Annotated in this window: 57 protein-coding genes (2 of these 57 cut by a window edge); 22 read left to right on the forward strand and 35 right to left on the reverse strand. The window is 66.8% G+C overall.

What is annotated here, in order from left to right:
- From CAL12_RS16225 to CAL12_RS16240, 4 genes are all read left to right on the forward strand, one after another.
- A protein-coding gene (locus CAL12_RS16225; RefSeq protein ID WP_086065586.1) for an MmgE/PrpD family protein crosses the window boundary here: on the forward strand, positions 1–558 show its 3' portion. It extends 846 nt beyond the left edge of the window; the window shows 558 of its 1,404 coding nt (coding positions 847–1,404); its start codon lies beyond the left edge, outside the window; it ends in the stop codon at positions 556–558.
- Positions 559–617: 59 nt separating this feature from the next.
- Positions 618–1,592: a Bug family tripartite tricarboxylate transporter substrate binding protein gene (locus CAL12_RS16230; protein WP_086065587.1), complete on the forward strand. Its 975-nt coding sequence runs from the start codon at positions 618–620 to the stop codon at positions 1,590–1,592.
- 37 nt (positions 1,593–1,629) lie between these two features.
- On the forward strand, positions 1,630–2,313 hold the full coding sequence (locus CAL12_RS16235; RefSeq protein WP_157793014.1) for a DUF4286 family protein: 684 nt from the start codon (positions 1,630–1,632) through the stop codon (positions 2,311–2,313).
- A 76-nt stretch (positions 2,314–2,389) separates the two neighbouring features.
- Complete coding sequence (locus CAL12_RS16240; RefSeq protein WP_086065589.1) at positions 2,390–3,418, forward strand: Bug family tripartite tricarboxylate transporter substrate binding protein; 1,029 nt, start codon at positions 2,390–2,392, stop codon at positions 3,416–3,418.
- A gap of 92 nt (positions 3,419–3,510) precedes the next feature.
- Here the strand turns inward: CAL12_RS16240 and CAL12_RS16245 are convergent, their stop codons facing one another.
- From CAL12_RS16245 to CAL12_RS16255, 3 genes are read right to left on the reverse strand one after another with little or no spacing between them, the layout of a single operon-like run.
- A complete protein-coding gene (locus tag CAL12_RS16245) occupies positions 3,511–4,629 on the reverse strand; it encodes a lipocalin-like domain-containing protein (protein WP_198298254.1) in 1,119 nt (372 codons plus the stop codon).
- Positions 4,619–7,105 (reverse strand): ABC transporter permease, encoded by a 2,487-nt coding sequence (locus CAL12_RS16250; RefSeq protein WP_086065590.1) that lies wholly within the window; start codon positions 7,103–7,105, stop codon positions 4,619–4,621. The genes CAL12_RS16245 and CAL12_RS16250 overlap by 11 nt, the downstream gene beginning before the upstream one ends.
- Positions 7,102–7,797 carry an ABC transporter ATP-binding protein gene (locus CAL12_RS16255; protein ID WP_086065591.1) on the reverse strand — a complete coding sequence of 232 codons (696 nt, stop codon included), beginning with the start codon at positions 7,795–7,797 and terminating at the stop codon, positions 7,102–7,104. Before CAL12_RS16255 ends, CAL12_RS16250 begins: the two co-directional genes overlap by 4 nt.
- A gap of 117 nt (positions 7,798–7,914) precedes the next feature.
- Here CAL12_RS16255 and CAL12_RS16260 point away from each other — a divergent pair, with 117 nt between their 5' ends.
- A complete protein-coding gene (locus CAL12_RS16260) occupies positions 7,915–8,742 on the forward strand; it encodes a hypothetical protein (RefSeq protein WP_086065592.1) in 828 nt (275 codons plus the stop codon).
- Here the strand turns inward: CAL12_RS16260 and CAL12_RS16265 are convergent.
- Genes CAL12_RS16265 through CAL12_RS16305 form a run of 9 tightly spaced genes read right to left on the reverse strand, consistent with a single transcriptional unit; the run spans position 8,714 to position 17,606 of the window.
- Positions 8,714–9,772, reverse strand: a complete 1,059-nt coding sequence (locus CAL12_RS16265; protein ID WP_086065593.1) for an acyl-CoA dehydrogenase family protein — start codon at positions 9,770–9,772, stop codon at positions 8,714–8,716. The genes CAL12_RS16260 and CAL12_RS16265 overlap by 29 nt on opposite strands.
- Positions 9,769–10,935, reverse strand: coding sequence for an acyl-CoA dehydrogenase family protein (locus CAL12_RS16270; RefSeq protein ID WP_086065594.1), 1,167 nt, complete (start codon positions 10,933–10,935; stop codon positions 9,769–9,771). The genes CAL12_RS16265 and CAL12_RS16270 overlap by 4 nt, the downstream gene beginning before the upstream one ends.
- Positions 10,932–12,524: a class I adenylate-forming enzyme family protein gene (locus CAL12_RS16275; protein ID WP_086065595.1), complete on the reverse strand. Its 1,593-nt coding sequence runs from the start codon at positions 12,522–12,524 to the stop codon at positions 10,932–10,934. Before CAL12_RS16275 ends, CAL12_RS16270 begins: the two co-directional genes overlap by 4 nt.
- Before the next feature lie 9 nt (positions 12,525–12,533).
- A complete protein-coding gene (locus tag CAL12_RS16280) occupies positions 12,534–12,962 on the reverse strand; it encodes a Zn-ribbon domain-containing OB-fold protein (protein WP_086067930.1) in 429 nt (142 codons plus the stop codon).
- 5 nt (positions 12,963–12,967) lie between these two features.
- Positions 12,968–14,134 carry a thiolase family protein gene (locus CAL12_RS16285; protein WP_086065596.1) on the reverse strand — a complete coding sequence of 389 codons (1,167 nt, stop codon included), beginning with the start codon at positions 14,132–14,134 and terminating at the stop codon, positions 12,968–12,970.
- Between the two features lie 4 nt (positions 14,135–14,138).
- Complete coding sequence (locus tag CAL12_RS16290; RefSeq protein ID WP_086067931.1) at positions 14,139–14,939, reverse strand: enoyl-CoA hydratase/isomerase family protein; 801 nt, start codon at positions 14,937–14,939, stop codon at positions 14,139–14,141.
- A 14-nt stretch (positions 14,940–14,953) separates the two neighbouring features.
- Positions 14,954–15,748, reverse strand: a complete 795-nt coding sequence (locus CAL12_RS16295) for an ABC transporter ATP-binding protein (protein ID WP_086065597.1) — start codon at positions 15,746–15,748, stop codon at positions 14,954–14,956.
- Entirely contained in the window at positions 15,748–16,548 is an 801-nt protein-coding gene (locus CAL12_RS16300) for an ABC transporter permease (protein WP_198298255.1), read from the reverse strand. The genes CAL12_RS16295 and CAL12_RS16300 overlap by 1 nt, the downstream gene beginning before the upstream one ends.
- Before the next feature lie 56 nt (positions 16,549–16,604).
- Complete coding sequence (locus CAL12_RS16305; protein WP_086065598.1) at positions 16,605–17,606, reverse strand: ABC transporter substrate-binding protein; 1,002 nt, start codon at positions 17,604–17,606, stop codon at positions 16,605–16,607.
- A gap of 254 nt (positions 17,607–17,860) precedes the next feature.
- Here CAL12_RS16305 and CAL12_RS16310 point away from each other — a divergent pair, with 254 nt between their 5' ends.
- Positions 17,861–18,772, forward strand: a complete 912-nt coding sequence (locus CAL12_RS16310) for a LysR family transcriptional regulator (RefSeq protein WP_086065599.1) — start codon at positions 17,861–17,863, stop codon at positions 18,770–18,772.
- A 45-nt stretch (positions 18,773–18,817) separates the two neighbouring features.
- Here the strand turns inward: CAL12_RS16310 and CAL12_RS16315 are convergent, their stop codons facing one another.
- The gene (locus CAL12_RS16315; RefSeq protein ID WP_086065600.1) at positions 18,818–19,756 is read right to left on the reverse strand and encodes a 3-hydroxyacyl-CoA dehydrogenase; all 939 of its coding nucleotides are present in this window, start codon (positions 19,754–19,756) and stop codon (positions 18,818–18,820) included.
- A gap of 239 nt (positions 19,757–19,995) precedes the next feature.
- On the opposite strand from CAL12_RS16315, the gene CAL12_RS16320 reads away from it, so the two are divergent.
- Both CAL12_RS16320 and CAL12_RS16325 read left to right on the forward strand, forming a co-directional pair.
- Positions 19,996–21,099, forward strand: a complete 1,104-nt coding sequence (locus tag CAL12_RS16320) for a mandelate racemase/muconate lactonizing enzyme family protein (RefSeq protein WP_086065601.1) — start codon at positions 19,996–19,998, stop codon at positions 21,097–21,099.
- Positions 21,100–21,210: 111 nt separating this feature from the next.
- Complete coding sequence (locus tag CAL12_RS16325) at positions 21,211–22,323, forward strand: PHB depolymerase family esterase (RefSeq protein ID WP_086065602.1); 1,113 nt, start codon at positions 21,211–21,213, stop codon at positions 22,321–22,323.
- 141 nt (positions 22,324–22,464) lie between these two features.
- On the opposite strand, the gene CAL12_RS16330 is transcribed toward CAL12_RS16325, so the two are convergent.
- The 8 genes from CAL12_RS16330 to CAL12_RS16365 form a co-directional block, all read right to left on the reverse strand.
- Positions 22,465–24,195, reverse strand: coding sequence for an ABC transporter substrate-binding protein (locus CAL12_RS16330; protein WP_086065603.1), 1,731 nt, complete (start codon positions 24,193–24,195; stop codon positions 22,465–22,467).
- Between the two features lie 89 nt (positions 24,196–24,284).
- Complete coding sequence (locus tag CAL12_RS16335; protein WP_086065604.1) at positions 24,285–24,593, reverse strand: DUF2160 domain-containing protein; 309 nt, start codon at positions 24,591–24,593, stop codon at positions 24,285–24,287.
- A 9-nt stretch (positions 24,594–24,602) separates the two neighbouring features.
- Positions 24,603–25,415, reverse strand: a complete 813-nt coding sequence (locus CAL12_RS16340) for a carbohydrate ABC transporter permease (RefSeq protein WP_086065605.1) — start codon at positions 25,413–25,415, stop codon at positions 24,603–24,605.
- A complete protein-coding gene (locus CAL12_RS16345) occupies positions 25,408–26,298 on the reverse strand; it encodes a carbohydrate ABC transporter permease (protein WP_086065606.1) in 891 nt (296 codons plus the stop codon). The genes CAL12_RS16340 and CAL12_RS16345 overlap by 8 nt, the downstream gene beginning before the upstream one ends.
- A complete protein-coding gene (locus tag CAL12_RS16350) occupies positions 26,295–27,428 on the reverse strand; it encodes an ABC transporter ATP-binding protein (protein ID WP_086065607.1) in 1,134 nt (377 codons plus the stop codon). Before CAL12_RS16350 ends, CAL12_RS16345 begins: the two co-directional genes overlap by 4 nt.
- The gene (locus tag CAL12_RS16355) at positions 27,428–28,531 is read right to left on the reverse strand and encodes an ABC transporter ATP-binding protein (protein ID WP_086065608.1); all 1,104 of its coding nucleotides are present in this window, start codon (positions 28,529–28,531) and stop codon (positions 27,428–27,430) included. The genes CAL12_RS16350 and CAL12_RS16355 overlap by 1 nt, the downstream gene beginning before the upstream one ends.
- Positions 28,532–28,641: 110 nt before the next feature.
- A complete protein-coding gene (locus CAL12_RS16360) occupies positions 28,642–29,598 on the reverse strand; it encodes a Bug family tripartite tricarboxylate transporter substrate binding protein (protein WP_086065609.1) in 957 nt (318 codons plus the stop codon).
- Between the two features lie 103 nt (positions 29,599–29,701).
- Positions 29,702–31,141 (reverse strand): MFS transporter, encoded by a 1,440-nt coding sequence (locus CAL12_RS16365; RefSeq protein WP_086065610.1) that lies wholly within the window; start codon positions 31,139–31,141, stop codon positions 29,702–29,704.
- 193 nt (positions 31,142–31,334) lie between these two features.
- Here CAL12_RS16365 and CAL12_RS28105 point away from each other — a divergent pair, with 193 nt between their 5' ends.
- Together CAL12_RS28105 and CAL12_RS16370 are read left to right on the forward strand one after the other, a co-directional pair.
- Positions 31,335–31,598: a hypothetical protein gene (locus tag CAL12_RS28105; RefSeq protein WP_157793015.1), complete on the forward strand. Its 264-nt coding sequence runs from the start codon at positions 31,335–31,337 to the stop codon at positions 31,596–31,598.
- 50 nt (positions 31,599–31,648) lie between these two features.
- A complete protein-coding gene (locus CAL12_RS16370; protein WP_086067933.1) occupies positions 31,649–32,248 on the forward strand; it encodes a DNA-3-methyladenine glycosylase I in 600 nt (199 codons plus the stop codon).
- Positions 32,249–32,254: 6 nt separating this feature from the next.
- Here the strand turns inward: CAL12_RS16370 and CAL12_RS16375 are convergent, their stop codons facing one another.
- On the reverse strand, positions 32,255–33,079 hold the full coding sequence (locus CAL12_RS16375; protein WP_086065611.1) for an alpha/beta fold hydrolase: 825 nt from the start codon (positions 33,077–33,079) through the stop codon (positions 32,255–32,257).
- Between the two features lie 352 nt (positions 33,080–33,431).
- On the opposite strand from CAL12_RS16375, the gene msrB reads away from it, so the two are divergent.
- Positions 33,432–33,878, forward strand: a complete 447-nt coding sequence (gene msrB / locus CAL12_RS16380; protein WP_086065612.1) for a peptide-methionine (R)-S-oxide reductase MsrB — start codon at positions 33,432–33,434, stop codon at positions 33,876–33,878.
- Positions 33,878–34,396, forward strand: a complete 519-nt coding sequence (gene msrA, locus CAL12_RS16385; protein ID WP_086065613.1) for a peptide-methionine (S)-S-oxide reductase MsrA — start codon at positions 33,878–33,880, stop codon at positions 34,394–34,396. The genes msrB and msrA overlap by 1 nt, the downstream gene beginning before the upstream one ends.
- Positions 34,397–34,505: 109 nt before the next feature.
- Here msrA and CAL12_RS16390 read toward each other — a convergent pair whose 3' ends face one another.
- Entirely contained in the window at positions 34,506–35,693 is a 1,188-nt protein-coding gene (locus CAL12_RS16390; RefSeq protein ID WP_086065614.1) for an MFS transporter, read from the reverse strand.
- A 108-nt stretch (positions 35,694–35,801) separates the two neighbouring features.
- Between CAL12_RS16390 and CAL12_RS16395 the strand changes: the two genes are divergently transcribed.
- The 3 genes from CAL12_RS16395 to CAL12_RS16405 all read left to right on the forward strand — a co-directional run bounded on the left by CAL12_RS16395 (position 35,802) and on the right by CAL12_RS16405 (position 38,323).
- Positions 35,802–36,581 (forward strand): AraC family transcriptional regulator, encoded by a 780-nt coding sequence (locus CAL12_RS16395; protein ID WP_086065615.1) that lies wholly within the window; start codon positions 35,802–35,804, stop codon positions 36,579–36,581.
- Between the two features lie 112 nt (positions 36,582–36,693).
- On the forward strand, positions 36,694–36,903 hold the full coding sequence (locus tag CAL12_RS16400) for a hypothetical protein (RefSeq protein ID WP_086065616.1): 210 nt from the start codon (positions 36,694–36,696) through the stop codon (positions 36,901–36,903).
- A gap of 154 nt (positions 36,904–37,057) precedes the next feature.
- Positions 37,058–38,323, forward strand: coding sequence for an FAD-dependent monooxygenase (locus tag CAL12_RS16405; protein WP_086065617.1), 1,266 nt, complete (start codon positions 37,058–37,060; stop codon positions 38,321–38,323).
- On the opposite strand, the gene CAL12_RS16410 is transcribed toward CAL12_RS16405, so the two are convergent.
- Positions 38,301–39,602: a YbfB/YjiJ family MFS transporter gene (locus CAL12_RS16410; RefSeq protein ID WP_086065618.1), complete on the reverse strand. Its 1,302-nt coding sequence runs from the start codon at positions 39,600–39,602 to the stop codon at positions 38,301–38,303. The two genes, CAL12_RS16405 and CAL12_RS16410, sit on opposite strands and share 23 nt — an antisense overlap.
- A gap of 156 nt (positions 39,603–39,758) precedes the next feature.
- Here CAL12_RS16410 and CAL12_RS16415 point away from each other — a divergent pair, with 156 nt between their 5' ends.
- Positions 39,759–40,688, forward strand: a complete 930-nt coding sequence (locus CAL12_RS16415; RefSeq protein ID WP_086065619.1) for a LysR family transcriptional regulator — start codon at positions 39,759–39,761, stop codon at positions 40,686–40,688.
- Between the two features lie 39 nt (positions 40,689–40,727).
- On the opposite strand, the gene CAL12_RS16420 is transcribed toward CAL12_RS16415, so the two are convergent.
- Positions 40,728–41,642, reverse strand: a complete 915-nt coding sequence (locus CAL12_RS16420) for a LysR family transcriptional regulator (protein WP_086065620.1) — start codon at positions 41,640–41,642, stop codon at positions 40,728–40,730.
- A 157-nt stretch (positions 41,643–41,799) separates the two neighbouring features.
- Between CAL12_RS16420 and CAL12_RS16425 the strand changes: the two genes are divergently transcribed.
- Positions 41,800–42,672 carry an aldo/keto reductase family oxidoreductase gene (locus CAL12_RS16425; RefSeq protein WP_086065621.1) on the forward strand — a complete coding sequence of 291 codons (873 nt, stop codon included), beginning with the start codon at positions 41,800–41,802 and terminating at the stop codon, positions 42,670–42,672.
- Between the two features lie 34 nt (positions 42,673–42,706).
- On the opposite strand, the gene CAL12_RS16430 is transcribed toward CAL12_RS16425, so the two are convergent.
- Positions 42,707–43,582: a LysR family transcriptional regulator gene (locus tag CAL12_RS16430; protein ID WP_086065622.1), complete on the reverse strand. Its 876-nt coding sequence runs from the start codon at positions 43,580–43,582 to the stop codon at positions 42,707–42,709.
- 166 nt (positions 43,583–43,748) lie between these two features.
- On the opposite strand from CAL12_RS16430, the gene CAL12_RS16435 reads away from it, so the two are divergent.
- Positions 43,749–44,735 carry a zinc-dependent alcohol dehydrogenase family protein gene (locus CAL12_RS16435; RefSeq protein ID WP_086065623.1) on the forward strand — a complete coding sequence of 329 codons (987 nt, stop codon included), beginning with the start codon at positions 43,749–43,751 and terminating at the stop codon, positions 44,733–44,735.
- A 40-nt stretch (positions 44,736–44,775) separates the two neighbouring features.
- On the opposite strand, the gene CAL12_RS16440 is transcribed toward CAL12_RS16435, so the two are convergent.
- The 6 genes from CAL12_RS16440 to CAL12_RS16465 form a co-directional block, all read right to left on the reverse strand.
- Positions 44,776–45,651 (reverse strand): SDR family NAD(P)-dependent oxidoreductase, encoded by an 876-nt coding sequence (locus tag CAL12_RS16440; protein WP_086065624.1) that lies wholly within the window; start codon positions 45,649–45,651, stop codon positions 44,776–44,778.
- Positions 45,652–45,798: 147 nt separating this feature from the next.
- Positions 45,799–46,377, reverse strand: coding sequence for a TetR/AcrR family transcriptional regulator (locus tag CAL12_RS16445; protein ID WP_086065625.1), 579 nt, complete (start codon positions 46,375–46,377; stop codon positions 45,799–45,801).
- 76 nt (positions 46,378–46,453) lie between these two features.
- Positions 46,454–46,858 carry a RidA family protein gene (locus tag CAL12_RS16450; RefSeq protein ID WP_086065626.1) on the reverse strand — a complete coding sequence of 135 codons (405 nt, stop codon included), beginning with the start codon at positions 46,856–46,858 and terminating at the stop codon, positions 46,454–46,456.
- Positions 46,859–46,992: 134 nt separating this feature from the next.
- Positions 46,993–47,859 (reverse strand): SDR family oxidoreductase, encoded by an 867-nt coding sequence (locus CAL12_RS16455; protein ID WP_086065627.1) that lies wholly within the window; start codon positions 47,857–47,859, stop codon positions 46,993–46,995.
- A 79-nt stretch (positions 47,860–47,938) separates the two neighbouring features.
- Positions 47,939–48,448 (reverse strand): lipocalin-like domain-containing protein, encoded by a 510-nt coding sequence (locus CAL12_RS16460; protein ID WP_086065628.1) that lies wholly within the window; start codon positions 48,446–48,448, stop codon positions 47,939–47,941.
- A gap of 34 nt (positions 48,449–48,482) precedes the next feature.
- Complete coding sequence (locus CAL12_RS16465; RefSeq protein WP_086067934.1) at positions 48,483–49,298, reverse strand: oxidoreductase; 816 nt, start codon at positions 49,296–49,298, stop codon at positions 48,483–48,485.
- A 183-nt stretch (positions 49,299–49,481) separates the two neighbouring features.
- Here CAL12_RS16465 and CAL12_RS16470 point away from each other — a divergent pair, with 183 nt between their 5' ends.
- A complete protein-coding gene (locus CAL12_RS16470; protein ID WP_086065629.1) occupies positions 49,482–50,372 on the forward strand; it encodes a LysR family transcriptional regulator in 891 nt (296 codons plus the stop codon).
- On the opposite strand, the gene CAL12_RS16475 is transcribed toward CAL12_RS16470, so the two are convergent.
- Complete coding sequence (locus CAL12_RS16475) at positions 50,347–51,120, reverse strand: alpha/beta fold hydrolase (RefSeq protein ID WP_086065630.1); 774 nt, start codon at positions 51,118–51,120, stop codon at positions 50,347–50,349. The genes CAL12_RS16470 and CAL12_RS16475 overlap by 26 nt on opposite strands.
- Before the next feature lie 159 nt (positions 51,121–51,279).
- Positions 51,280–52,140: an NAD(P)-dependent oxidoreductase gene (locus tag CAL12_RS16480; RefSeq protein ID WP_086065631.1), complete on the reverse strand. Its 861-nt coding sequence runs from the start codon at positions 52,138–52,140 to the stop codon at positions 51,280–51,282.
- A gap of 126 nt (positions 52,141–52,266) precedes the next feature.
- On the opposite strand from CAL12_RS16480, the gene CAL12_RS16485 reads away from it, so the two are divergent.
- The gene (locus CAL12_RS16485; RefSeq protein WP_086065632.1) at positions 52,267–52,884 is read left to right on the forward strand and encodes a TetR/AcrR family transcriptional regulator; all 618 of its coding nucleotides are present in this window, start codon (positions 52,267–52,269) and stop codon (positions 52,882–52,884) included.
- Here CAL12_RS16485 and CAL12_RS16490 read toward each other — a convergent pair.
- A complete protein-coding gene (locus CAL12_RS16490; protein ID WP_086065633.1) occupies positions 52,847–53,617 on the reverse strand; it encodes a DUF72 domain-containing protein in 771 nt (256 codons plus the stop codon). The genes CAL12_RS16485 and CAL12_RS16490 overlap by 38 nt on opposite strands.
- A 152-nt stretch (positions 53,618–53,769) precedes the next feature.
- Between CAL12_RS16490 and CAL12_RS16495 the strand changes: the two genes are divergently transcribed.
- Together CAL12_RS16495 and CAL12_RS16500 are read left to right on the forward strand one after the other, a co-directional pair.
- Complete coding sequence (locus CAL12_RS16495) at positions 53,770–54,348, forward strand: TetR/AcrR family transcriptional regulator (RefSeq protein ID WP_086067935.1); 579 nt, start codon at positions 53,770–53,772, stop codon at positions 54,346–54,348.
- Positions 54,345–54,596: the beginning of an alpha/beta fold hydrolase gene (locus tag CAL12_RS16500; protein ID WP_232464544.1), read on the forward strand. The gene runs 702 nt beyond the window's last position; only the first 252 of its 954 coding nucleotides appear in the window; it begins with the start codon at positions 54,345–54,347; its stop codon lies beyond the right edge, outside the window. The genes CAL12_RS16495 and CAL12_RS16500 overlap by 4 nt, the downstream gene beginning before the upstream one ends.

A 54,596-nucleotide genomic window follows, 5' to 3' on the forward strand; every position in this document is an offset into this window, starting at 1 on the left:
ACGGCATCCGCGCCGGTATGGGCCGCGATCGATCTGCATCGGCAGGGCCTGCCGGCCTTCGATGCCATCGAGCGCATCGTCGTGCGCCTGCCCAGCTTCGCCCTGCGTACGCCGTCGGCGCACCCGGACCGCCGCTATCCCGCCGGCATCGAAAGCGCGCAGCACAGCTTCTATTTCTGCGCGGCGGTGGCGCTGCGCGATGGCGCCTGCGGCGACGCCCAGTTCCAGGATCACGTGCTGCGGGACCCGGTCCTTCGCGGCCTGCTCGGCAAGGTCGAGCTGCAAGAGGACCCCGACCTGGATACGCGTTGGCCGCAGGCCGCTGGCGGCGGCATCGAACTCCATCCGCGCGATGGCCAGGTGCTGCTGCGCCTGTGCCCGTACCCGCCCGGCCATCCGCGCCTGCCCTTGAGCGACGAAGCACTGACCGCCAAGTTCCTGGGCTATGCCGAACCCGTGCTGGGGCACATGCGGGCGCACACCCTGCGCGACGCCGTCCTTCGCCTGGACGAATACCAGGACCTGCGCGAATTCACGCCGCTGCTGGCGCCGGATTGAACGCAAGCAAAGCAACAACAACATCGAGACCGGCGTCATCGCCAACAAAGGAGACAGACATGAGGGGACCCGTGTTCAAACGCGCCGCGTGGCTGGCGGCGGCATTGCTGCTGCCCATCGCGGCATCGGCGCAGTCCTATCCGGACAAGCCCATCCACCTGATCGTGCCTTTCCCGCCCGGCGGCGTGGCGGACATCATCGCGCGACCCATCGCGGAAAAGCTGTCCACCACGCTGGGCCAGCCCGTCATCGTGGAAAACCGCGGCGGCGCCACCGGCACCATAGGCGCGGCCTTCGTCGCCCATTCGGCGCCCGACGGCTACACGCTGCTGCTGGGGACGACCAATGAAATCGCGATGAGCCCGACGCTGTATGGCACGCTGCCTTACGACCCGACCAAGGACTTCGCGCCGGTCTCCATCGTCGCGCAGTTCCCCAACGTGCTGGTCGTCAGCCCCAACGTCAAGACGGCCACGCTGGCCGACCTGACCGCGCAGGCCAAGGCCAAGCCCAAGAGCCTGACCTTCGCTTCTTCCGGCCTGGGCAGCACCAACCACCTGACCGCCGAACTCTATCAGGGCGAGGCCGGGGTGCAGGTCACCCACATTCCCTACAAGGGTGGCGGCCCCGCGCTGGTGGACCTGAGCGGCGGGCACGTCGATGCCATGTTCGCCACCCTGCCTTCGGCCATCACGCTGATCAAGGCCGGCAAACTGCATGCGCTGGCGGTCACCGGCGACAAGCGCTCCCCCGCGCTGCCCGACCTGCCGACGGTGAAGGAATCCGGCCTGCCGGGCGTCGTCGTCACCACATGGAACGGCGTGCTCGCGCCGGCCGGCACGCCGCCGGCCGTCATCGACAGACTGGCGCAGGCACTCAAGCAGGCGACCGACGATTCCGGCATCCAGCAGAAGTTCGCCGCCGTTGGCGCCGAGACCACCTACACGCCACCGCAGGCGTTCGCGGGCATCATTCGCGACGATTACGCGCGCTGGTCGGCGCTGATCAAGAAAGCAGGGATCAAGGTCGACTGAACGCAGCCGCCAAAAGAAACTACCGATAGGAATCGCAATGGCAGCAATGATAGGAAGCGGCGCGCTCGCGCTGTGGATAGACGTCGATCCCGCCTTGGACAAGGAAACCGACGCCTGGTACATCGTCGAACATATGCCCGAACGCATCGACATCGGTGGCTATCGCCGCGCGCGGCGCTTCCAGGCGTTGGAAGGCGCGCCGCGCTATCTGACCCTGTTCGAAGCCGACACGCCGGATGCGCTGGCCAGCCACGGTTACCTGAGCCTGGTCGGCAAGATCAGCGACCAGTCCAAGCGTATCCGCGCGGGATTTTCCAACGTCGCGCGCAACACCTTCCGCGTACGCGCCACGCATGGCCGCGGCCTGGGCGCGGTGACCCTGAGTCTGCGGTTGCGCCTGCGCGCCGGCGCGGACAGCACCGCCGCCCACGGCTGGCTGGAGCAAAGCCTGCGGCAAGCGATGACGCGGCACGCCATCGTCGGCGCGCACAGCCTGGAGGCCGCGCCGGAAGTCCGCGCCCGCATGGATGCCGTGCGCGTGACCGGCGTGGGCGACGCCAAGGTCGAGCACGTGGTCTTCATCGAAGCCACGCGACCGGAAGACCTGCATGCCCTGCGCGCCGATCTCTTCGCCACGCCGGCACTGCAAGCCGCCGGCTGGACGGAAGAAGCCTGCGGCATCTATGCATTGATGTACGAGGTTGCCGAGCCAGGCAGATAATCGGCGAAGAAAGGCCACATCACAATCCGGCGGCATATATGCGACCGGAGCAGGCCAGACAAGAAAGGAGACACTCATGACCAATGCCGCACCCCGCACGCCCGCTCGCGCGTCTTTCAACCGACCTCCATCAGGCAAGCGGCCACGCGCCCTGCGCTGGCTGGCGGCGCTGGCCATGCTGGCTGGCGCGCAGGCCGGCCACGCCGCCGGCTACCCCGACCACGCCATCACCTGGGTGGTGCCCTACCCGCCCGGCGGCACCACCGACGTCATCGCGCGCAACCTGGCGCAGGCCATGGGGCCCATCCTGGGGCAATCCATCGTGGTGGAAAACAAGGCCGGCGCGGGCGGCCAGACGGCCATGGCCTATGTGGCGCGCGCCACGCCCGACGGCTACACGCTGCTGGTCAGCGACGCCAGCGTCGCCACCGCGCCCAGTCTCTATCCCAGCATGCCTTTCGATCCGGTCAAGGATCTGCAGGCGGTCGCGCTGTTCGTCACCGTGCCGCATGTGCTGTTGGTCAATCCCGCGCTGAAAGCGAACTCGCTGAAGGAGCTGATCGCGCTCACGGAGAAAGAACCCGGCAAGATCAACTTCAGTTCCGGCGGCATAGGTTCACCGCTGCACCTGGCCGGCGAAGCGCTGCGCCTGGAAACCGGCCTGAAATGGACCCACATCCCCTACAAGGGCGCGGGTCCCGCCCTGATGGCCGCGGTCAGCGGCGAAGCGCAGGTCGCCACGCCTTCGCTGCCCGCCGCGCTGCCGCAAGTGCAGGCTGGCAAGCTGCGGGCCCTGGCCGTCACCAGCCCGCAGCGCATCGCCCTGTTGCCGGACGTGCCCACGGTCGCCGAACTGGGCTATCCCAAGGCCACCGTATTCGGCTGGGTCGGCCTGCACGCGCCGGCCGGCACGCCGCCGCAAGTCCTGCAAACGCTGGACGCCGCCGCGCGCAAGGCTTTGCAGGATCCTGCCTTGATGGAACGCCTGAAAGGCCAGGGCGCGGAAAACGCCTATCGCGACAGTGCCGGCTACGGCAAGCTGGTCACCGAAGAAGCCGCGCGCTGGAAGCGTGTCGTACAGGAGGCAGGCATCAAGCCTGAATAGCTCTTCGACGGGCCCGCGGATGCCCGCATGTTCGTGCACGGCCTGGCGGCTTCGCGCCGTACTGTAGCCAGCCGGTATGACAGCCGTCGGAATCAATAGCCGGTCATTTCCAGATAGCCGGTCCCGCCCGGCTGGCCGCCGCCGTTGGCCAATCGCACCGGCCCTTCCCAGTACGGAAAGGACGTCGCCATCCACGCGCGCGGCTGCACGGCAGCTGCCGTCACGTCCACCGGACCCGCGGGCAAGCCCGCCACCCTGACCCGCCAGCGGGTCGGCAGCTCGCGGCCGTCGTCCTGCCGCGTCCATGCCAGTGGATCCAGGCTGATCTGCTGGCCGCGCAGCGGCGTGGCGCTTCCGTCCGCGCTTATCCAGGTACCCGCGCGATACGGCGCGCCCTGCTGCTGGCGCACCTGGAACAGCATCAGCTTGGCGCCGTCGGCCAGGTGCAGGGAAAACCAATCCCAGCCCTGCTGATCGGCTGACAGCGGCTGGCTGCTCCACTCCCGGTCCAGCCAGGCGCGGCCTTGCACGCGATGGCGTTTGCCGGCCCTTTCGATCTCGCCACTGACGGCGTAGAAAGGTTGGCTGTAGTAGTAAGAGGCCTGTCCTTCGCCCGACTTTTCGCTGTAGCCGGCGTCGCCGTGCAGCACCAGCGGCCCCTGGCTGCGCAGGGACAGCCGATAGCCGAAGTCCTTGCCATGGGCCTGCATCGTCAGGCTATCCATGTCCGGTCCTTGCAGCGACCAATCGTCGATCCAGGCACGGAAAGGCGCGGCCTGCGCGCCTGCCTGGCCGATACCGCCGCGCGCGAGTTTTTCAGCGAACTGATGGGCGTTAGCATCGGTCAAGGCCGCGTGCGCCATCCAGACGTTGGCGCTTTCCCATCCCGCCTGGTCCGCGCCCGGACGCAGCGCCGAACGGAACAGCGTCCATTGCACGCCCCAGTCATGGCCGTCCTCATCCCGCAGATCCGCGGTGACGTACCACCATTCGATGCGATAACCGTCATGCGGCCCATGGTCCGCCGGGAAGCGCAACGGCTTGCCCCGTTGCACCTGGGCATAGGCGGCTGCCTCGGCGCCCAGGCCGGCATAGCCCGCGCCGGACGCGGCCGGTTTGCCATCATCGCACGCCGCCAGCATGCACAGCGCGGCCGCCGCCAGCAGCGCGGCCAGCGCCTTGGAGCACGTTGTGACGATGCTAGGACTCATGGGCGAACTGCCTCAGAAGATCGGCCGGTTGGCGGCGCCGCAGCTGCCAGATCGGCCATGCCGCGGCCAGCAGGCTGGTCAGCAGGCCCAAGGCCGCCAGGCCGGCCAGCTGCGCCGGGAACACATACAAAGGCAGCCGCCAGCCGAAGGCCTGCACGTTCACGATGGCCACCAGCGTCCACGCCAGCAACACACCCAGCGGCATGGCGCACAGCACGGTCAGCACGGATAGCGTCAGTACCTGGCCCAGCGCCAGCCAGGCCAGCTTGCGGCGCGCGACGCCCAGGGCCCACAACGGCGCCAGTTGCGCCAGCCTGCTCTGGCTCAAGGTGAGCAGGCTGATGAACAGGGCGATGCCCGCCACGCCCAAGGTGAGCGCGTTCAACGCACCGGTGGCGGCAAAGGTCCGCTCGAACACCTGCGTGGACCACAGCTTGATCGATGCCTGGTCCACCACCTGCATGCCGTCGGCGCCATAGCGCTGTTCCAATGCGGCACGCAACGAGGGCAGGCGGTCATGCGCCGCGTAGACGTTGACGCTGCGCACGGCCGCCTGCGCGAGCTGGCCGCGCAGCGCGTCGGCCTGCATCAGCACGTGACCGCGTGGATTGCCGTAGTCGGCGTAGATTGCGCCCACCGTATAGGTAGGCGACGCCTGGCCCGGTCCGGCCGCGGGTCCGAACGGGGCCAGGCGGTCTCCCAGGCGCAGACGCAGGCGCCGCGCCAGCTGCTCGCTGATCATCACGCCACGTCCCTCCGCCAGCCGCTCCCACGCGTCGGCCGTCCGTTCCAGCAAGGGCCATTGGCGCCTGGTCTCGGGATCATCGATCACGCCTTGCAACTCCACCGGCCAGCCACGCACGTGCGTGGTCGCGCGCCACTGCGGCAGCACGGCGCGCACGCCGGGCTGTGCGCGCAGCCACGCCACCGCGTCCACGCCCTGCGCGCTATCGCGCGGATTCAGGTAGATATCGGCGGACAGCCGCTGGTCCAGCCAGCCCACGAAGGTCTTGCGAAATCCGTCCGTCATGCTGCCGACGCCGACGCTGGCGCCCAGCGCCAACAGCAAGGCCATCAATGCCAGGCTCAAGGCCGGCAATTGCTGTCGGCTGTCGGCGACGAACCAGGAAGCCAGCGGTCCGCGCGCGCGCCGCGCGCTCCACGCGAGCATGCCGTCCAGCACGGACGGCAATAACAGCGCGGCCGCCAGCAGGATTGCCGCCTGCATGGCGAACGCGCTCGCCAGGCTGTCTCCCCAGATGCCGCAGGCCCCCGCCAACAGGATCAACAGGCCCGCCACCAGTAGCTGGCGTTTCTCCCACGCGGCCTGCGCCGCGCGCCATGCCTGGGGACGCGCCACCGCCAGCAGCGGCAGGCGCGCGGCGCGTACCAGGCTGCCCGCACCGGCCACCAAGGCGCCCAGCAGCGTCATGCCCACGCCGGCCAGCCACCACCACGCCGGCAGGCTCAAGCGTCCGGCCACTTCCGCGCCGTACAGGCCGCGCAGGCTGGCCGCCATATCGCCCAGCAACAGGCCCGCCAGCAGGTAGCCGCTCGCCACGCCGGCCAGGCCGCCGAGCACCGCGAACAGGCCCAGCTCCAGGGACAGCGCCGCCATCAGCATGCGCAGGCTGATCCCCAGGGCGCGCAGCGTCCGCAGCAGCGCGCGCCGCTGTTCCAAGGCCAGGCCGATGGACGCATGCACGATGAACAGGCCCACGATGAAGGCCAGCATCCCCAGGGCTGCCAGATTCAAGTGAAAGCTCGCGGTCAGGCGATCCAGGTCGTCGCGATCTTCCGCGTCGGGCGCCGGCGCCAGCACGTCCGCCCAGGCCGCCGGCACCGCCGGCGCCGCCTTGCCGGGCAGCAGCAGGCGCGACAGCCTGCCGGGCGCGTGCAGCAGCCGCTGGGCATGGCCGATATCCATCGCCAGGATGCCTGGCGCCAGCCCCGGCTGCAGCCGCAGCGGCGGCAGCCGTTCGCCGTCCATCGTGACAGGCTGGTCGCCTTCCCGCATCGCCAGCCGCCGCAGGGTGTCCGGCCCGGCCCAGGCCTGGCCAGGCTGCCCGATGAAGCTGCCCAGGTCGAATGCGGTGATGGCCTGACCGCCCACCACGCTGCCGGTGGGCAGGCTCAAGGGCTCGATGCCCAGCACGCGCAGCGCCACGGGCGGATCGCCGGCGAAGCGCAGGCGTCCTTCCAGTACCGGCGATACCTGCCAGCCGTCCAGGCGCAACCGCACGTACACGTCCTGGTCGAGATAACCGCCGCGCCGCGGCAGCCATTGCGCCTGCGCCGGACCCGCCAGCACCGCGCCGGCGCGCGCGTAATCCTGGCGCGCCTGCGCGTTCAAAGCCTGCACGCCGCTCCACAGCGCGGTCGCCAGCCACAACCCGCAGACGATACTGGCGCACTGCAACGGGTGGCGGCGCCAATGGCTCGCCAGGGCCCGCATGCATGACAGGAAGGCTTTCATCGCGGATCGCCCGATATCGCCCGCCGCGGCGCGCCGTCATCGCACACCTGGCCCAGGTGCAGCCTCAGCTGGTGCGACAGCCGTGCCGCGAGCCGCGCGCTGTGGGTCACCATCAACAGGGCGCTGCCCGCGTCGCGCACCAGCTCGAGCAGCAGGTCGAGGACCGCGTCGCTGCTGGCCTCGTCCAGGCTGCCGGTGGGCTCGTCGGCCAGCACCAGCGCCGGCCGGCCAGCCAAGGCGCGGCCGATCGCCACGCGCTGCTGCTGCCCGCCGGAAAGCTGTTCGGGATAGCGTGACAGCAGCGCGGTCAAGCCCAGCCGCTGCGCAAGATGCGCAATCCAGGCCGGATCGTGGCGGCCGGCCAGACGCGCCTGGAAACCCAGGTTGCTCGATACGTCCAGGCTGCCGATCAGGTTGTACTGCTGGAAGACCAGGCCGATGCCTGTCCTGCGCCACTGCGCCAGGCCGGCTTCACCACGGGCATGCAAGGGCACGCCGTCGACCAGCACGCGTCCGCCATCCGGCGTCTCCAGGCCTGCGACCAGGTGCAGCAGCGTGCTCTTGCCGCTGCCGGATTCTCCCGTCAGGGCCAGGCTGGTGCCGGCATCCAACCGCAGGTTCACCCCGCGCAGCACCGGCAAAGGCCCTTGCGCGGTGGCGAACGATTTGTACAGATCCTCGACGATCAGCACAGCTGACTCCTTGCCGCATGCGAAATACCCCGCCTATCGTACCGCCCCTGTATACAGGAACTTAAAAGGAGGGTCCCGCACTCAGCCGTCGCCACTGACCACTGTAAGGAGTCACAAGTGAGCATTTCCGCAACGCTTGCCTTCGGCGCCGCCGCGATCCCCGCGAACCCTGCTCCGCTCGTGCCAGCCGGGCACGGCTTCGAACCTGCCCATGCAGCCGCCTCGTTCGACGCCGTGCCCGCCGCACTGCCCGCGCCCCAGGGCCGATTCCGCCGCGACGGCATGGCCTCAGACCGGAACGCCGGCCCCACCCAGTGCTATTACACGATGAAGCCGCTCAACGATGTCCGCCCCGACGCCGCTGGCAAGATACGTGGCGCGGATCTGCAAGGCACGCTGGCATACGAACGGCTGGTCCACACGCTCAGCAAGGACCCGCTCGATCCGGCATGCGACCCTACGACGGCCGACAAGGCAAAGGCGCGGGTCGTCGTGGATCGCATGAGGCTGCCGTTGAACGGGACCCTCGTCGCGCCCTGCCATACGGGCCACGGCCCGGAGGATCGGTCGGTCATGGAAGTACCGCCGGCCAGCGCGGCGGCTGGCGGCCGGCAGCGCCGCGCGATTCCCGAACGCACTGATGCAAGCACTGACGCGGGCACCGACGCGGGCACTGACGCCCGCATCGACCCACCCTCGCCCGGCACGGCGGATCCACGCCAGCCGGTCGGGCTATGGCAGCGTGTTTTCGATACCATGGTGCGGTTCGTCCGCGTGCTTGTGCATCCAGCCGTCATCCCTGACGCCGCATCCACCGCGGACGCGACGGATCCGGTCGAATGTCCGGAGGACCGGCGTGCCGCCGAGCAGGAAGCCCGCGACTACGAGAACCACCTGTTCGCCTGGACCGCGTCGGCTACCCGCCGGCGCCGGGCGGTGGCCTGACGTCCATCAGCACCCGACGTACGTCCCGTCCATGGCGTGCGGCCACGGTCATCGCCCGTCTCAGATACAGCCCGGCATCGTGTTCGTCCGCGAAACCGATGGCGCCGTGGAATTGGATGGCCTCCTCGGTCACGCGCAGGGCGGACGCCGCCGCACGATGCTGGGCCGCCGCGGCCGCCCAGCCTTCCCGCGCACCTCCCCATGCCCGCGCGGCCTCGAACACCAGGGCGCGGCTGGCCCTGCTATCGACATGGCACATCGCGGCGCGATGCTGCGGCGCCTGGAAGCTGCCTATGGGCACGCCGAACTGCCTGCGCAGGCGCATGTAGTCCAACGCCAGCTTCAATGCCTCTTCCGTCAGGCCGCTCAAGTAGGCTGCGTCCAGCAACCATGACAGGTGGCGGCCCTGCCGCCACGCATGCATGCCCGGAGCCCCACGCAGCATCACAGGGGCTTCCCGCCAAGCCGCCGCGTCGATATGGATATCGGCCAGCTCGCTCCCGTCGACCGCCACTCGCGGCTCATGCCGGGTACCCGGCGCATTCCTGCGCAGCAGCCTGGCCTCGAAAGCGTCGCCCTCGCCCGTGGCCAGCAGCCAGTGCGTCGCCGCGCCCGCATCCGGAACCAGCATGGCGACGCAGTCGTCATGCTGTCGCCTGGCAACAGCGGCCGATACGACCAGCGATTCACCCACCAGCACCTCGGCAAGAACAGCCTGGGCCGCTTCGCCGCCATGCGCCAGGACGCCGGCCACGGCCATGGCCGTGTTGACCGGCGGCATCATCAGCGCGCGCCCGGCCTCCTGCGCCACCATCGCGGCCGCCGCCGCGGACCATCCCAGGCCACCCCGTTCCTCGGGGACGGCGATCCCGAACCATCCCAGCCCGGCGATGTCCCGCCAGGCCGCCCTATCCCAGGCCGGGCGGCCTTCATGGACCGCCCGCGCGGCCGCGGGGCCCGCCCGCGACGCAGCATAGTGCGCGGCGCTCTCGCCTATCATCCGCAATTGCTCGGCGAAGTCGTTGTTCATCCCTTGCTCCCCGCGGGCGGCAAGCCCAGCACCCGTGTCGCGATGATGCCGCGCTGCACCTCGCTGCTGCCGCCATAGATCCCCAGCCTGCGCGCCTGCAGGAACATCTGCGTGGCCTCCAGCAGGTCGTCGCCATGACGCACGGGGTCGCGCAACGCCGCCGCGGGACCGGCCACGCGTCGCGCCAGGTCCAGCAGCATGTGCACCGTATCGGTGGCCAGCAGTTTCAGGTAGGCGCTGTCCACGCCGCCTTCCCGCGCGCCCCCGGCCTCGGCGGCTTCCAGGTAGGCAGCGCACAGGGCCTGTACCTCCACCTCGGCCAGCGCGGCTTCTTCCCGCAGGCAAGCCGGCACGTCATCCGTCGGCGTCGCGCGCAGCATCATGCGCAAGCGCTCGCGGGCCCGCAGCGCCTGTGCCGGCGAGCCGATCCGCAGGCGTTCCTCGCTCAAGACGACGGTTGCCACGTCCCAGCCACGATTCAGCTCGCCCACGACGTTTTCCAGCGGGACGGCGACATCGTCGAAGAACACTTCCGCGAACTCGTCGTCGCCCGCGATGGTGCGGATGGGGCGGCGCCGGATGCCCGGCGTATCCATGGGGATGAGCACGAACGTGATGCCGTCGCGAGGCTTGCCTTCCTTCGAGGTGCGCACCAGGGCGAACATCCAATCCGCATGGTGGCCCCAGGTGGTCCAGATCTTGTGGCCGTTGATCACCAGCTTGCCGTCGCGCGGCTCGGCCCGCGTCGCCAGGCTCGCCAGGTCCGATCCCGCGCCGGGTTCGGAATAGCCCTGGCACCAGATCGTATCGCCCGCCAGGATGGCCGGCAGGTGCCGCGCCTGCTGGGCCGGCGTGCCACGCGCGATCAACAGCGGGCCGATATGGTTCAGTCCCTGCGTGGGGATGTCCGGCGTACCCGCGATGGCCATCTCCTCCATCAGGATTAGCTGCTCTATCGGCGTGGCGCCCATGCCGCCATGCGCGCGCGGCCAATGCGGCGCGATCCATCCACGCCGCGACAGCGTCCGGTACCATTGCATGGCTTCGTCGGGGGCGGGCCGGAACGTCGCGTGGCGCAACGATGCCGGCACATGTTCGCGCAGCCAGTCTCGTACTTCCAGGCGGAACGCCGCCTGTTCCGGTGTCTCCGCCCTGAGCATCATGCCGCCCGCACCAGTCGGGCCAGGGCCATCTCGCGCAGATCCCGCTTCAGCACCTTGCCGACGCCGCTCCTGGGCAGCGTCTCGACGAAGAACACATGCTTGGGCTTCTTGTAGCTGGCGATTCGTTCCCGCGCATGGGCCTGGATGGCCTCCACGGTGAGCGCCGCGTCGGGACGCAGCTCGATGAAGGCGGCCACCGCCTCGCCATAGATGGAATCGGGCACGCCCACCACCGCCACATCCGCCACGGCCGGATGTTCCGCCAACGCCTGCTCGACCTCCTTGGTGTAGATGTTGAAGCCGCCGCTCAGCACCATGTCCTTCTTGCGATCGACGATATACAGGTAACCGTCGCTGTCGAAGCGGCCCATGTCGCCGGTATGCACCCAGCCTTCCACGATGGTTTCGGCGGTTGCCTCGGGCCGCCCGAAGTAGCCGCGCATGGTCGTGAAGCGTCCGGCCTCGCCGGCGCGCACCAGGATTTCGCCCACGTCGTCCACGGATACCTGCTGCCCGCGGTCGTCGACCAGCTTGACCTCCACGCCGGGCGACACGCGTCCCACCGACCCGGGATGGGTGAATTGTTCTTCATGATTCAGCACGGTGACCGAGCCGACCTCGGTCATGGCGAAGAAGGAATGCAGCCGCGCCCGCGGCAGCTTTTCTATCATCCGGCGCTTCAGTTCGACGGGAAAGGCTTCGCCCGTGACGATGATGTGGCGCAGGCTGGCGCAGCGCGCGGCCTGTTCCTCCAGCACCGGCATCAGCATACGCGCGACGGTGGGGACCATGCCTGCCGCCGTCACCCCTTCGCGCTCGATGGTGTCGACCGCCTGCTGCGCGTCGAAGCGTTCCATCACCACCAGCGTCGCGCCCAGGCCCATGGAATTCATCAGGCGCGCCAGGCCGGTGCGGTGCGCCAGCGGGGTCGTGACCAGGAAGACGTCCTGCGCCGTGATGCCCCACTCCACGGCATTGGCGAAGGCATTGCCGATGACGAAATTCGCATGCGTCAGGATCGCGCCCTTGGGCTGCCCGGTCGTGCCCGACGTATACATGATCATGGCGTCGTCGGGATGCAGCGGCGGGTCGGGCAGGCGTTCGTCGGAGGGTCGCATCAGCGCGGCCAGGGATTGCGCGTGGCCGGCTGCGTCGCCGGCGCCCTGGCCAGGACCATCGGCGCCATCGGTGTGACCGCTGCCATCGCCGACCACGACCCGCAACAGACCCCTGAACTCCTCCTGCACCGCGTCGATGTTCGCCGCGTCGTCGGCGTGGAACACCAGCATCCGCGCCTGGCTGTCCCGTGCGAAGTACGCCAGTTCGCGCACCGTGTTGCGCGTGTTCACCGGTATCACCAGCGCCCCCAGCCAGAAGGCGGCATAAAGCACCTGCGCGATCTCGACGCAGTTGGGCAGGTAGACGACCACGCGATCGCCCGGCCCCACCCCCGCCCTGCGCATGCCGGCCGCCAGCGAGCGCGAGGTCGCCAGCAGCTCCGCGTACGTCAGGGACTGCTTGCCGCATTTCACCGCCGTCTTCGACGGAAAGCGCAGCGCATGCGCCGCCAGGAATTGTTCTAGCCGCATGATCTTGCCTTATTCCAGTTCGAACGCCGGATAGGGATGGTCGGGCGCCAGATGGTCGATGGCCAGCCTGACGCGCTTGCCCACGGCCAGGTCGCCCGGCGCGCAGTTCAGCACGTTGGCGATGATGCGCACGCCTTCGTCCAGTTCCACCGTGGCCACGCACAGGGGGATGCGGCCTTCCACGCCCGGCCCGGGTATGCGCACCACGGTGGCGGCATAGATGGCGCCCTTGCCGGACACCTCGCGCCATTCCAGCGTGCGGCGCCCCGTATAGCTGCTGACCGGCTTCGGATAGTGCTGGAAGCGCCGCGCGACGGTGCAGTATTGCAGCACCAGTTTGCCCCGCGCGATGCCTTCCCAGAACGGCTGGGTATCGACATAGACGCCCTGCCTGGGGATGGGACGCGTGGGGGTGCTCGTGGCTGTGTTGTCGTTCATGGTCTTCATGCCTCCAGTACCATCGCCGAACTGGTGCCCCAGTTGCGGCCGTAGGGAATCACGCCTATGCCGGTGACCAGGGCGTTGCCCGGGTCCTTCACCTGCCGGCTGCCGCCTTCGCCGAACATCTGGCGCACGGCCTCGGCCAGGTTCAAGCCGCCGCTGGCCAGGCCCGGCTGCCCGGCGGAAATCTGGCCGCCCCCGGTATTCAGGGGCAGGTCGCCCTCGAAGGACAGGTCCGTGCGCAGGGTGTACGCCGCCCCCTCCCCCCGCTCGCAGAAGCCGAAGGCCTCGAATTGCATCATCACGGCAATGGTGAAATCGTCGTAGGGCTGGAACATGCGGACGTCCCGGGGGCTCAGCCCGGCGCGCCGCAGGACCTCGGGCCCGATCTTGCTGAAGCCCGTGTGCGTGATATCGGCCAGCGGATCCGAGCCGTTGAAATTGGTGACTTCGCCATACGCCACCGGATACACCATGTTCTTCAGCCCCAGCCGCCTGGCGTTGGCTTCGCTGGTCACGATGAAGGCGTTCGCGCCATCGCAGAACATCACGCTGTCCAGTACCCGCAACGGATCGGCGATCACCCGCGATTCCATGTACTCCTCCATGGAAAGCGGCTTCTGGAACTTCTTCAGCGCGTTCGGGTTGTGCAAGGCGTGAGCGCGCTGCGTCACGGCGATCTTGCCCAGGGCTTGCGGGTCCAGCCCATACTGGTGGATGTAGCGGCTCATCAGCAGGCCGAAGCTGGCCGGCGGTCCCTGCACGCCCGGAGGGTCCTGGAATTCGCCCCGATACGCGCCATAGTTGGAGCGCCAGTCGCTGCTCGGCGCGTCGGCCGACATGACGACGGCCAGGGAACACATGCCATCGCGGATCGCCGACATGGCCCGCGCCACGCCGCCGGTGGCGGAACAGCCGCCCATGCCGCCATAGTTCAGCCAGGTGGGCGTCAAGCCCAGGGCTTCGGTCATGTACACCGCGAAGAACGGGTTCTGGGCCTCGGACAAGGCGGTGGTCACCGACAGGCCGTCGATTTCGTTCTTGTCTATCCCGGTACGCTCCAGCAACTGGTCCAGGGCCTCGCCGGCCAGGTCGTAGGCGCTGCGCCCCGTCTTGAACCCCACCGCCGTCTCCGCATAACCGGCGATCACCATATCCCTCTTCTTCATGCTCTTACTCTCCTCGGAAATCCGGCGTTCTTTTCTCGCGGAAGGCCGACAGTCCTTCGGCGCGGTCGCGCGTGAAATACAGCATGAAGGAAGCATCCCCTTCCGCCGCCATGCCTTCGGCCAGGGGCAGGTCCATCCCCCGATCGATCATCGCCTTGGTGAACATCACCGACAGCGGCGCATTGCCGCCTATCGTGCGTGCCAGCTCGCGCGCCTTTTCAAGCGCCTGGCCCGCCTCGGTAACGTGGTTGACGAGGCGATATTCGCGCGCTTCGGCGGCAGCCAGGCGCCGGCCGGTCCACATCAGCTCCTTGGCCAGCGCGGGCCCGATCAGGCGCGGCAGGGTCTGCGTGCCGCCGCCGCCTGGCATCATGCCCAGGCGGATTTCGGGCAGGCCGAACTTCGCGTTGGCGCCAGCCACGATCATGTCCGACACCAGGGCCAGCTCCAGGCCGCCGCCCAGCGCATAGCCCTCGATGACGCTGATGATGGGCTTGGAGTACGCGGGCAACTCGCGGAACAGCCGGTTGACCTTGCGCTGGCGCCGCCGCTTGCGGTAGAAGTCGAAATACTCGTTGTCGCCGATGGTGAATTCGCTGGTGTCGATGCCGGTGCAGAAGGCCTTGTCGCTGCCTTTCAGAAGAATCGCGGCCACGTCGCGCGCCGCCTCGGCCTCGTTCAGTACGTCCATGATTTCCTGCGCGGTCTGCTCGCGCAGGGAATTCATCTTCTCCGGGCGATTCAAGGTGACTTCCAACCAGCCTTCGACGCGCTCGACCATGATGTCTTCGGTGTTCGTCTTCATCGGATACTCGCTGTTCAATGCGTGTGGTTATAGGTGGACGGCGCCTCCTGTGGCGCGGAATCGCCGCCGATGGCCCGTTCTATCAAGTGGTGCATGTCGGCCATGCAGGCCGGGTCGGCGCGCTGCCGTGCGTCGATGGAAAGCTCCAGGGCGACGCGCGCCGGCGCCGCCAGCACCAGGATGCGATCGGCGATCTCCAGCGCGTCCTCGATGCGGTGGGTGACGAACACGCAGGTCTTGTGCTGCTCCCTGACGATCTCCGCGAAGTCGCGCCGCAGCGTCTGCGAGGTCACGTGATCGAGCTGGCTGAACGACTCGTCCAGCAGCACCAGGGCCGGATCGACCGCCAGCGCCCGCGCCAGCGACACGCGCTGCCGCATGCCGCCCGACAGCTCGACCGGGTATTTCTCGCAGGCATCCTGCAACTTGACGCGCGCCAGCCAGTCCCGCGCGCGCTGGCGGGCCTGCTTTTTCGGCACGCCCAGCAGCAGCAGCCCCAGCTCGACGTTCTCCTGCGCCGTGCGCCACGGCAGCAGGCGATCGGTCTGGAAACTCACGGCCAGCTTGCCGCGCAAGGCCTCGAAATCCTCAGCGGGATCCACGCCGGCCACCTGTACCGAGCCGGCGTCGGCCACGGAGGTTCCCATCAGCAGGGACATGACCGTACTCTTGCCGGCCCCGGTCTGGCCCAGCAGGGCCACCGTTTCGCCTTCCATCACTTCCATGGTCAGATGGTCGATGGCCGTGTGGCTGCCGAAGCGCTTGACGACATCGCGCAGGGCAATGATGGTGTTCAGGTCAGGATTCATCAGCGCACCTGTGCCTCTTTGCGCCAGCCCAGGAAGCGACGTTCCGCCCAGCCGGCCAGCCATTGGAATACCAGGTTCAGCATCACCAGCAGGAAGGTCCAGGCCATCACCTGGTCGATGCGGAAAGTGGACTGCGCGAAACTCATGCGCGAGCCTATGCCGATGGCGGACGCGACAAGCTCGGCGAAAATCACCATCCGGATCGCATAGCCGATCACCGACTTGGTGGTCAGGAAGATGTACGGGATGATGTGCGGCGCCACCAGGAAGCGCAGCATCTGCCAACGCGAAGGACGAAAGCTTTCCAGCATGTCGACCCATTCCGTCGACAAGGCCCGCACGCCTTCGTACACGTTCAGCGCATAGAACGGCATCAGGATGACGGCCAGGATGAAAAATATCCGCGCTTCCGGATCCTTGAACCAGAACACCGCCAGCAGCATCCATGACAACGCGGGTATCCCGGTATCGATGATCACCACGGCCTTCAGATAGGGGCCGATGCGCCGCGACGTCCCCATCAGCAAGCCGATGATCACCCCGGCCAGCGCCGAAAACACGATGGCGGCGGCCAGCCGCGCCAGCGTCACGGCGACATGGAAGAGATCGGTGCCGAACAGGCCCGCCAGGGCCTTGGCGATCGCCTCCGGCGACGGCATCACGTAGTCGGGCACATAGTTGCTGGCCACCTGCATCGCCACCAGCAGCAGCACGACGACGCAGATCAAGGCCTTCAGGTCGCGCCGGTCGCGGCCGCCGCGCTTGTCCGGCCTGGGCGGGATGGGCGTACGACTGGTCATGGGCGCATGGCGGGACACGGGTTTCGCGCTCCGTACGGCGGGGATGTCGGCTGGATTCATGACGCGAAGAACCCCCCGTCGACGATCCTGGGCAAGGCGCCGCTGCGCTGCAGGAATTCGTTCGCCACCAGGATGGACCGGCGTCCCGCTTCCGTTTGCATGGAAGCGTGCTTGAACTCCATCCGCCGGGACTCGATGGCGGTCTTCAGCACCTCGGGCGAGGTGCCCGAATTGGCGCCCGCGATCTTCACTGCCTCGTCCGTGTGCGCCATGATTCCTTCGATGCTTTGCTGGAAGGTCCGGTTCAACCGTTCCACCAACCCGGGATCGCGCGCGATCGCATCCTTGCGCACCGCCACGCCGAAATAAGGCAGGTCCAGGTTCAGCTTCTGGCGGAAGGCCACGCCGGCGCTATACAGCACCCGCATGTCGGGCACGCGCTGCAGGCCCATCGACACATTCGGCTCCCAGGTCAGGCCGGCGTCGGCGCGATTGGCCATGACCAGGGTGACGGATGCCGCGGGGTTGTCGACGTTCTGGACAGTGGCAACCTTCTCCAGGTCGATGCCGTCGATCTCCTGCATGATGGCGCGCATCATCCTGTACGTGCCCGTCGACTGCGGCGCGGCCAGTGTCTTTCCCTGAAGGTCCCGCAGCGTGCGCACCGCCTGCTCGCGGGTCACGATATTGATCATGTTGCCCGTGGTGACCGAGCAGACGTACTGCAACGGCACGCCAGCCAGGTAGCGGGATGCGAAGGTATCCCAGCTCCCGATGCAGACGTCGTAATTGCCGGCGACGAAATCGTTGTAGTAGGTGCTGACCGAGGTATACGAGGTGGGCTTCCCCAGGGCCAGGCCATTCGCCTTGGCGAGCTGCTTCGCCGTTATGTAGTCGGTGAGCAGCGTCGTGAATCCCGGCGTCAGGTTGGCCCATTTCAGGGGCGTCTGGGCGCGTGCGGGTCGACTGATCCAGGACCCCATCCCGAGGATGGCCGCCGGCGCCAAAGCCGACGCGGTCCGCAGCAGCGCCCGGCGCGATAGTGCGCGTCCGTTCATGCCTAGTCTCCGTTATATTTTTGCCTCCCGTGATCGCTGGCGCGGCCGCCGGCGTCCGGTGAGTGAGTGAATGGTAGGATAGGCGCGCCGTTCAGAATAGCTACGGAATCGGGACGGGCGTTCCAGTGCTGGAACGCTGCGCTGCGGCATTTTGTGGTCTCATCCGCTTGCCGCTTCCGGTCGGCAGCTTTATCCGCATAGCGAGTCGGCCGTACGGCTTGCTCCATTTGGCTCCACAACCCCATCGCGGTGTCATGGCAGAAAGGCTCGATCTCAACTCGCTACGGCTTTTCTACGAAGTGGTGAACGCGCAAAGCATCTCGCGCGCGGCCGCCGAACTGGGCCTGCCCAAATCGTCGATCAGCCGCAAACTCAGCGACCTGGAAAGGGATATGGGAACGGCCCTGCTGAAGAAAGGGCCACGCAAGCTGACGACCACCGAAATAGGCGCGCGCTTCTACGAGCATTGCCGCCGCGTGGTCGATGAAGTCGAACAGGCGCGCAACGAATCGGCCACGCTGCAAACCGAGATGCGCGGCGTGCTGCGCGTCAGCATCCCGATCGACTTCGGCATGTCCTGGATAGGCCGGGCGCTGGCCGAGTTCGTGCAGGCCTACCCGGAAATCGAACTGGAAGTGGACGTCAACAGCCGCACCGTCGACCTGCGCGAAGAACCCTACGACCTGACGATACAGCTCGGCCCGATCAAGGATACGGACCTGATCTACCGGCGGCTGGCCACGCTGACGCGCGGCGTCTACGCCAGCCCGGAGTATCTGGCGCGCCGCGGCGTGCCCCTGGCGGTGGACGACCTGCACCGCCACGACTGCATCATCACCGCGCAACAGCGCGTGGATGGCATCTGGACGCTGCGCAACCAGGCCACCCATCGTTTCGCCACCATCCATGGCAAGGTGGTGGTCAACAACATTTCGATCGCGCGCGAAATGGCCATCGGCCATGTCGGCATGTGCATGCTGCCCAATCTGATGTGCGGCAACGACCTGCGCGCCGGCCGCCTGCGGCGCGTGCTGGAAAACTGGGAAAGCCCGTCCATGCACGCCACCGCCATGGTGCTGAGCCGCAAAGGCATGCCGCAGAAGATCCGCACCTTCCTGGATTTTTTCTCTGAAAGGCTCAATATCGACGATCGCGCGCTGCGCTGAGCGTGCGGCCGTCACCGCACAGGTAATGATCGCCTTTGCCTTGCGCTAGCCCTCGTCGTCTCCGCTCCGCTGCTTGTGGCGCATCAAGCGCATCAGTTGTTCGTCGCGCCAGAAGCGGCGCGATGCCAGTTCGTCCGCCGGCAGCGCCGCGCGCCGCTCGCGCGACAGCGTTTCCAGCAGCGCGGCATCCCAGGCCGGCGCTTCGGCCTGCGACGCGCCGATGGAGGCGTACATCGCGCCGTAGCGCGCGCAATAATCGGCGATGCCCTCGGGCGCATTCAGGTCTATGGTTTCCAGCGGCCCCATGAAGGCCCAACGCAGCCCCAGGCCGTCTTTCACGGTGGTGTCGATATCTTCCACGCTGGCGACCCCATCGCGCACCAGCCGCATGGCCTCCTGCAGCAAGGCGCCCTGCAAGCGGTTCAGGATGAAGCCTTCGATTTCCTTGCGCACCACCACGGGCCGCTGCCCGACGGCATTCAGGATCTCCCGCGTGCGTGCGATCGCCTGCGCGGACGTCCAGGGAGCGCCACTGATCTCCACCACCGGAACCAGATAAGGGGGATTGACGGGATGCGCCACCAGGCAGCGTTCGCGATGCACCAGGTCGCCGGTGAACAGGCTGGCGGGGATGCTGGACGTCGAGCTGGCCAATATCGTATCGGGGCCGGTCAGCGCATCCATGCGGGCGAACAGCATGCGTTTCGCGTCGACTCGCTCGGGAGAGTTCTCCTGCACGTATGCCGCCCCGGCCAGGGCGGCTTCCAGCGTCACCGCGGTTTCCACGCGCCGGGCAATGCCGGCGGCATCCTGCAGCAGGCCGTGCGCCTGCAAGGCGTGCAGCTGCCGCTCGATCAGGTCGCGCGCCTCCGGCAATCGATCGGCGTCCACGTCGTGCAGCCGGACCTGCCAGCCCGCGCGCGCGAACACGATCGCCCAGCCTTGCCCCACCAGACCCGCACCGACGATGGCCGCGATGGACATGTCATTGCCTCTGTAGCGTTTCTACGGTTCAGCCGTCCGTGGCGATGGACGGGCCTATGAAGCTGCGCGCGGCCGGGTAATCCCTGATTTACCGTGCTTGAAGCGCCACGACAGAATCGGGCAGCACCCGGTCGCCTGCGCAAAAAAATATATCACAGACGTATTGCCCGGCATGAAGCCCCGCGCCGGTCCGCGCCAGTGGCTAGGCGCTCCCATCGGGGCCTACAACAGGAGCACGCATGGCCGCCATCGTTGCCGTCGAGATATTGCTCGTCAATCTGCAACCCAAGGTCAAACGCACGGACGCCGTCCAGAGTTTCGAATGCCAGGAAACGCCCATGGTCCGCATCCGCGATGCCGACGGCATGGTGGGCACGGGCTACAGCTACACCATCGGCACCGGCGGCTCGTCGGTAGCGCGTCTGCTGGACGACCACCTGGCCCCGCTGTTGATCGGCCGCGACGCGGACGACATCGAAATGCTATGGCGCGATCTGTTTTTCCGCGTGCACGCCACCACGGTGGGCGCCCTCACGTCCATCGCCCTGGCCGCTATCGACACCGCCCTGTGGGACCTGCGCGCGCGCCGCGCCGCCCTGCCCCTGCACAGGCTCGCCGGCGGCGCCAAGGATGGCATCGAGATGTACTACACCGAAGGCGGCTGGCTGCACCTGGACGAAGCGCAACTGGTCGACGAAGCCTTGCGCGCCCAGGAAGCCGGCTTTGGCGGCACCAAGATCAAGGTCGGCCGTCCGCACGTGGCGGAAGACATGCAACGCCTGTCGGCGGTGCGCGACGCCGTCGGGCCCGGCTGGGACGTCATGACCGACGCCAACCAGGGCTTCAACCTGAGCGAGGCCATACGCCGCGCACACTGTTTCGAGGCCCTGGACATCGCCTGGTTCGAAGAACCCATCCATGCCGACGACGTCGACGCGCACCGCCGCCTGTGCGCGTCCACCACGGTGCCCATCGCCGTCGGTGAATCGCTCTACAGCGTGTCGCAGTTCAAGGATTACCTGCAGGCCGGCGCGTGCACCATCGTCCAGGTCGACGTCGGCCGCATCGGCGGCATCACGCCGTGGCTCAAGGTCGCGCACATGGCAGAAGCGTACAACGTCCCGGTATGCCCGCACTTCCTGATGGAAATCCATGTGGCGCTGTGCTGCGCGGTGCCCAACAGCCGCTGGCTGGAGTACATTCCGCAGCTCGACATGGTCACCGCCACCGGCATGCGCGTGGAACGGGGCCGCGCCATTCCTTCCGCCGAACCCGGCCTGGGCATAGACTGGGACTGGGACAGGCTGAAGCACTTCCAGGTGCACCGTACGGAACATCGCTAGTGCCCGCCGCCCCGGCCAGCGAAACTTACTGTATCGGCGTATGAATACGCCCTGACGAAGAAGCAAGGACGCATAGACTATCCGCAATCCGGATCGTCACAGGAGCGTCCGATGAATATCGTTCGGCAAGGCATATCGATTCTTGCGGCCGGCATCATGCTGGCGCAACCCGCTGTTTCCCTGGGCCAGGGCGCCGCGCAACCGGCCGGTGCCGCCACCCGCGCTGTTGCCGTTACGCCGCTGAACATCGATGCCACCCGCATCGCCGTGGCGGGCATCTCGTCCGGCGCGTACATGGCCGTGCAGGCGCAGATCGCTTATCCGGACCTCTTCGCGCGTGCCGGCGTGCTTGCCGGCGGGCCGTACCAATGCGCCGAAGACAGCATGAATACCATGATCCAACGTTGTATGGCACAGGATGCGCCCTCGTCCGCCGATATCGGCCGCTTCGTCGCGACGACGCTGAAGCGATCGCAGGACGGCAGCAACGGTCCGCTGGACAAACTGAAGAACGGCATCGTGTACATGCTGCACGGGACCTACGACACAGTCGTCCTGCCGGCGGTCGCCGAGTCGGCCGTGGCGTACTACACCGAACTGAAACAGCAGGCGGGGCTGACCGGGTTGTCCATCACGGACGACAAGGACCGGCCTTTCGGGCACACCTTCCCCACCGCGCTGGCGCCACCCAGCGCGCCGGCCGGCGGCGGCCCGCCGACCTCGCCGGACGATTGCAAGACATCGGTCCCGCCCTATCTGGGACACTGCGGCTTCGACGCCGCCAAGGCCATACTGGATCACCTGTATCCCGAAATCGATGCGGGCAAAGTCAGATCTTTCGGTCCGGGAACGCTGCAGCAGGTAACGTTCTCGAACTTGCCGCAAAACGCCTATATGGAAAACTGGGCCTACCTGTACACGCCGGCAGTCTGCGGGAACGATCAAGCGTGCGGGCTGGTGGTGGCGCTGCATGGGTGCAACCAGAACTACACCGCCATCAAGGATCTTTTCGCCAAGGTATCCGGCTTCGATCGCTGGGCCGCGACCTTCCGCGTTGCCATACTGTATCCACAAACGCAAACCTTCACCGGCAACTACGGGGGCTGCTGGGATTGGTGGGGCTACACGAACGCCGACTATGACACGCGCAAAGGCGTGCAATTGCAGTGGATAGCCACCGCCGTGCAACAGCTCGGCGGTCCGGCGGCTGCGCCAGGACGTTGAGCTCGCACGGACCGCGGGATGCGGGCCGGGATCCAGCCCCGGACGCAATCCCCGGATCCCGGGCGGGGACGCATGATCGGGATGCAGGATGGGGGCAAGGATAGCGGGCCGGACCATGGCCGGCGCCGCCATCGCTTCGGGCTAACGCACCTTGCCTTCCTTCCAGGCCTGCAGCAGCTTGTCATAGGCGATGGTTTCGCCCTTGGGCTTTTCGTTGGCCAGCTTCTTCCACGGCGCGTGCTCGTCCGACAGCCACTTGGACGGGTCGCTGCGCGGATTCAGCTTGGGCGCGCACTGCGCCATGCCGGCGCGCTGCAGCCGCGCCATGACCTGGTCTATCTCGCTGGCCAGGCTGTCCATGGCCTGCTGCGGCGTCTTTTCGCCCGTTACGGCGGTGGCAATGTTGTTCCACCACAGCTGCGCCAGCTTGGGGTAGTCGGGTACATTGGTGCCGGTCGGCGTCCAGGCGACCCGCGCGGGGCTGCGGTAGAACTCGATCAGGCCGCCGTAGTTGTCGGCGTTCCTGGTAAAGAAGTCGCTATGGATATCGCTGTCGCGGATGAAGGTCAGGCCGGTAATGGACTTCTTCAGCGACACGCTCTTGGACGTGACGAACTGCGCGTACAGCCAGGCGGCCGCCATGCGGTTGGGATCGGTGGACTTGAAGAAAGTCCATGAACCCACGTCCTGGTAGCCATTCTGCATGCCCTCCTTCCAGTACGGACCGTAGGGCGAAGGCGCCATCCGCCATTTCGGCGTGCCGTCGGCATTCACCACGGGCAGTCCCTTCTTGGTCATGTCCGCCGTGAACGCCGTGTACCAGAAGATCTGTTGCGCGACCTGGCCCTGCGCGGGCACCGGTCCGGATTCGGAAAACGTCATGCCCATCGCCTGCTGCGGCGCATATTTCTTCATCCAGTCCACGTACTTGGTCAGGGCATATACCGCGGCGGGACTGTTGGCGGCGCCGCCACGCTCCACCGACGCGCCCACCGGCGTGCACTTGTCATCCGCCACGCGTATGCCCCATTCATCCACCGGCATGCCATTGGGCAGGCCCTTGTCCGCCGTCCCGGCCATCGACAGCCAGGCATCGGTAAAGCGCCAGCCCAGCGACGGGTCCTTCTTTCCGTAGTCCATATGGCCATAGACGCGCTTGCCGTCCAGGTCCTTGACGTCGTTGGTGAAGAAATCCGCGATGTCTTCATAGGCCGACCAATTGGTGGGCACGCCCAGGTCGTAACCGTACTTGGCCTTGAACTTGTCCTGCAGGTCCTTGCGGGCGAACCAGTCCGCGCGGAACCAGTACAGGTTGGCGAACTGCTGGTCGGGCAGCTGGTACAGCTTGCCATCCGGCGCGGTGGTGAAGCGCGTGCCGATGAAATCCTTCAGGTCCAGGCCGGGATTGGTGTACTCCTTGCCGGCGCCGTTCATGTAATCCGTCAGCGGCAGGATGGCGCCATAGCGGTAGTGCGTACCGATCAGGTCGGAATCGGAAATCCAGCCGTCGTAGATCGACTTGCCCGACTGCATGGAAGTCTGCAGCTTCTCCACCACGTCACCTTCCTGGATGATGTCGTGGTTGACCTTGATCCCGGTGATCTCCGCGAACGCGCGCGCCAGCGTCTTGGACTCGTATTCGTGGGTGGTGATGGTTTCCGACACCACGTTCACTTCGTTGACGCCCTTGGCCTTCAGCTTGGCCGCCGCATCGATGAACCATTTCATCTCCGCCATCTGCTGGTCCTTGGACAGCGTCGAGGGCTGGAACTCCGAGTCTATCCACTTCCGCGCCTCCGGTTCGCCGGCCCAGGCGGCGGGCGCCCCGATCAGGGCGATGGCGGCTGCCACGGCATGCATGCGCAATTTCATGAGCTGTCTCCTCGATAGGCCCTTCCCTGTTGTGCTGCGGACGCGGCCGGGAAAGGCGATGGCCGTGGTCCTTGAAACGGGGGTACCGCTTATCCCTTGCGCAACACCAGCGCCAGTACCAGCATGGAAATGACGAAGCTGATCCACACCGACGGCGGCTCGTCCAGCGAAAACCATGCGGTGAAGCGTTCGCCCAGGCCGACGAAGGCCAGGTTCACCCAGGCCGCGCACATCAGTCCGATGAACAGGCGATCGCCGCGCGTCGTCGCGATCGGCAGGAAGCCCTTGCGCAGACGCGTCGGCGAGCGCAGCTCCCACACGGTCATGCCCGCCAGCATCAGCACGACGCAGCCGAAGAACACGGCGACGGGCGTGGTCCATACCATCCAGTCGAACATGGCGTACTCCTACACCCGGCCCATCGCGAAGCCCTTCGCGATATAGCGGCGCACGAACCAGATCACGATGCCGCCGGGCACGATGGTCAGCACGCCGGCCGCGGCCAGCACGCCCCAGTCCATGCCGGCGGCGGATACGGTGCGGGTCATGGTGGCGACGATGGGCTTGGCGTTGACCGAGGTCAGCGTGCGCGCCAACAGCAGTTCGACCCAGCTGAACATGAAGCAGAAGAACGCGGTCACCCCCACCCCGGCCTTGATCAGCGGCAGGAAAATCGTCAGGAAGAACCTGGGAAAGGAATAGCCGTCCACGTAGGCGGTTTCGTCGATCTCGCGCGGCACGCCGGACATGAAGCCTTCCAGTATCCAGACCGCCAGCGGCACGTTGAACACCAGATGCGCCAGCGCCACGGCGATGTGCGTGTCCATCAATCCCAGCGACGTATACAGCTGGAAGAAGGGCAGCAGGAATACCGCTGGCGGCGTCATCCGGTTCGTCAGCAGCCAGAAGAACACATGCTTGTCGCCGATGAAGCTGTAGCGCGAGAACGCGTAGGCGGCCGGCAGCGCCACCGCCAGCGAGATCGCCGTATTGATCGCGACGTAGATGAGCGAATTGATGTAGCCCGAGTACCAGGCCGGATCGGTGAAGATGGTCTGGTAGTGCCGCAGGGTGAATTCGCGCGGCCATAGCGTCAGCGCCCCGACGATTTCGGTATTGTCCTTGAACGACATGTTCAGCATCCAGTACAGCGGCAGGATGGCGAACAGCAGGTACAGGATCAGGAAGACGCTGCGCCAGACGATGGGCTGTTCACGCATGGTCGCTCTCCTCGTCCAAGGCGCCGGACGTGCCGGCCCGCTGGATCCAGTTGTACAGGACGAAGCACAGCAGCAGGATGATCAGGAAGTAAACGATGGAAAACGCCGCCGCCGGCCCCAGGTCGAATTGCCCCACCGCCTTCTGCGTCAGGTATTGCGACAGGAAGGTCGTGGCGTTGCCCGGCCCGCCGCCCGTCAGGACGAAAGGTTCGGTGTAGATCATGAAGCTGTCCATGAAGCGCAGCAACACTGCGATCATCAGCACGCCGCGCATCTTGGGCAGCTCGATGTAGCGGAACACCGCCATGCGCGAGGCGCCGTCGATGCGCGCGGCCTGGTAGTAGGCCGGCGGTATGGCGCGCAGGCCGGCATAGCACAGCAGCGCGACCAGCGGGGTCCAGTGCCAGACGTCCATGACCAGCACCGTGATCCAGGCGTCCACGTCGTCGCCGGTGTAGTTGTAGTCCACGCCCAGCCATGACAAGGTGGCGCCCAGCAGCCCGATATCCGTGCGGCCGAACACCTGCCATATCGTGCCGACCACGTTCCAGGGGATCAGCAGCGACAGCGCCACGATGACCAGCACGGCGGACGCCTGCCAGCCACGCGCCGGCATGCACAGGGCCAGCAGTATCCCCAGCGGAATCTCCACCGCCAGCACGGCCAGCGAAAAGCCGATCTGGCGCCACAAGGCCTTGTGCAGCTCCGGATCCTGCAACACCGAGGCGAACCATTCGGTGCCGACGAACACGCGCCGGTCCGGCGCAATGATGTCCTGCACCGAATAGTTGACGATGGTCATCAAGGGCAGGATGGCGGAAAAGGCCACGCACACCACCACCGGCAACACCAGCAGCCAGGCCTTATGGTTGACCGGTTTCATCGCGTCTGCTCCTCCGCCGGATAAGCACGGCTGTACGGGTTCAGTATCGACAGCCACGCGGTCCCCCCGGCCGCGGGCAGGCCGTATCCATCCAGCGCGCCGCCGCCCGCCATCGGCGCGGCGTGGCCGCCGTCCAGCGGCAGGCGCGCGCGCAGGGCATGGCCTTCGAATGCGCCGGTCAGCAGCAGATAGGTGCCGATGTCCTGCAAGCGGGTCACCGATACCGGCAAGGCGCCCGGGGTATCCGGCGCGCAGGGGCGTACGAACTCCGGCCTTATGCCCAGCGTGAACGCGCCCGACGCGGGCAGCATGCCGGCCAGCTCCTCGGGGGGCTCGCCCAGCGTACGCGTACCCACCCGCACGCGGCCCGCTTCCAGGCATGCCGGCAGGAAATTCATGCCCGGCGAACCGATGAAGTGACCGACGAAGGCATGGGCCGGGCGCAGGAAAAGATCGTCGGCCGTGCCGACCTGCATCACTTTGCCGCGCGACATCACCATCACCTGGTCGGCGAAGGTCAGCGCCTCGGTCTGGTCGTGCGTGACGTAGACCAGCGTCAACTTGAATTCCTGGTGGATCTCCTTGAGCTTGCGGCGCAGCTCCCATTTCAGGTGGGGGTCGATGACCGTCAGCGGCTCGTCGAACAGGATGGCCGACACGTCGCTGCGCACCAGCCCGCGCCCCAGCGATATCTTCTGCTTCGCATCGGCCGCCAGCCCGCTCGCGCGCCGGTCCAGCACGGCGGAAAGCTCCAGCATCTCGGCGATCCGCCCCACCCGATCGCGCACGCGGGACTCGGGCACCCCACGATTGCGCAGGGGAAAGGCCAGGTTCTGCGCCACCGTCATGGTGTCGTACACGACCGGGAACTGGAATACCTGGGCGATGTTGCGCTGCTGCGGAGTCTGGTCCGTCACGTCGCGGCCATCGAAGCGGACGCTGCCCGCGGACGGGCGCAGCAGGCCGGATATGCAGTTCAGCAAGGTGGTCTTGCCGCAGCCGGACGGTCCCAGCAAGGCGTAGGCGCCACCGTCGCGAAAGGTGTATTGCAAGGGCAGCAGCGCATAGTCCTCGTCCCGCCGCGGGTGTGGCACATAGGCGTGCGAGAGATCCAGCTCGATGCTCGCCATCAGCGCGCTCCCGCCGGCGCGGCCGCCGTGGCGCCACCATAGGCGGGCGCCGCCAGCAGCGCGCCGGCGGCATCGAAGGCGTAGGTCTGCGCCGGATCGAAATACAGGCGTATCGACTGCTCCAGTCCGAAGCGATGCACACCCGTCAGTTGGGCGACCAGGTCTCCCGCCACGGTACGGGTATGCACGAAGGTATCCGAGCCGGATATCTCGGCCAGCCTGACGGTGCCTTGCACGGACACGCAGCCAGGCCTTTCCTGGAGGTGCAGCGCGCCGGCGCGCAAGCCGGCCGTGATCTCGCCCGCGGCATCGACGCCCGCCGGCAGGTCCCTGGGGACGCGCGTGCCGTCTTCCAGCACGAAACCTCGGCTATCGCGCCGCGCGCGCAGCAGGTTCATGGGCGGATCGCTGAATACGCGCGCCACGCGTATGGAACGGGGCCGGTGAAAGACCTCGGCGGTCGGGCCGTACTGCAGCAGTTCGCCCGCGTCCAGCACGGCGGTATGGCCCCCCAGCAGCAAGGCTTCCGCGGGGTCGGTGGTCGCGTAGACCACCGTGGCGCGGCCTTCCTGGAACAGCTCGGTGAGTTCATCGCGCAGTTCTTCGCGCAGCTTGTAGTCCAGGTTGACCAGGGGCTCGTCCAGCAGGACCAGCGGGGCGTCCTTGACCAGGGCGCGCGCCAACGCGACGCGTTGCTGCTGGCCGCCGGAAAGCTCGGCCGGATAACGATCCAGCAGATGATCGATGTGCAGGCGAGCCGCCATGGCCCGCACGCGCTCGTCCACCCCCTGGGCGCGGCGCAGTCTCAAGGGCGAAGCGATATTGTCGTGGACGTTCATCGACGGATAGTTGATGAACTGCTGGTACACCATGGCGACGTTGCGCTCGCGCACGGATACCCGGGTGACGTCGACGCCGTCCACGCGGACGGCACCCTGCGTAGGCCGGTCCAGGCCGGCCATGATGCGCATCAGCGAGGTTTTGCCCGCCTGGGTAACCCCTAGCAGGACAGTCATGGCTCCGGGTTTCGGAGCCAGGTTCATCGGATAAAGCAGGACTTGTGATCCCGCTTGCCGTTGAATCCCTTCCAGCACCAGCTGCATCGCGTCTCCCGGCGATATTGCTGCGTGATGGCCTGTACCCAGGCTCTAGCTTTCGTATAGCTTTCCGCTTTTGTACAGAAACATCGACGCCGCCGCAAGCGCGCGGGACATCAATCCACTTCGGCGCCCGAGGACTTCACCGCCGCGCCCCATTTGGCGATCTCGCCCTTGACGAACGCGCCCGTCTGGGCCGGCGTCATGGCCATGGGTTCGGCGCCGCGTTCGCGCAGATAGCTTTGCATGGCGGGTGAATTCAGGATGGCGCCGATGCGCTGGCTGAGGAAATCCACGATGGGCGCCGGCGTATCCTTGGGCACCAGCACCGCCGCCCAGCCTATGGCCTCGAATCCGGGATAGCCGGATTCCGCGACGGTCGGCACGTCGGGCAGCTGAGGCAGGCGCCTGGCGGTCGTCACCGCCAGCGCGATCGCCTTGCCGCTTTGCACATGCGGCAGCCCGGCCGTCACGGAATCCACCATCAGCGGCACCTGGTTGCCCAGGAAATCCGCCTGCGCGGGCCCGCTGCCCTTGTACGGAATATGGCGTATGTCGATGTTCGCCGCGGATTTGAACATTTCGGCCGACAGGTGCTGGGTGCCGCCGATGCCGGCGCTGGCGTAGGCCAGCTCGCCTGGCTTGGCCTTGGCGCGCTCCACCAGTTGCCGCAAGGTCTTGATGCCCGATTGCGGATTGGACAGGAACATCAAGGGCACGGAAAACACGCCAGTCACCGGCGCGAAATCGTTCGCCAGGCTGTAGTCCAGCTTTTTGTACAAGGTCTGGTTGACCGCCGCGGCGCTGCCGGCAATGACCAGGGTATAGCCGTCGGCGGGCGAACGCGCCGCCTGGGCCATGCCGATGTTGCTGCCCGCGCCCGCCCGGTTGTCGACGATGATGGGCTGCTTCAGCTCCGCGCCCAGCTTTTCCGCCAGCGCGCGCGCGAAAATGTCGGTCGCCTGCCCGGGCGGAAACGGCACGATCATGCGGATGGCGTGATCGGGATAATCGGCGTGCGCGGCCAGGGCGGCCGCCGCCAGCGTTGCGCCGGCAATCAATTGTTTGTACATGGTCCCCTCCAGGATGCCAGTCTTTGCGAGGTTCGCATTATGGCCGATGGCGGGGACCGTGCCGCCCTGCTCCGCCCCTCTGCTCTACGGTATCGGCGCCGTGTTATGCAGAGGTCGCCAGCGCGGCCAGCCGCGCACGGCGCCGCCATTCGTATGCCACGGTGCACAGCACCAGCAGGCCGACCACGACGAACTCCATGGTGAGCACGCCCGACGCCCCTTCCAGGTAGTTCCCGCCGGGCGCGTTCAGGAAATGCGTCAGCACCGAACCGGAAATCGCCGGGCCCAGGCCCAGCGCGCTCTGCTGCACCGTGGACAGCGTCGCGCTGCCCGATCCGGCGTGCTCCGGCGGCACCTCCGACAGGCCTATGCGGAAAAAGCACCCGACAATGAAAGCCTGGCCAAAGCCGATCGGGATCGTCGCGGCCATCAGGTTGAGCACCGTGGGCTCCGGCCACACCGAACGGAATGTAAACAGCAACGCCAGCACGCCCGCCATCTGGATCAGGCAGCCGATCACCAGCACCGGCGCCTTGTCGAAGCGCACGACCGCCCTGTTGGTCATGAGGGAACCGACGAAATAGGCGGTCCCCATCGCGATGAAGGTATTGCCCGAGGCCAGCGGCGACATCCCCGCGCCCGCCTGCAGCGTCAGCGCCATCGCGAACATGAAGCCGCTCCAGCTGGAGAAGAACAGGACCGCGATGCACAGGCCGAAACGTATGCTGGACAGGCGCAGCAGCGATGGCGGCAGCAGCGGGAAGGCCTTGCGGCGTTCCTGCCGCAACTCCACCTTCCACAGCGCATACAGCAGGAAAGGCACCGCGCCCAGCATCGCGCGGTATTCCCAAGGCCAATGCAGCACCGGCCCCAGGGCTACGGGAATCAGCAGGCAGAGGATGACGATGGCCAGCAGCCAGGTCCCGGGCCAGTCGATGCGCGCGGGGTGCGACGATCGCGTTTCAGGCAGCAGCCGCCGCGCACAGGCCATCACGACCAGGCCGATAGGCAGATTGATCAGGAACACGCTGCGCCAGCCCAGGCCGCCCACGTCCAGCGACACCAGCAGCCCACCCAGCACCTGCCCGACGACGAAGGCCAGTCCGCCGACCGCGCCGTACAACCCCAGCGCGCGCGAATGTTCCTGCCCGCGCAAGCTCACATGTATGGTGGCCAGGATCTGCGGCACCGCCAGCGCGGCAGCCACCCCTTGCAGCACGCGCGCCGCCAGCAGCACCCAGACCTGGCCTGCCAGGCCGCACAGCAGCGATGCCACGGTAAACAGCATCACGCCCCACCAGAACACGCGCCTGCGACCATAGTTGTCGCCCAGGCGTCCGCCCATCGCCAGGCATACGGCGAAAGCCACGCCATAGACGGCGACGATCAACTCCAGCTCCATTTCGCTGGCGTGCAGCGAGCGCGCCATCGCGTCCAGCGCGACGTTCACGATGGAGAAATCGATCATGGGCAGCAGTTGGCCAGCCAGCAGCAGGTAAAGGCCCGCCCGGCCGAGTTGTGCATTGGTAGTGGGAGCAGTCATGAGACGGCCGGCGCGAGCGAACCAGCAGGATCCACGGCACCGCGATCGTAGGAAAAGTCGAGGCGGCCAGTATATTTTGCGCTGCAGTAAATATTAGGGAAATCCCTGTTGAGCTCAGGGTCGGTGCGCGCGGACAGGAACCGCCGTCGTGGCGCTCGTACTCACGCGACTCCTTCGACCCCAGGAGTTCATCGTGAGCATCCCGTCCATCGGCTCCGGCCATCAACCCGCCTACGTGGCGGCTCCACCGACGTCGCCGCGCCCCCCGGCACCGGCGCAAACCGCGCCTGACAGGGCGATGGCCGCGATGGCCGCGATGTCGGCGTCGGCCAGTACGGACGTCGTCACCGACATCCTGTCCCAGCTGACGACGACCGACGTCTCGCAGCTCGGCCAACTCCTGATCAACGGGGCCGACAGCGGCAGGCCGCGTCCGCGCGCGGCGGCGACGGCGTAGGCCGCCCTGCCGCTACAATGCGCCGGTTCACCGAACCGGACTTGCCCGCCATGACGACGCCCCATCCCCACCGCTGCGGCTGGGCCGACAACGATGCCCTGATGCGCGACTACCATGACCAGGAATGGGGCGTCCCGCAGCACGACAGCCGGATGCTGTGGGAAATGCTGATGCTGGAAGGCTTCCAGGCCGGTTTGTCCTGGATCACAGTCCTGCGCAAGCGGGATGCTTTCCGGGACGCGTTCGACAACTTCGATCCCGCCATCGTCGCGCGCTATGGTGACGACGACGTGGAGCGGCTCATGGCCAACCCGGGCATCATCCGCGCCCGCGCCAAGATACTGGCCACGATAGCCGGCGCGCGCATCTACCTGGACATGCAGCGCAACGGAGAAAACTTCGCCGACTTCTGCTGGTCCTTCACCGGCGGCGCGCCGATACAGAACGACGGCAAGTCATGGGTGGCGTCCTCGCCCCTGTCGGAAACCATATCGAAGGAGCTGAAGCGCCGCGGCTTCAAGTTCGTCGGCCCGACCATCGTCTATGCATGGATGCAGGCCGTAGGCATCGTCAACGACCACGCCGCCGACTGTTTCCGGCGGCCCCAGGTGGCGGCGCCACCCGGCAAAGCCCGGCGCCGCGCCCGATGACGCCCGCTATTCCTGGATAAAGGCCAGCAGGTCGGCGTTGATGACATCGGCGTGCGTGGTGCACATGCCGTGCGGATAGCCCTTGTAGACCTTGAGCGTGCCGTGCTTCACCAGCTTGGCGCTCAGCAGCGCCGAATCTGCGATGGGAACGATCTGGTCGTCATCGCCATGCATGATCAGAACCGGCACGTCGATCTGCTTCAGGTCCTCGGTGAAGTCGGTTTCCGAGAACGCCTTGATGCAGTCGTAGTGCGCATTGGCCGCGCCCATCATGCCCTGTCGCCACCAGTTCCTGATCGCGCCTTCGGATACCTTCGCGCCGCTGCGGTTGAAGCCGTAGAACGGCCCGGTGGGCACCTCCAGGAAAAACTGCGCGCGGTTCGCCGCGAGCGCCTCGCGGAAGCCGTCGAAGACTTCCAGCGGCAAGCCGCCGGGGTTCTTGTCGCTCTTCACCATGACGGGCGGCACCGCGCCGATCAGCACCGCCTTCGCCACGCGGCCCTTGCCATGCCGCGCCACGTAACGCGCGACTTCCCCGCCGCCGGTCGAATGCCCCACGTGTATGGCGTCGCGCAGGTCCAGCGCCGCCGCCAGTTCGGCGACGTCGGCGGCGTAGGTGTCCATTTCGTGGCCCGTCGCGGTTTGCGAGGAACGACCATGGCCGCGACGGTCATGAGCGATCACGCGGTAGCCTTTATGCAGGAAGAACAGCATCTGCGCGTCCCAATCATCGGCGCTCAATGGCCAGCCATGATGGAAAACGATGGGCTGTCCTGTCCCCCAATCCTTGTAGAAGATCTCGGTACCGTCCTTGGTCTTGATCGTGCTCATTGAAGCCCTCTGCATAAGTGGGAAGACAGTCCAGTGCGCGCGTGGATCGCACGGCGCCTGGAACACGGTTGCGCGGCCCGAGCCGGGCCGCACATGGTCGGCCGCGGCGATGTCAGGATGATGACCGGCTCCCCGCGAGCGGGCCGGGCATGCGGCCCGACGGCCGGCGTTGGAAGGGTATAACGCAGTCCCCCCTATCGTCCATCCCGGAGCCCCCGCATCAGCCGTTGGGATATGACCTGTGGCCGCCGCGGCGGAACTTATACTCGCCCTGGGCATCCGAGCGTGGCAGGGGTTGAAACGCGGCCGGATTCCCCCATTTAGTCGTACTTCCCTGTCCAAGGAGCGCACAATGCCCAGCTACATCAAGGATCCGGACGCCATCGCGCGGCTCACGCCCGAGCAGTATCGGGTCACCCAGGAAAGCGCCACCGAGCGCCCGGGCACCGGTGAATACCTGGACAACAAGGAACCGGGCATCTATGTGGATATCGTGTCCGGTGAACCGCTGTTCGCGTCATCCGACAAGTATGAATCGGGTTGCGGCTGGCCCAGTTTCACCAAGCCCATCGAACCGACCAATATCAATGAACTGCGCGACAGCTCGCACGGCATGATCCGTACGGAAGTCCGTTCCACCCATGGCGACAGCCACCTGGGCCACGTATTTCCCGACGGCCCGCGCGATCGCGGTGGCCTGCGTTATTGCATCAATTCGGCGGCGCTGCGTTTCATTCCCCGCGACCGGATGGAAGCGGAAGGCTACGGCGCCTATCTCGATCAAGTGGAGGACATCTGATGAACCAGGAACGCGCTGTACTCGCCGGGGGTTGCTTCTGGGGAATGCAGGACCTCATACGCCGCTTCGATGGCGTACTCTCCACCCGCGTGGGCTATACGGGCGGCGATGTCCCCAACGCCACCTACCGCAATCACGGCACGCATGCCGAAGCCATCGAAATCATTTTCGACCCGGCCAGGACCAGCTATCGGCAGCTGCTGGAATTCTTCTTCCAGATCCACGACCCCACCACGCGCAATCGCCAGGGCAACGACGTCGGCACCAGCTACCGGTCCGCGATCTACTACACCAGTCCTGAACAGAAACGCGAGGCCGAGGACACCATCGCCGACGTCGATGCGTCCGGCCTGTGGCCGGGCAAGGTGGTCACCGAAGTCGCGGAAGCCGGGCCGTTCTGGGAAGCCGAGCCGGAACACCAGGACTATCTGGAGCGCATTCCCAATGGCTACACCTGCCATTTCGTGCGTCCCAACTGGAAGCTGCCCCGGCGCGCGCAGACCGCCGGCGCGAACTGAGCTTGCCACTTAGGGCGGGCGCGGCGCCGGCGGCCTTGCCGGCCCGCGCGCTGCCGTGGGGCCAAGCCCGCCGCTTTCAGCGGTTGCCTTTGGCCTGGCCGGCAGCCACCTAGCCCGCGGGCATCTGCCGCGCCCGGCCCGCCAGCCCGCCGAACACCGCCATCACGATGGCCAGCACGACACCGCCCGCCATCACCGCATCCCAGCTGCCCGCCACGTCGTGCGCGCGCCCGGCCAGCGTCGGACCGGTCGCCGCCAGCAGGTAACCCACGCCTTGCGCCATGCCGGACAGCGAGGCCGCCTGGTGTGCATGGACGACGCGCAGGCTCATGAACATCAATGACAGGATGATCGCGCAGCCGGAACCCGCGCCGAATAGGATGGCCCAGACCGTGGACCAGCCCGGCGCGTAGATGAAGCCGAGCAGGGCGACGCCCATGGCCAGCGCCGCCGCCACCGCAATCGCCTTCTGGTTATGCATGCGGGCCACCAGCGCCCCCAACACCAGGCCGGGCAGCGCGCAGGCCAGCTGCATCAGGCCATGCATAGACCCGGCCTGCGCCTCGCTGTAGCCGTGCTCGTTCAACATGCTGGGCAGCCAGGCCACCAGAATGTAATACAGCAGCGAGTTGATGCCCATGTACAGCGTGACCTGCCAGGCGATGGGCGAGCGCCACACGCGTCCGCCATGCGGAACGGCCGCGGTCCCGCGCGCGGGTGCGGTATGCGCACCCAGCTGCGTGCTCCAGATGGCCAGCGTGATGAGCGGCAGGACGATCACCATGCCCAGCGCGGACTGCCAGCCATAGGCGTGGCTCAGAGGCACCGCCGATGCCGACGCCCCCGCGGCGACGCCGCCCATCATCAGCGCGCAAATGCCCGTCACGACAGGCACGTGGGCAGGAAAATCGCGCTTGACCAGGCTGGGCAGCAGCACGTTGGCCACCGCGATACCGACGCCGATGATCGCCGTGCCGCCATACAGCGCCCACAAAGGGCCGCACCAGCGCACGATCACGCCGCCCACGATGACCAGCAGCGCGCCAAACAACGCCCGTTCCATGCCTTGGGCGCGTGCGAACGACGCGGCGAAGGGCGAGATCACCCCGAACGCCACCAACGGCAAGGTCGTGAGCAGGCCGGCCTGGGCGCGCGTCAATCCGTAAGTGGCCTGGATCATGTCCAGCATGGGCGCGACGCCGGTCACCGGCGCGCGCAGCACGCAGGCGATCAGCAGCAGGCCTGTGAGCAGCAAAAGCGGCCTTGCGACGGGAAGGCGTACCGTTTCTGTAGACATGGGATAGCAATAAAAAGGAAATGGAACCAGACCGCAACCATACGCGTAAACCCTTACTAGGAATTTAGCTACTATGCCAATAAATCTCTAAAACCTGACAACCTCAACATGCTCCTGGACGACCTGCTGATCAACTTCTGCCTGGATGGCGCCGGCCCGGTCGCCGGGATGCGGCTGGAAGCCGCGGATCACGGCAGCGAAATCCCGGTCCACCACCACCGCCAGGGCCAACTGATCCTGACGATGGAAGGCGGCGTGACCTGCGAAGTCGCCGGCGCCGTCTGGATGGTGCCACCACGCTATGCGGTATGGGTGCCCGGGATGATGCCGCACAGCATCCGCGCCACCCCGAACGCGCGTATCTGCTACCTGTACGTCCAACCCGGCGCGGCCCCGCTGCCTGGCGAATGCTGCACGCTGGCGATTTCCCCGCTGGTGCGCGCCTTGATCCTGGACATGGCGGACCAGCCGCCGGACTATCCGGCTGAAAGCCGCACCGGCCGCAAGGCTGCCCTGCTGCTGGAAGAACTGGCGGTCATGCCGGTGGAACGCCTGCACCTGCCGATCTCCGACGAACCCCGCATGCGGCGCATCGCCACGATGCTGGCCGACAACCCCGCGGACCGCCGCACCCTGGCGGAATGGGCCCACCTGGTCGCCATGAGCGAGCGATCGCTGGCAAGGCTGGCGCGCCAGGAAACCGGCATGACTTTCGGCCGCTGGCGCCAGCAGCTGCACCTGATCGTCGCGATGCGGGAACTGGCGGCCGGCCTATCCGTCCAGCGCGTAGCCGAAGAACTGGGCTACGAGTCGGTCACCGCCTTCATCACCATGTTCAAGAAAGCGGTGGGCAAACCGCCAGCGAAGTATTTCGCCTCGATAGGCTGACGCGACCGCGGAACCCATGCCGGCCGGCGGGGACTGACCGCGCTGCTTTGGTCCGCCCAAAGCAGCGCCACGCGACGGCCGTCGCGTGGTTTCCCAAGCTGAAGGACATCTCGTGCGTTTCCGCCATTCGATATCGCTGTCCATGGGCCTCGCGGCCCTGGCATTCACCACTGCATGCACCTGGAAGGACGCGTATTACGCCGTCCAGGGTTCGCACCAGAACCAATGCCGGTTCCTGGCGGATGTGCAGGAGCGGCAACGCTGCCTGCAGACCACGAGCTACGACACCTACGAAAGCGAACGCCAGAAAATGCGGCCGTGATGCGGCTCTGATGCCGCCCCGATGCCGCCCTGACGCGGCGCTTCGGCCGTCGCCACGGCGGCGAACACTTGGGTTATCGTCAGGCGCACCGATACGCAACACGGGGGCCGTCCGCGGCCCGCGATGTCCAGCGCTACCCAAGGAGACAAATCACATGCCAGGCACTACCGCCAATTCCCCACGGATCCTGATCGCCGGCGCCGGCCTGGGCGGCCTGACCGCGGCGCTGGCGCTGTTGCGCCGCGGCTTCAACGTCAGGGTGCTGGAACAAGCGACCGAGTTGCGCGAACTCGGCGCCGGCATCCAGCTCAGTGCCAACGCCAATCGCGCCCTGTTCCAACTGGGCCTGGGCGACGCGCTGGGCCGCGTGGCCAGCACGGCCTCGGGCAAGCGCATACGCCTGTGGAATAGCGGACAGACCTGGCCCCTGTTCGACCTGGGGGCCGAATCCATCGGCCGCTACGGCTACCCTTACCTGACGCTATACCGCGCCGATCTGCATGCCGTCCTGGTCGACGCCGTACGGGCGCTGGATCCGCGGGCCATCGAATTGAATGCCCGCGTCGTGTCCGCGCGCCAGGGCGTGGGCGCTGACGGAAGCGAGGACGTGGGCGACGACGGGGGCAAAGTCACGGTCACCCTGGCCGACGGCGGCACGCGGCGGGGCGACGTCCTGATCGGCGCCGACGGCGTGCATTCGCGCATACGCGCCGGCCTGTTCGGCACCGACGACGCCACGTTTTCCGGCACCCTGGCGTGGCGCGGGGTGATACCCGCGGCGCGCCTGCCGGCGCATCTGCGCGAACCCTATGCGGTCAACTGGGTGGGGCCCGGCGCCCACGTCATCCACTACCCGCTGCGGCGCGGCGAACTGGTCAATTTCGTGGGCATCCTGGAACGCGACGACTGGCAGGTGGAATCCTGGACGCAAAAAGGTTCGGTCGACGAATGCCTGAGGGATTTCGCGGGCTGGCATGAGGACGTGCACACGCTCATCCGCGCACTGGACCAGCCCTACAAGTGGGCGCTCATGCTGCGCGAACCGCTGCCGGTATGGAGCCAGGGGCGCATCACGCTGCTGGGCGACGCCTGCCATCCCACGCTGCCCATGCTGGCGTCGGGCGCGGCCATGGCGATCGAGGATGGCTACATCCTGGCGCGCTGCCTGGCGGAGCTGCCCGGCGATCCCGCCGACGCGCTGGCGCATTATGAGTCGCTGCGCAAGGAGCGCACGACACGCGTGGTGCGGGGTTCCGCGGAAAACGCGCGCCGCTTCCACAATCCTGCCCTGGCCCACGCCGAGGGCGCCGCGGCGTATGTCGAGCGCGAATGGAACGAGCACCGCGTGCGCGAACGCTACGAATGGCTTTTCACCTATGACGTCGACGCGGTGCAGCTCAACCGCGCCGGCCCCAGATGAGATCGATCGCCAGCGCCAGCACCATGGACGCCGTGCCAATGACGAACAGCAGGATGTAATTGCCGCCGCTCTGGTTGAACACGTAGGACAAGGCATAGGCCGCCACCGCCTGGAACAACGCGAAGCTCACCGTCGCGGTGCGCCAGGCCGGGTTGCGATGCGCGGGGTGATGCGCCAGCAGTTCGTGGACGCGGCCAAGCACCAGCGGCACCGTCCCGGTCACGAAGGCGCCGACGACCACGCTGGACGCCATCAGCCAGCCATCGCCCAGGCCCAGCGCCGGAATCACGACGCCCACGGCCTGCAGCGTGAACGCCAGCCGCAGCGCGCGCCCGAATCCGGTCCTGTCCGCCAGGGCGCCGGCCAGGACCGGCCCTACCGTGGCGCCGATGCCGAACAGCACCCAGTACTGCGCGCCGACCTGCAGCCCCTGCCGCAGGCCCCGGGCGACGAAGTCGACCAGGAAAATCATGTGCGGCACCCAGCCGGCGGCATTCAGCGCGTACTCGACGTACAAGGCGCGCAGGGACACGACGCGCGGCACACGGTGATGCCGGATCGGGGGATGGGCCGCGCCATGCGCGGCGCGGGCAGGCGCCGCGCCGGCGGCACCGATGTGGGAACCGTTGTCCGCACCGCTGCCGGCGCCGCTCGTAAGCTTGTCGCCAGCGGGCGCGGCTGTCGCGCCGGACGGCCAGCCTTGCCAGGCGATCGCCGTCGCCACCAGCGACAGCACGCCCAGGCCCAGCCACGTATCCTGCAGGCTATCCCGCAGCAGCAAGGGCACCAGGGTCCCTGAAGCAGCCACGCCCACACCCACGCCCATGAAGATCACGCCGCCGGCCAATCCGCGCCGGGCAGCGGGCACCAGCGGCAGCACCGTGGGCGCCGCCAATACCATCAACGCGCCGCCCGCCAGACCGGAGAGGAAGCGCCAGGCGAAAAACCAGGAAAAGGAAAGCGGATAGGCGCAGGCGAAGAACGCGATCGTCGCCAGCACCATCATCGCCCGCAAGGTCACCGCGATCGGCAAGCGCGCGGCGATGGGCCGCGCCAGCAGCGCACCCGCCAGATAGCCCGCCAGATTGGCCGCGCCCAGGTAGGCGGCCACCGAGGCGTCGAACCAATGTGCGGCGATGATCGCGGGCAGCAAGGGGGTGTAGGCAAAACGTGCCAATCCGATGCCGACCAGGCTGGCGCAGAACCCGGCCAGCGTCGCCCATCGCGCGCCGACGGCGCGCGGCCCGGTGGTGGAGATAGCGGCCATTGCCTTGCCCATGATGCTTTCCTGGCTGTTCGTTGGAAGCAGCTTACGCCGCCGCAGCTATCTCAAGAAGCGAATTGATCAGATAACAGTTATTCTTTTTGGTGATAGCCGTGCTACGCTGGAAAGACTCAACGAAACAGCGGACACCACAAGACCCCAGGGACAGCCATGGACGTAGCCGACCTCGAAACCCTCGCCGCCGTCGCCCGGCACGGCAGCATGAACAAGGCGGCCAGCGAGCTGCATACGGTGCAATCCAACGTCACGGCCCGCATCCGCGCGCTGGAAGACGAACTGGGCGTGCCCTTGTTCCAGCGCCATGCCCGCGGCGTCACGATCACGCCGGCGGGCCAGCGCCTGCTGCCCTTCGTCGCGCGCATCGCCAGGCTGCTGGCGGAAGCCGGGTCCGCCGCCAGGGACGACGGTGAACCTGGCGGCGCGCTCGTGCTGGGCGGCCTGGAAACGACCACCGCGCTGCGCCTGTCGCCACTGTTGATCGAGTTCGCCAGTAGCTATCCCGCCGTACGGCTTACGCTCAATACCGGCACGACCGCCGGCCTGCTGCGCGACGTCGTGGAATGCCGGCTGGAAGGCGCCTTCGTCAGCGGCCCGGTCAACCACCCGGACGTACACCAGGAAACCATATTCACGGAAGAACTGGTGCTGGTCAGCAGCCCCGCGGTGCGATCGATGAAAGACCTGGCCAGGATCGTCGAACTCAAGACCGTGGTGTTCGGCGGGGGCTGTTCCTACCGGCAGCGGCTGAACACGCTGCTGGCCAGCATGGGTGTCGTCGCCGCGCAGCCGCTGGAGTTCGGTTCGCTGGACGCCATCCTCGGCTGCGTCGCGGCCGGCGTCGGCGTGACGCTGCTGCCCAAGGGCATCGCGGCATCGGCCTTCCAGGCCGGGCGCGTGGCGATACACCGCCTGCCGACCGACCAGGCCCGGGCCGAAACCTTGTTCATCCGCCGCAAGGACGCCTATGTTTCCAGCGCCCTGGCGGCCTTCCTGGCGCTCGCCCGGCGCTATCACCGCACCCCGGAAAAAGACCGCGCGCCAGTCCCGATCTCGACCCTGGCGCCGCGCAAGCGGGCCTGAGCGCGGCGCTACGCCTGATGGACGCGACCAATCGCCTGGCTATTTCGTTCCGGAAAAAGCCGGGCGCTTGATGAAATCGACGAAGGCCTTCAGCGGCGCGGGCATCAGGCGCCTGCCCGGGTAGTACAGGAACGGCCCGGAAAACCGTGGCCACCATGGCTTCAGCACGGGTTCGAGCGCGCCCGAATCCAGGTGGGGCCGCAGCCAGTCCTCGAACAGGTAGACGATGCCGCTGCCGCCGACGGCGGCATCCACCGCCAGGTCCACGGCGCCGCCTATCCGCACGATCAGCGGCCCCGTCGCCTCCACACGCACGGTTTCGCCGTCGCGTTCGAATTCCCAGGGCGGCATCATGCCGCTGGGAAACCGTCCGCGCAGGCAGGCATGCCGCATCAGATCCTGGGGATGCCGTGGACGCCCATGGCGTTCCAGGTAGGCCGGCGCCGCGGCCGCCGCCATGCGCTGCACACGCGGCCCGATCGGCACGGCGATCATGTCCTGCTCCAGGCGCTCTTCGTAGCGTATGCCGGCGTCGCAGCCCGCGGCCAGCACGTCGACGAAGCTTTCTTCCGCGACCACGTCCAGCAGGATGTCGGGGTACTCCTTCAGGAAAGCCGGCACGATCGCCGGCAGCACCAGCCGTGACACGCTCATGGGGACGTTCAAGCGCAAGGTGCCGGCTGGCCGGTCGCGGAAGCCGTTCACGGTATCCAGCGCGGCTTCCATCTCGGTGAGCGCGGGGCCCAGGCGGTCGAGGAGGCCGGTGCCCGCTTCGGTGGGCGCGACGCTGCGGGTCGTACGGTTCAGCAGGCGCACGCCCAGCTGTGCTTCCAGGCGCCGCACCGCTTCGCTCAGGCCCGAAGCACTGCCGCCGTTCAGGCGCGCCGCATCGCGAAAGCCGCCGGCGCGCGCCACCGCCACGAAGGCATTCAAGTCATTCAGGTCGACCTTCAATGTCCGCCCCCTTGTCCGATCCGGCCGTGCCCCGCGCTGCCAAGCCGCTCCGTGGATTGTTCGCTATTCCGCACAAGCCGTTTCGATTGTATGGGATTATCACGCGGTCGTGGATTGGCTATCTTGCAGCTGTGATCCATTCAACGGGAATTCCAACATGCCCACCATCGATCAAGCCGGCACCTACACCCTGGCCCAACGCACCGTCAAACGCCTGGGATATGGCGCCATGCAACTGGCCGGTCCCGGCGTATTCGGCCCACCCAAGGACAAGACCGCGGCCCTGGCCGTGTTGCGCGAAGCAGTCGACGCCGGTGTGGACCACATCGACACCAGCGACTTCTATGGCCCGCACATCACGAATCAACTGATCCGTGAAGCGCTCGCGCCCTACCCGGACGATCTGCTCATCGTCACCAAGATCGGTGCCCGGCGCGGCGACGATGCCTCCTGGCTGCCGGCGTTCTCGCCATCGGCGCTACAGCAAGCGGTCCACGACAACCTGCGCAACCTGGGCCGCGACGTCCTGGATGTGGTGAACCTGCGCGTGATGTTCGACACGCACGGCCCCGCGGAAGGCTCGATCGAGGAGCCGCTCTCCGCGCTGGCGGAGCTGCAGCGCGAGGGGCTGGTGCGCCACATCGGGCTGAGCAACGTCACCGCCAGGCAGGTCGCGCAGGGACGCGGCATCTGCGAAATCGTATGCGTGCAGAACCTGTACAACCTGGCGCACCGCGCGGACGATGCCTTGATCGACGATCTGGCCCGCGCGGGCATCGCCTATGTGCCCTTCTTTCCGCTGGGCGGATTCAGCCCGCTGCAGTCGTCCATCCTGTCGGATGTCGCCAGGCACCTGGACGCCACCCCGATGCAGGTGGCACTGGCCTGGCTGCTGCGCCGCTCGCCCAATATCCTGCTGATCCCGGGCACTTCGTCGGTGGTCCACCTGCGCGAAAACCTGGCAGCGGCCCAACTGCGCTTGCCGGATGACGCGATGCAGGCGCTGGACGGCGTGGGCGCGTCGGCCTGAGCCGAAACGGCCGCGGCCGCCCTGGTCCGCGGCCTCAACGCCGCGGGCCCCGCACCGCCGCATCCGAAAGCCTGTCGCTGACCAATTCGACGAATCGGCTCAGGCGTGGCTGGCGCCGCATATCGCGGTGGTAGCCCAACCAGGTATCGCGCGACGGCGGGGGTTCACCGAGGTCGATGGGTTCGATTCCCGGCGTCGCATCGCCCAGCGGTCGCGGCAGCACCGCAAGCCCCACGCCCAAGGCGCACAGGCGCGCCTGCGCCTCCCGGCTGTTGCCGCGGGCGGCCACGGTCGCATGCGGCAGCAGGCGTGTCACCCAGGCCACGTCGGGCATGTTACCGAACGCGGTATCCATCAACACCAGGCGGCATCCTTGCCCACCCCCCGGCGCCGCGCGCCATTGCCCCGCGCGGCCATATAGCGCGTACTGCGTGCGCCGCAGTTTCTTGCTGACGACGTCCGGGTCCTCAAAAGGCAGGATGCGCATGACGCAGTCGGCCTCGCGATGCGGCAAGCTGTACAAGCGCGGATCGGTCAACAGTTCGATGGTCACGCCCGGATGCCGCTGGCTGAACTCGGCGATCACCGGCGTCAGAAGCAGCGAGCCGAACCAGTCCGAGCAGGACACTCTCAGCAGGCCCGATAGCTGGGTCTCGGCTCCCGAAAGTTCGCGCATGGCCGCCAGCGCTTCCGCTTCCATTCTTTCGGCATGCGCGAGCAAGGCGTGGCCTTCGTCAGTGGGCACGAAGCCATGCCGCGTACGCTGGAACAGCACATGCCCCACCTGTTGTTCCAGGGACTTCAGGCGCCGGCCCATCGTCGGTTGGGTCTGACCGAGCACCCGCGCGGCGGCCCCCAGGCTACCCTCTCGCGCAATCGCCAGGAATATCCGCAAGTCGCTCCAGTCCATCGCCATTTTCCTCTCATGCCCCGGCCCAGGCCTCTATCCTTCCCGCCCATGCAATTTTGCATGGATTCCAGTCGACTTTCAGGATACACATACGTTTCCTTTAAGCCTAGAGTGTCTTCCACGGACGGCGCGGCGTATGCCAGCGCCACGGATCTGGAGAACACGCATGACCACCCCGACCATGCGGGCACTTTGGGTAAACGCTCCCGACGCGCCCTTTCAACTGAAGCCCACACCCCTTCCCACCCCAGGCGCCGGCGAAGTGCTGGTGCGCATCCTGGCCAGCGGGGTCAACCCGCTCGACCTGAAAATCCGCGCCGGTGCGGCCGCGCACGCGCAACATCCGCTGCCCGCAATACTCGGCATGGACCTCGCCGGCATCGTCGAAAAGGTCGGCCCCGGCGTAAGCCAATTCGCGCCCGGCGATGAGGTCTGGGCCATGGCCGGCGGCGTCGCCGGCGTACAGGGATCGATGGCGGAATTCGTCGCCGTCGACGCCCGGCTGCTCGCCCACAAGCCGGCGAACCTGTCCATGCGCCAGGCCGCCGCCCTGCCCCTGGCCGTCATCACGGCTTGGGAAGGCATGGTCGATATCGCCGCCGTGCAGCCCGGTGAAAAAGTGCTGGTCATCGGCGCGGGTGGGGGCGTCGGCCACGTCGCCGCGCAATTGGCGCGCGCACGAGGCGCTGAAGTCCATGGCGTGGACGGCGCCCGCTCGGCCAACTACCTGCGCTCGATCGGCGTCACGCCCATCGCCCGCGATACGCCGGTGGATGCCTACGTCCAGGAATGGACGGGTGGCCGGGGCTTCGACGTGGTCTATGACTGCGTGGGCGCGCTGGACGCGGCGTTCAACGCGGTGCGCGTGCACGGACGGGTCACCAGTTCGCTGGGCTGGGGCAGCTATTCCCTGGCACCCCTCTCGTTCCGGTCCGCCCGCTACGCCGGCGTCTTTACCCTGCGCGCCTTGATCACCGGCGAAGGACGGGACGCGCACGGTCGCATCCTGCGCGAAGCCGCGCAACTGGCCGAAGCTGGCCAGTTGACACCGCGCATGGACGAGCAGCGTTTTACGCTGGACCAGGCCGAAGCCGCGCACGCGCGTGTGCGCGGCGGCGGTGCGACCGGCAAGGTGGTGCTCGAATTGGACTAGCCGGACAAGCGCATCCGCGCGACCATGACGGCGGGCTTGCTTACTTGAACTTCTTCAACTCGTCCAGGCCCGCCGGCAGCTCCGCGCCGGGGAAATGCGTCGACAGCGTGGTCGAGCGCCATGCGGCCATTTCGCTGGCGCGTTCCGTCTCCGCCTGTTCGCTGACATACAACGCATCGCCGCCCAGCAACAGGCGCAGCGGCAGGTCGTCACGGCGCGACAGCTCGACGATCAAGTCGGCGATCCTGGCGGGGTCGCCGACTTCGTGGCCCGCATACTGACCGAACACCTTCAGGACGCGGCCGACGGATGCCTCATAGTCCCCCAGGCTGGCGCCGGCCGGCGGCCTGGCGGTATTGGCCCAGTCCGTACGCATGCCGCCCGGCTCCAGCGTGCAGACCCTGATACCCAGATGGGCCACTTCCTTCGCGATGACGTCGCTGAAGCCGCCTACCGCCCACTTCGCCGCCTGGTACGCCGACAGGCCGGGCGTGGCCGTACGGCCGCCCACGGAAGAAACCTGGAAGATGTGGCCCGCGCGACGCTCGCGCATCGGCGGAATCACGGCACGCGTCAGATTGACGACACCGAACAGATTGGTTTCCACCTGGTCGCGGAAGCTTTCCGGGTCCATCTGTTCGAACGGCACGACGTGGCCGTAGCCCGCGTTGTTGACCAATACATCGAGTTGGCCATAGGCCTGCAGCGCGGTCGCCACGGCGCGTTGCGCCTGGTCGGCGTCCTTCACATCGAGTTCGACCGGACGGATACGGTCGCCGTAGCGCGCGACCAGATCCGCCAGGCGCGAGGGATCGCGGGCGCCGGCGACCAGGCGATCGCCCGACGCCAACACCGCTTCACTGATGGAACGTCCCAGGCCGCGCGCGGCGCCGGTGAGTAGCCAGACTTTGGACATGCTTGACTCCTGACAGTGTCGGAAAATAAATGGTTGATTACTCACTCATTAATAAAACATTCCACTGTGCGGGTTGACGCGTCCGCATAGGATGACCCGAAACGAACGCCATCGTGGGATAGCCCGCCGCCGATTTTGGATACGGCGTCAATGCGCCTTCAATACCGCCCACAAGGCCCGAAAGCCCTGGTCCCGATAGAACGCCGTCCTGTCCGGATCGTCGGCGCTGTATTCCATCGTGGTTTCCGCCAGCGAGGAAAACAACGCCGAACGGTAGGCCTGCAGCTGATCCGCCGACAAGCCCTCGCCGCCGCCGGTGCGCTCCCGCATCATCGCGCCGATCTCGCCGAAGCCTTGCGACCCCGCCAGCCGGCTGCGTTCGTCGATACGACCGCTGATGCTCAGCTGACGCAAGGCCTGCCGGGCATCGGGATTCGCCAGGCCCCAGTCGATGTAGGCATTCCAGGCATGACGGGCCCGCCGCTCCAGCGACGCACCGCGCGGGAAGGCTTCCAGCATCGCCTCCCGCATGCCCGACTTCAGGTGCAGGTAAAGCTCGTTCAGCAGGACATCCTTGTTGGCGAAGTACGTGAAGACCGTTCCTTCCGCCACCCCCGCCAGACGTGCGATCCGCGCGGTCGTCGCCCCCGGGCCGTCGACAGCCAAAGCCTGCGCCGCGGCGGCGAGGATCGCCTCACGCTTGTCCTGACTGCGGGGACGTGCCATTCCGGTCCGATTAATGAGTGATTGCTCAATCATAACCTCAGGCTGCGTGGCTGGCAACCGAGACCGCGTATGCCCTTCAGTTGCCGGCGCCCTGCGGCAGCTTCGCGATCACCTTGATTTCGAACTCGAAACCGGACAGCCACGTCACGCCGACGGCGGTGGCCGTGGGATATGGCGCGTCGCCCCAGTATTCCGCCGCTACCGCCCAGGCGCGTTCGAAATGGGTGTGCGGATTCACCATGAACACCGTCACATCGATGACGTCGCTGAAACTGCAGTCGGCCGCGGCGAGGATGTCGTTCAGGTTCCGGAACGCCAGACGGATCTGCTCATCGAAGTCGGGTTCTGGCGAACCATCGGGCCTGCTGCCGACTTGGCCGGACACGAAGAGCAGCCCGTTGGCGCGGATGGCGGGGGAATAGCGGTGCAGCTCATACAGGGCATGGGCCTGGGGAGGAGTGACGACGTCGCGTGTAGCCATGATGGCATTCCTTTCAAATTGCTTGCGAAGGCTGTCACTCTAGGGGTTCGCCGGGCGGGGATAAAGCAGCAGGTCGCGGATTCATTTTCCGCGACGGCAAGACAATGGGATCCGCGCCGGCGCCCCGGCCGCGCTCAGAGGATGGGTGCCCCGCCGGTGACCGCGATGGTGGCGCCCGAGATATAGCTCGCCTCGTCCGAAGCCAGCATCACATAGGCGACCGCCAGCTCGGCGGGCTGGCCGGGCCGCTTCATGGGCACCTGGCTGCCGAACTGCTCCACCTTCTCCTGCGGCATGGTGGAAGGGATCAGAGGCGTCCAGATCGGGCCGGGGGCCACGCAGTTCACGCGTATGTTTTTTTCGGCCAGCATCTGCGCCAGCCCGGCGGTGAAGTTCTGGATGGCGCCCTTGGTCGCCGCGTAGGCCAGCAGCCCCGGATTCGGCTTGTCGGCGTTGATCGACGTGGTGTTGATGATGGCCGCGCCGGACTTCATGTGCTTCATCGCCGCGCGTGTGATGCGGAACATGGCGCCGATGTTGGTATCGAAGGTCTTGTCCCATTCCTCGTCGCTGATGTCCTCGATCGACGGGTAGGTCATCTGGTAGGCGGCATTGTTGACCAGCACGTCCAGCCGGCCGAATTCCCGCGCGGCGCGCTCGACGATCTCCTTGCAATGCGCCGGGTCCTTGATGTCGCCGCTCAACAGCACGGCCTTGCGGCCGGCTTCCTCCACCCAACGGGCGGTCTCGCGCGCATCTTCGTCTTCGTCCAGGTAAGCGATCAGCACATCCGCGCCTTCGCGCGCGTACGCGATCGCCACCGCCCTGCCGATACCGCTATCCCCGCCCGTGATGATCGCGGCCTTGCCCGCCAGGCGGCCGGAGCCGCGATACGACTTTTCGCCATGATCCGGCTGCGGCGTCATCGGCGCCGTACGGCCGGGGGTTTGTTGTTGCTGCTGATCCGGGAAAGGTGGTTTCGGCTTCTGTATATCGCTCATGACGGTCTCCAATGCTGACAACATGCACGCTCGTAAGCATGCCGACTGCCCGTCACAGCAACCGGCGGACCCGCGCCGACTATTTCGCCCTCTGCCAGCGGATGCGGATCCTGGTCCCATCCGGACGCTGGAAATCCTCCGCCATGTGGTCGCCGGCCACCTTCAGGGTCAGGTCCTGGCGTGTGCGCACACTGCCCACCCAATTCGGAAAGGTGGAACCCTCCACGCGGTTGCCGCTGAATTCGCCGTTCCCGTCGACCGTATAGGTGCCGAAGAAGCCTATGCCGCTTGCCATGGCGGCGCGGTTTTCGGCGTCGGTGCCCTTCCCGCGGGCATTGGACGCGAATGGCGGCAGACTGGCGTCCGTCAGCACTTCGATGAAACGCATATCGGAAGTGAAAACGAGCAGGCCGTTGGGCTTTTCTCCATAGGCCGGCAAGTTCCTGCCGTCGGGATCGAGCTGTGCCGATACCATGCGCCAGGCGCCCAGCAACTGATTGGGTGCCGGAGATCGGGCATGAGCCGCATCGGCGGACGCCACGGATAAAGCCATGGCCAGCGCGGCCAACCGGATATTGCGCACGATCATGAGCCCCTCCTTTATCAACAATCCGCGTATCGCCTCAACCTTGGCCGCCCGCATGCGACAGTGTTTCCCAGCGCGCGATTTCTGCCTGCCAGTCGGCCAGCGCGGCCGTGACCAGGCGCACCGCGGTGGGCCCGATCAGCAGCTTTTCGGGAGGATGATTCATTTCGATGGCATCGACCATGACCCGCCCCAGGGCCGCCGGATCGCCGAATGCAAAATCGTGGGTGGCGTTCACCACCGCGTCATAGTCGTCGATCGCATGATCGGCCTTCTGCTGCGACCGGCTGAACCAGTCCGAGCTGAAGATGCCGGGCAGTATGGCCGTTACGTGGATGCCCAGGTCTCGCACTTCCTGCCGTAGCGAGTCCGTCATGCCCAGCAGGGCGAACTTGGTGCCGTGGTATGCGCTCAGCCCGGGAAACGCCACCATGCCTCCCATCGACGACACATTGACGATGTGACCCGCGCGCCTCTTGCGCATGCCGGGGAGCACCGCCTGTATCAATGCGACCGGGCCGTAGACGTTCACCTCGAATTGCTGGCGCAGCGCCTCCAGGTCTAGTTCTTCCAGGACGCCCACCAGGCCGTAGCCAGCGTTATTGATCAGCACGTCGATCGCCCCCAGCGTGGCTTCCAACTCTTGCACCAGGGCCTGGATGCCGGCGGTGTCGCGCACGTCCAGCAATCTTGCCAACGCGCGGCCCGGCGCCAGCGCTTCGAACGCGTGCCGCTGCGCATCCTGGCGCACGGTGCCGATCACCCGGTGGCCCCTGGCCAAGGCTGCGTGCGCCATGGCGCGGCCGAGCCCGCTCGACACGCCCGTAATGAGTATGTTCTTCACGTTCGATATGCCTCTTTTTGATTGTGGGACAGTGAGCCCGATCTGCCCGCCACATGCAGCGCGCAGGCTCTCGCGACCGACGACGGTTGCGCCGCGGCCTGCTCTGTGCAATCTATTAGATGCACAACGGCAATACAATCAGCCGATCAATTCAGAGGTTGTTGAGCAACGCTCACTAATTGGAAGGTCGCCATGAAACAGCCGACGCTGGCAGAGCTGACCGCGTTTCTCCGCGTGGCCGAGCACCTGAACTTCCGGCGCGCCGCCCTCACATTGGGGGTCTCTCCCTCGGCGCTCAGCCACACCATCAAAGGATTGGAGGCACGCATAGGCGCGCTCCTGGTCAAGCGCACCACGCGCAGCGTGGCGCTGACCGAAGCGGGGCAACGCCTGGCGCAGCGCTTGACGCCGGCCATCGCCAGCATCGATGCGGCATTCACGGAGCTCGCCGACATCGGCGACACCTTGACTGGACGCATCTGCATCAGCACCATGGAATACGGCGGCCGGCTCCTGCTCGAAGATGCCGTGGCCGGCTTCCAGGCCATGCATCCCGATGTGGAATTCGAAATCCGCGTCGATCATGCGCTGGTCGATATCGTGGCCGCCGGCTGCGACGCGGGCGTCCGCTTCCGGGACCAGGTGCCGCCCGACATGGTCGCCATACCGATCGGACCACCGGTCGCGATGGTGGCCTTCGCATCGCCGGCCTACCTGCGTGACCGGCCGCCCGTGGCGCAGCCGCATGACTTGCTGGCCCATCGGTGCATACGCCAGCGGCTGTCCAGCGGCGCCATCCATCGCTGGCGATTCGAGCGCGATGGCCGCGGCATCACCATAGACGCGCGGGGACCATTGATCTGCAACAACCTCAGCCTGATCGTCCTGGCGGCACTGCGCGCGCTGGGCATAGGCTACGTCCCCTCCAACCACGTCGAGCCCTACTTCGAATCCGGTGCGCTCACGCCATTACTCCGCGACTTCAGCCCGCCCTTCGACGGACACTGCCTGTACTACCCTCGCAACCCACATCACGCACCCACCTTCGCGGCCTTCCTCAACCACCTGCGCTCGCGCGCATGAAGGCGCTCAGTTCGCCGTTGAAGCGGTTTGCGTCCTCATAGAAGGTCGAATGGCCGGCGTCCTCATACAGCGACAGCCGCGCCTGCGGGATTTTCGAGACCGTGTACTGGCTCATGGCCACGGCGGATATCTGGTCGTGCATGCCGTGGGTCACCAGCACGGGCACCTTTACTTGCCGCAAGGCGGCGTCGTAATCCGCGGGCCGGCCGCCCAGCAGCTTGCGCACCGCCACCGGCGTTTCATTGTTGAAGCGCACCATCTCCGCCATGGCCTCGGGCGTGGGCTGCTTCTCGAAGCATGCATGCAGGAACGCTTCGGTGCCGCGTTGCGCCTTGGCGGGATCGTCCGAAAGCATGTCCAGCAGCAAGGCAAAGGAACGGCCCAGCGTGCTGCGGTCGCCCGTGGACGTTGCGGCGACGTAGTTGATGCCGCTCACCTCCCCGTCCCCGTACACGGTCAGGTAGTCGTTGACCACCCGGCCCCCATACGACCACGGCACCAGGCAAGGCCTGGACTTGCAGGTGGCCTCGATGACGCTGTGCAGGTCATCCGCCCACTTGCGTCCGTCCTTATAGGCTTCCGGCACCAGGGGCTTGTCCGACGCGCCATGCCCGCGCAGGTCGTACGCGACCAGATGGAAACGCCGCAGCAGTTTCGGGTCCCGCAGTTGCCTTTCCCAGCTTTCGTGACTTTGCGAAAACCCATGGACGAAAACGATGGGCGGGCCCGCCCTGTTGTCCGGTGCCATCGTCGTCTCCTTGTTGTCATGGCATTCGCCGCGTGAGCGCGACCCGATGACCGGGCCTGGCGCGGCATGCGGCGGCGACGTAAGGCTAGGCGGGAACGGCGATCGCCGGAAATGAAAAATATCAGGGAGGACGATCGATGGCGTCGATGGTCCGCGTGCCTACCGGCGCGGGATCGGCGTGCGTATCGTGTATTCGGCCATCACCGACCAATCCTTGTCGGCGCCGCCGGCGTCCACTGCTTCGGCCATCTGGCGACGCACGGCATCGAGCATGGGCAGGCTGCGGCCCAGTTCGCCGGCGGCCGCGTCGGCAAGCCGCAGGTCCTTCAGTCCCAGGGAAGCCTTGAATCCCGGCTCGTAGCGATCCTGCGCGATGTTGGCGGAATACACCTGGTAGGACCGGCTGCCGAACAGCGTGTTCAGGATCAGTTCGAAGAAACGGTCGCGCTCCACCCCGTTGGCCTCGGTCAGCACGACGGCCTCGGCCATGGCTTCGATCGCCATGGTGATCATCATGTTGCAGGCGATCTTGGCGGCATGGGCCATGGGCGGCTGCTCGCCCATCTCCCAGATCCGCTTGCCGATGACTTCCAGCGCCGGCCTTGCCTTGTCCAGCGCGGCGGGAGCGCCGGCGGCCAGGATGTTCAGCTCGCCCTTGGCCGCGACGTCGGGCCGGCCGAGCACCGGCGCCGCGACATAGTCGATGCCAGCTTCCCGGTGGTGCCGCATCAGCTCCTTGGCGAACGCGACGGAAATCGTCGACGAGACCACGTGCACCAGGCCTCGCCTGGCCTGCGCCAGCAGGTCCGCATCCAGCAGCACCGCGCGGATGGCGGCGTCGTCGGACAGCATGGTGAAGGCGATGTCCGCCTGCAGCGCCCGCACCGGCGTGTCCACCATGGTCACGCCTTCGACCTGCCCACCGGAGCGGTTCCAGGCCTTCACCACATGCCCCGCCGCGGCCAGGTTGCGCGCCAGTTCGCGCCCCATGGCGCCCAACCCGATCATTCCGATTTCCATGCCACTCTCCCGCCCATCCCGGGCCCGTGATATATATCAATCGATACATTAATTGAACCCTGCCCGGGCCGTCAATGACTTATATACCGTTTGCTATAATAAGTACGGTAATGAGAGGATAAAGACATGGCGATCATGGGACGCCCCCGCACCTTCGATCGTGACCAGGCGGTCGAGCAGGCGATGCATATCTTCTGGGAACATGGCTACGAATCCACCTCGTTGGCCCAGTTGAAGGCGGGCATGGGCAAGGGCATTTCGGCGCCCAGCTTCTACGCCGCCTTCGGCTCCAAGGAAGCGCTGTTCCAGGAATGCGCGCGGCGCTACCTGGCGACCTATGCCCAGGTGACCGAATGCCTCTGGGACGACAGCCTGCCTCCGCGCGACGCCATTGAAACCGCGTTGCGCCGTTCCGCCAGAATGCAGTGCGAACGCGGCCATCCCAAGGGATGCATGGCCGGCCTGGGCGCCATGAGCGCGACATCGCCGGAAAATGCGGAGGTCACCGCGCCGCTGACGCGTTCGCGCGCGCGAACCCGGGCCGGTATCGCCGCCTGCGTGCAACGCGGCGTGGACAGCGGCGAGCTCCGGTCCGATACCGACGTGCGCGGCCTGGCGACGGTGTTCGACGCCTTCCTGACGGGCCTGTCCACGTTGGCGCGCGATGGCGTGCGGCACGCCGTCATGGATGCAGCCGTCAGCCGCATCATGTCGGCCTGGGACGCGTCGAAAGCGACCGCATGAGCGCCAGGGCATTCGGAATCGCCGCGCCGCGCGCGGTATTGTCGAAGATGCACCAAACAAGCCTGTGCTGCGCGCGCGCCTCGTCCACACGCGCCGCGACCGCCTGGATGAACGTCTCGTCGTACGCCGAGTAATACATATCCGGCGCCCCGTGCAGCCGTATATAGAACAAGGACGGATCGCCCACCGGGTCGGCGCCGGGCACCGGCGATGGATGCGCCCGCACGCAGGCCACTTGGGCGCCCCGCAACAGATCGGCGCCACGCGGCGTGAACCAGCTGGGATGACGCGGCTCGCACGCGACCGGCACGGATGTGTGCCTGCGCAGCACGGACAGGAAGCGCCCGGCCTGCCGCGCTTCCAGCGCAAGGCTGGGCGGCAGCTGGATCAGGATGCAGCCCAGCTTCTTTTCCAGCGCCGCGACCTCGTCCAGGAACGCACGCAACAATCCTTCGCACCGCTGCAGGCGCGCATCGTGGGTGATGGTCCGGGGCAATTTCACGCTGAAGCGGAAGGCGTCCGGAACACTGTCCGCCCACCGAGCGTAGGTCTGCGCCTGATGCGAGCGATAGAAGGAAGAATTGATTTCCACGCAGGGAAAGACACGTGCGTAGCGTTCGAGGTGGCTACCTTCCGAAGCGAAGGTGCCCTGGTCCTGCGACGATAGCGACCAGCCGGCGCAACCGACGAGGGTTGGGGAAGATGCCAACGCGAGGCTTTCGGAAATTTTCATAAGGCAGAGCAATGCACGATGAAGGGACAGAATCGACTCCCAGATTATTGCCCCTTTATTAGGAAACGATCATTTCCTATAATGCGCGGATGATATCGGCATCCATCCCGCCCAACCCAGCACGTTCGCCGGGCCGCCCCAGGGAATTCGACATGGCCGCCGTCCTGGACGGCGCCATGCGGATTTTCCGCGAGCGGGGCTATCACGCGACCTCCATTACCGACCTCAGCGATGCGACGGGCCTTACCGCCGGCAGCATCTACAAGGCGTTCCAGGACAAGCGCGGCCTGTTCCTGGCCGCCTTCGATCGCTATGTCGACGAGCGCGGCCAGGATCTGTGGCGCAGGCTGGATCTCCAGCCCGACGCCCGCGAAAAGATCCGGGCAGTACTGCTTTTCTACGCGGACTCGTCACAGGGCGAACAAGGCCGGCTGGGCTGCCTGGTCGTCGGCAGCGCCACGGTCCTGTCCACCTTCGATGCGGACGTCGCCGCCCGCATCGAAGCCAGCCTGCGGCGCATCCAGGACCTGCTGCGGACATTGCTGCGGGAAGGACAGCGCGACGGCTCGATCGCGGCCGACATATCCGTTTCCGCCATGAGCAGCGTGTTGCTCGCCGTCCTGCAGGGATTCCGCGTCATCGGCAAGTCCGGGCGCACAGCCAAGGAAATGCGCCGCGCGGCGGACGAAGCCATGCGGCTGCTAGGCCAACCACCAGGAGTTCCATCATGAATACGACTGCTTCCGCCTCCGCCCGCGTCCTGGACTGCGGGCCGGCCTCCTTGCCGGATCCCCGGTTCGAGGGTTACAGCCATCGCTTCCAAACCGTGGAAGGCATCCGCATGCACTACGTCGAAGCGGGGGATCGCGAGCGGGACACAGTGGTCCTGGTCGCCGGCTATCCACAGAGCTGGTACGCCTGGCGCAAAGTCATTCCGGCCCTGGCCGAACGCTATCACGTGATCGCGCCTGACCTGCCC

Source organism: Bordetella genomosp. 8, assembly GCF_002119685.1.
In the GTDB taxonomy this organism is placed as follows: domain Bacteria; phylum Pseudomonadota; class Gammaproteobacteria; order Burkholderiales; family Burkholderiaceae_B; genus Bordetella_C.

What these genes read in the sequence shown, in the direction of transcription:
- CAL12_RS16370 (WP_086067933.1), top strand. Translation starts at nt 31,649, where the DNA reads ATGACGACGCCCCATCCCCACCGCTGCGGCTGGGCCGACAACGATGCC.
- CAL12_RS16470 (WP_086065629.1), top strand. Translation starts at nt 49,482, where the DNA reads ATGAAACAGCCGACGCTGGCAGAGCTGACCGCGTTTCTCCGCGTGGCC.
- CAL12_RS16435 (WP_086065623.1), top strand. Translation starts at nt 43,749, where the DNA reads ATGACCACCCCGACCATGCGGGCACTTTGGGTAAACGCTCCCGACGCG.
- CAL12_RS16495 (WP_086067935.1), top strand. Translation starts at nt 53,770, where the DNA reads ATGGCCGCCGTCCTGGACGGCGCCATGCGGATTTTCCGCGAGCGGGGC.
- CAL12_RS16300 (WP_198298255.1), bottom strand. Translation starts at nt 16,548, where the DNA reads ATGACCAGTCGTACGCCCATCCCGCCCAGGCCGGACAAGCGCGGCGGC.
- msrA (WP_086065613.1), top strand. Translation starts at nt 33,878, where the DNA reads ATGAACCAGGAACGCGCTGTACTCGCCGGGGGTTGCTTCTGGGGAATG.
- CAL12_RS16440 (WP_086065624.1), bottom strand. Translation starts at nt 45,651, where the DNA reads ATGTCCAAAGTCTGGCTACTCACCGGCGCCGCGCGCGGCCTGGGACGT.
- CAL12_RS16240 (WP_086065589.1), top strand. Translation starts at nt 2,390, where the DNA reads ATGACCAATGCCGCACCCCGCACGCCCGCTCGCGCGTCTTTCAACCGA.
- CAL12_RS16460 (WP_086065628.1), bottom strand. Translation starts at nt 48,448, where the DNA reads ATGATCGTGCGCAATATCCGGTTGGCCGCGCTGGCCATGGCTTTATCC.
- CAL12_RS16310 (WP_086065599.1), top strand. Translation starts at nt 17,861, where the DNA reads ATGGCAGAAAGGCTCGATCTCAACTCGCTACGGCTTTTCTACGAAGTG.
- CAL12_RS16270 (WP_086065594.1), bottom strand. Translation starts at nt 10,935, where the DNA reads ATGATGCTCAGGGCGGAGACACCGGAACAGGCGGCGTTCCGCCTGGAA.
- msrB (WP_086065612.1), top strand. Translation starts at nt 33,432, where the DNA reads ATGCCCAGCTACATCAAGGATCCGGACGCCATCGCGCGGCTCACGCCC.
- CAL12_RS16250 (WP_086065590.1), bottom strand. Translation starts at nt 7,105, where the DNA reads ATGAAAGCCTTCCTGTCATGCATGCGGGCCCTGGCGAGCCATTGGCGC.
- CAL12_RS16340 (WP_086065605.1), bottom strand. Translation starts at nt 25,415, where the DNA reads ATGCGTGAACAGCCCATCGTCTGGCGCAGCGTCTTCCTGATCCTGTAC.
- CAL12_RS16285 (WP_086065596.1), bottom strand. Translation starts at nt 14,134, where the DNA reads ATGAAGAAGAGGGATATGGTGATCGCCGGTTATGCGGAGACGGCGGTG.
- CAL12_RS16395 (WP_086065615.1), top strand. Translation starts at nt 35,802, where the DNA reads ATGCTCCTGGACGACCTGCTGATCAACTTCTGCCTGGATGGCGCCGGC.
- CAL12_RS16360 (WP_086065609.1), bottom strand. Translation starts at nt 29,598, where the DNA reads ATGTACAAACAATTGATTGCCGGCGCAACGCTGGCGGCGGCCGCCCTG.
- CAL12_RS16425 (WP_086065621.1), top strand. Translation starts at nt 41,800, where the DNA reads ATGCCCACCATCGATCAAGCCGGCACCTACACCCTGGCCCAACGCACC.
- CAL12_RS16335 (WP_086065604.1), bottom strand. Translation starts at nt 24,593, where the DNA reads ATGTTCGACTGGATGGTATGGACCACGCCCGTCGCCGTGTTCTTCGGC.
- CAL12_RS16325 (WP_086065602.1), top strand. Translation starts at nt 21,211, where the DNA reads ATGAATATCGTTCGGCAAGGCATATCGATTCTTGCGGCCGGCATCATG.
- CAL12_RS16390 (WP_086065614.1), bottom strand. Translation starts at nt 35,693, where the DNA reads ATGTCTACAGAAACGGTACGCCTTCCCGTCGCAAGGCCGCTTTTGCTG.
- CAL12_RS16265 (WP_086065593.1), bottom strand. Translation starts at nt 9,772, where the DNA reads ATGAACAACGACTTCGCCGAGCAATTGCGGATGATAGGCGAGAGCGCC.
- CAL12_RS16315 (WP_086065600.1), bottom strand. Translation starts at nt 19,756, where the DNA reads ATGTCCATCGCGGCCATCGTCGGTGCGGGTCTGGTGGGGCAAGGCTGG.
- CAL12_RS16235 (WP_157793014.1), top strand. Translation starts at nt 1,630, where the DNA reads ATGGCAGCAATGATAGGAAGCGGCGCGCTCGCGCTGTGGATAGACGTC.
- CAL12_RS16480 (WP_086065631.1), bottom strand. Translation starts at nt 52,140, where the DNA reads ATGGAAATCGGAATGATCGGGTTGGGCGCCATGGGGCGCGAACTGGCG.
- CAL12_RS16330 (WP_086065603.1), bottom strand. Translation starts at nt 24,195, where the DNA reads ATGAAATTGCGCATGCATGCCGTGGCAGCCGCCATCGCCCTGATCGGG.
- CAL12_RS16415 (WP_086065619.1), top strand. Translation starts at nt 39,759, where the DNA reads ATGGACGTAGCCGACCTCGAAACCCTCGCCGCCGTCGCCCGGCACGGC.
- CAL12_RS16280 (WP_086067930.1), bottom strand. Translation starts at nt 12,962, where the DNA reads ATGAACGACAACACAGCCACGAGCACCCCCACGCGTCCCATCCCCAGG.
- CAL12_RS16245 (WP_198298254.1), bottom strand. Translation starts at nt 4,629, where the DNA reads ATGAGTCCTAGCATCGTCACAACGTGCTCCAAGGCGCTGGCCGCGCTG.
- CAL12_RS16430 (WP_086065622.1), bottom strand. Translation starts at nt 43,582, where the DNA reads ATGGACTGGAGCGACTTGCGGATATTCCTGGCGATTGCGCGAGAGGGT.
- CAL12_RS16350 (WP_086065607.1), bottom strand. Translation starts at nt 27,428, where the DNA reads ATGGCGAGCATCGAGCTGGATCTCTCGCACGCCTATGTGCCACACCCG.
- CAL12_RS16275 (WP_086065595.1), bottom strand. Translation starts at nt 12,524, where the DNA reads ATGCGGCTAGAACAATTCCTGGCGGCGCATGCGCTGCGCTTTCCGTCG.
- CAL12_RS16345 (WP_086065606.1), bottom strand. Translation starts at nt 26,298, where the DNA reads ATGAAACCGGTCAACCATAAGGCCTGGCTGCTGGTGTTGCCGGTGGTG.
- CAL12_RS16410 (WP_086065618.1), bottom strand. Translation starts at nt 39,602, where the DNA reads ATGGGCAAGGCAATGGCCGCTATCTCCACCACCGGGCCGCGCGCCGTC.
- CAL12_RS16305 (WP_086065598.1), bottom strand. Translation starts at nt 17,606, where the DNA reads ATGAACGGACGCGCACTATCGCGCCGGGCGCTGCTGCGGACCGCGTCG.
- CAL12_RS16445 (WP_086065625.1), bottom strand. Translation starts at nt 46,377, where the DNA reads ATGGCACGTCCCCGCAGTCAGGACAAGCGTGAGGCGATCCTCGCCGCC.
- CAL12_RS16405 (WP_086065617.1), top strand. Translation starts at nt 37,058, where the DNA reads ATGCCAGGCACTACCGCCAATTCCCCACGGATCCTGATCGCCGGCGCC.
- CAL12_RS16290 (WP_086067931.1), bottom strand. Translation starts at nt 14,939, where the DNA reads ATGAAGACGAACACCGAAGACATCATGGTCGAGCGCGTCGAAGGCTGG.
- CAL12_RS16490 (WP_086065633.1), bottom strand. Translation starts at nt 53,617, where the DNA reads ATGAAAATTTCCGAAAGCCTCGCGTTGGCATCTTCCCCAACCCTCGTC.
- CAL12_RS16320 (WP_086065601.1), top strand. Translation starts at nt 19,996, where the DNA reads ATGGCCGCCATCGTTGCCGTCGAGATATTGCTCGTCAATCTGCAACCC.
- CAL12_RS16485 (WP_086065632.1), top strand. Translation starts at nt 52,267, where the DNA reads ATGGCGATCATGGGACGCCCCCGCACCTTCGATCGTGACCAGGCGGTC.
- CAL12_RS16455 (WP_086065627.1), bottom strand. Translation starts at nt 47,859, where the DNA reads ATGAGCGATATACAGAAGCCGAAACCACCTTTCCCGGATCAGCAGCAA.
- CAL12_RS16475 (WP_086065630.1), bottom strand. Translation starts at nt 51,120, where the DNA reads ATGGCACCGGACAACAGGGCGGGCCCGCCCATCGTTTTCGTCCATGGG.
- CAL12_RS16365 (WP_086065610.1), bottom strand. Translation starts at nt 31,141, where the DNA reads ATGACTGCTCCCACTACCAATGCACAACTCGGCCGGGCGGGCCTTTAC.
- CAL12_RS16295 (WP_086065597.1), bottom strand. Translation starts at nt 15,748, where the DNA reads ATGAATCCTGACCTGAACACCATCATTGCCCTGCGCGATGTCGTCAAG.
- CAL12_RS16375 (WP_086065611.1), bottom strand. Translation starts at nt 33,079, where the DNA reads ATGAGCACGATCAAGACCAAGGACGGTACCGAGATCTTCTACAAGGAT.
- CAL12_RS16450 (WP_086065626.1), bottom strand. Translation starts at nt 46,858, where the DNA reads ATGGCTACACGCGACGTCGTCACTCCTCCCCAGGCCCATGCCCTGTAT.
- CAL12_RS16230 (WP_086065587.1), top strand. Translation starts at nt 618, where the DNA reads ATGAGGGGACCCGTGTTCAAACGCGCCGCGTGGCTGGCGGCGGCATTG.
- CAL12_RS16355 (WP_086065608.1), bottom strand. Translation starts at nt 28,531, where the DNA reads ATGCAGCTGGTGCTGGAAGGGATTCAACGGCAAGCGGGATCACAAGTC.